Raw genomic sequence first — 57,671 nt, 5'->3', positions numbered from 1 at the left:
AGAGTGGCTCCGGGCTACAGCAAGCCGCCGCTGCATTACATCGTCAGCGACGCGGCCGGCCGTTCGCTCATCGTCGAATTCATGGGGCAATCGATGCAGCTTTATACGTGCGGCAACGGCGTGCTGACGAACGCGCCCTCGTATGATTGGCAGTTGATTAATTTGAGCAACTACGAGAATATCTCGCTCGTGAACAGTCCGCGCATCTGGTGGGGGCAGGAGCTGAACGGAAGCGGCCAGCTTGGCCTTCCGGGCGATCCGACTCCGCCTTCGCGCTTCGTTCGGGCCACTGCTTTGCAGCAGAGCGGGTACGGACCTTCCAACGAGCAGCATGGCGTCGGCCTGGCCAATCAATTGATCCGCAGCTTAGCCGTGCCGTACGGGACGATACTGCCCGCCGCGCCGGGAGGCGACGGCGATCATACGCAGTGGGCCGTTATTCGGGATCATCGGAGACGCGACTATTATTTCTGGTCCGCTTTCAATCCTACGCTGTTCAAAATCTCGCTCGCTTCCCTGGACTTAAGCGCCATTAGCCCGAAACGCACCCCGGTCGACCAGCCGAATTGGCACGTCGATCTCTAGAATTGGAAAAAGCGACGGTGGGCTGTCTGGATCTCCCCTCAGATATCCCGCCTCCCTAATCAAACAAAATCCCTCCTTTCCCCGAACAAAACTCCACCTCCGCCTCAACCAATCTCGCGCGTGAAACAATCCCCCTCCCCTTCAAAAACAACCGTCCGTTCCTCCCGACTGCTCTTTTCGTTACACTGAAAGCGCATACTCGTTCAAGGGGAGAATCTAGCGATGAACTTTGATTTAACGATCGTACCTTTCAGCCGAAGAGAATCGTTCCTGGCGGTCTCCATTCTGCCAGAAGCGCCGGATAGACGACAAGGCCTCTATATGCGCACCGTTCGCGGCGGCGACGATAAATTCGGCGAGGCGTTCCGCGTCGAGATGCTAGATAATAACGGCCAATCTGTACCGTTCCAGTCGATCGCTACTCCTGAACAGATCCGACTGGAAGCGGCCAACGGCCAAGCGGCCGAGATCTGCATCTCCGACAGCCGGACGTTCCGCGTGCGGACGAAGGGCTGCGGCATTCGCTTGACCTTCCGCACGGCTGCGTATGACTACGCCTTCCAAGCCGCGCCGCGAAGCTGGGAAGTGAACAGCTTCACCCATGAATGCAGATTCATGCTGACGGCGCTTGTCGGCGAGCTGCGGATGGAAGTGCCATGGGACAAAATCAAAAGCTCGTACGTCATCGCGGATTTCTTGCCTGACAGCGAATCCGGCCAAGCCGAATTCGCGGTGGAGGAATTCCGGACCGTATGGGTACAGCGGACGGAGTGGGAGCCGTTCGACGATATCGTGAAGCAAGCGCGGGACGAATTCAGCCAGTGGCTGAATCGCAGCTTAACCTTGCCACGGCAATGTGAGGATAGCCGGGAGCTTGCGGCCTACATTACGTGGTCGTGTCTCGTTCCGGCCGAGGGGTGTCTCACGCGTCCGGCCATGTATATGTCGAAGAACTGGATGACGAATATTTGGAGCTGGGATCATTGCTTCAATGCGATGGCGCTCGTTCGCCACGATCCGAAGCTGGCCTGGGATCAGTTCATGATTTTCTTCGACCGGCAGGATGAGAGCGGGCTCATCCCGGATTTCGTCAACGATAAATACGAGCTGTGGAATTGCAACAAACCGCCGATCCACGGATGGACGCTGGCGTGGATGATGGCGCGAACGGACTTTATCCAATTGGCGCAGCTGATCGAAGTGTATGAGCCGCTGTCTAAATGGACCATGTGGTGGTTCCGCTATCGCGATTCCGACGGAGACGGCATCCCGCAGTATAATCACGGCAACGACTCCGGGTGGGATAACAGCACGGCGTTCAACAACGGCATCCCGGTCGAGAGCCCGGATCTGGCGGCCTTTCTCATCATTCAAGCCGAGGTGTTGGCCGAGATCGCGGGCCGCCTTGGACTGCGGGATGAAGCTCTCGAATGGCGTCACCTTGCCGAGGACACACTGGAGAAGATGATTAGTCATTTCTGGCAGAATGGCCGATTCATCGCCTGCCGATCCGGTTCGCACGAGGTCTCCGAAGGCGACAGCTTGCTCTTGTTCGTCCCGATTATATTGGGCCAACGTCTGCCTAAGCCTATCCGCGCCGCGCTGCTGCAAGGGCTAAGGGACGAGAATCGGTTCTTGACGGCTAACGGCTGGGCGACGGAGAGTCTGAGCAGTCCGTTCTACCATTCGGATGGCTATTGGCGGGGACCGATCTGGGCGCCTTCGACCATGATCCTCGTTGAAGGAGCTGCCGCGGCGGGAGATCGCGAGCTGGCGGAGGAGGTCTCTCGCCGGTTCTGCGCCATGCTGGACCGGAGCGGGATGGCCGAGAATTTCGATGCGGTTACCGGGCAGGGGCTGCGGGATCGCGCCTTCACTTGGACGTCGAGCGTGTTCCTTATTTTAGGGCACGAGTATGCAACTTAATGGACGGACGCACTTCCACGACGCTTTCAACCGGCGGAGAGGAAGTGCTTTTGACGTTTAGGAGATCGGCCCGTGACAGAGGCGATATTGTTCGTCCGAAGCGGCACATGCTACAATGCTTATGATTTTGTCGAGCATGGAGGGGCAACCAAAGATGGGACATTTACGCAAGCTGCTGCATAACCGCCTTCTATCAGGCTCTTACCGGAGCATCCGCACGAAGATGCTCTTCTGTTTTCTCCTTGTGACGCTTATTCCGCTATTATCCCTTGGCGCCTTGTCCTATTACCAATCCGCGAAAGTCATTAACTCCCAGTTTGGCAAATACGGCGAGAACGCCGTCGCGCAATTGGAGCAGCAGACGAGCGCGTATTTGAATCGGATGAATCAGACGACGGAGACGATCTACGCTTATTTGCTTGATCCTGCGCGGGCGGATCTCGGGGAACGGGCGCCCACGACCTATGAAGATATCATGGATAAGAATGATTTGGAATCGTTCTTGAAAGCGCTTAAGAATGATCGGACGATCGACATCTACATTATTACGCGCACCGGTTATTATTACGGAGAGAACGATCTCGATGTTTCCAAGCTGGACCGAATCCCTGCATGGCAGGCGATGTCGCAATCGCTCGCGGGCAACTATTGGCTGGGGTTCTATCCCCAGAATCACGGCATGCGGATTGTCGCGGATACCGGCATTCCCGTGCTCGGTTTGGCGGTCCCGATTAATAACCCGTACGGCGCGCTGCGGGGCAGCAAAATTCTGATCGAAGAGAACGCCGAGGAGCTGCTTCATATGTTCCGGCTGTTCGAGCAGGATACGAAAGCGCACCTCCGTATACGCGATCCCAAGAGCCGAGTCATCTACGAAACGACGGAGGCCTTCGCGCCGCAAAGCAGCGATATCGTCTGGAACCGGACGATCGCGTTGAACGGGTGGAGCATCGAGGCCAGATTGCCTGCCGTCTCGTTCTATCGTTCATCCGGCATAATAAGATCGAATACGATGCTTGTGGCTTTGATCTCCAGTCTACTCGCCTTAGGCCTAGCCTACTTGTTCGCGAACCGGTTCACGGCTCGGATTCGCCGGCTCAAGGAGGCGATGCAGAAGGTGAGCTTCGGCAAACTGCATACGCGGACGCCGGTTGAAGCGAAGGACGAGCTGGGCAGCCTGGATATCAGCTTCAACAATATGGTGGGCGGCGTGCAGACGTTGATCGGCGAGATCGAGCGGAGCGAGCGGCTGAAGAAGGAAGCGGAGCTCAAGGCGTTCCATTACCAGATTAATCCCCATTTGTTGTTCAATACGTTGAATTCGATTCAGTGGAAGGCCAAGCTCGCCGGCGCGGAGGATATCCGCCGCATGCTGTACCATCTGACGGTGCTGCTCGAGGGGAATTTGGACATCTCGCAGGAGCTGATCCCGATCGGACGCGAGCTGCGCATCATCGAGCATTTTTTGAAGATTCAAGAGATCCGCCATGGCGACACGTTCATGTATAAACTCGAATGCGAAGAGCAGTTGAAGCGCTATCTGATTCCTCGCATGACGCTGCAGCCGCTATTCGAAAATATTTTCTTCCACGGATTCGAGGATGGCGAAGGCGAGATTCGATTAACGATTCGCGAGGCGGGCAATCATCTGCTGCTGACGCTATCCGATAACGGGGCGGGCATTCCGGCACATAAATTAGAGCGCCTGCTTCTGCCCGATCTGTCAAAGTCTAAGGGAAGGGGAGGACTCGGCGTGCAAAACGCGGATCAAAAATTCAAGCTGCATTTTGGCCAGCAGTATGGATTAAGCGTCCAATCGGTTCAAGGGGAAGGGACGACGATTCTAATCGAATGGCCCAAGAGGGAGGAGAATCCGCATGACAACAACGAAGACGATCAAGGTATTAATCGCAGATGACGAGAGCATCGTCCGCAAAGGACTCCGTTCGACCATCCCTTGGGCGAAATACGGCATGGAAGTGGTCGCGGACGCGCCCAACGGCCGCAAGGCGTGGGACGCCTTCCTGGAGCATCGGCCTCAGGTCGTCATAACGGATATCGTCATGCCGGAGATGGATGGCATTGAATTGTCGCGGAAAGTGAAAGAGACCGCGCCCGCGACGAAAATCATTCTGCTTAGCTGCCACCGGGATTTCGACTATGCGCAGCAAGGCATCAAATTGGGCGCCTCCGGCTACTTGCTCAAAACCGCCTTCGAGGATGAAGAGCTGGAGGAGATGCTGGAGAAGTTTCGAAGCGAGCTCATGGCGGCGTCGGAGCCGCCCGCTCCCGTGGACGATGCGGACGATTCAGGAGAGCGGATCAGCACGCTGCTGTACGCTTGGCTGAACGGCCATCACGATAAATTCAGAGGCGAATTAGAGAAGCTGGCGCGCGACGCCTGGTCCTTCCAGGGAGCGCCGGTCTGTCTGTATCTGGTCAAGACCGCGGGCTGCGACATGTCTTGGCCGGAACTTGTGAAGCCAGGCAGCGATGATGCCCATCAACTGGGCACGGGAGCGGTTATTCCTTACGGGGACGAGCGCTGCTACTGTATAGTACCGGAATCGCATACGAGCGCGATGGATAGTCTGCTGGTCGAGAAGAAAAGCGAAGCGGCAAAGCTGCAATGGGCCAGAAGAGGACCGCTTCCGAATACGGAACAATGGCTTGAAGCTTGGGTTTCGCTGCATAAGGAAGCCGAGTTGGAGAGAGCGTACAACGTATCCGCGACGGATTGGCCGGAGGCGATTTGGCGCGCCGTCAAACTGCTCCACGACAACCCGGCCGCGGAATGGTCCGTGAGCGACGTCGCCAGGCAGGTGGGCCTTAGCCGAAGCCATTTCTCGATTCTGTTCAAGAAAGCGGTGGGAGACAGCTTCGTCGCGTTCCAATATAAACGGAAGCTCAAACTGTCTTATGGGTTATTGAAGGATACGAATCTGACCATGCAAGAGATTGCCGAACGGACTGGGCTTGGCGACAGCAAATATTTCAGCAAATGGTTCAAGCGCTGCACGGGGATCACGCCGAGCAGCTACCGCGCCCGACAAAAAGACGACGCGCCTCTAACAGAAGACCACCCCGATGCGTGAATCGAACAAATACGCACAATACTCCAAATAGCTATCCGTTTTGAACCGCTTTCATTTTCGTTATGATGAAAGCGGTTCAATTATTATGTATCTCACTGATAGGGGAGCTGCCAGAGATGAAAAAGAAAAGCACGTTTATCCTTCTGACAACGGTAATGGCGATGTCTGCGCTTACGGCGTGCAGCGGCAATAATGAAGGCGCGAACGGTAATGTAGGGCAACCTTCGGGCGGCAATCGTTCCGCGGAAACGAAGACGCTTCGTTTCGCTACGTGGGACACGGGAGACGCGCTCAAGATCGAGCAGGATATCGCGAAGAAGTTCGAGGCCGCTCATCCGGGCACGAAGGTCCAGGTAGAAGCTTATGCGGACGGATTTGACCAGAAGATGGCTGCCGGCTTCGGCGCGACGAATCCGCCGGATGTCATGTACATGTGGGACTTCCCGACTTATCACCGGTCGCTGGAGCCGCTGAATAGCTACGCGGACGGCGATCAGGAACTGAACAAGGACGATTTCTACAGCGGGCTGTTCAACTACGCGACCATCGACGGCAATCTGTACGGCATCCCGGCCGGCTTCACGACGCGCGTCGTCTATTACAACAAGAAGCTGTTCGATGCGGCGAATGTGCCTTATCCGAAGGACGGATGGACATGGGATGACTTCCGGAATGCCGCCAAGAAGTTGACGGATCCTTCCAAGAAACAGTACGGCTTCGGCGTTCGCGCCGAGAACGACACGTATGACCTGCAAGGTTTCGTATGGAGCAACGGCGGCTCGTATATCTCCGCAGACGGCAAGACGATCGACGGCTTCATGAACAGCAAGGAAACGGCGGACGCCATCCAATTGTTCGGCGATATGCTGAAGGACGGATCGGCGGTTCTGACCGGCGGCAAAGGCCAGCAGAGCGGCGAAGATATTTTCAAAGGCGGCAAAATCGCCATGTGGGAAAGCGGTATATGGCCGCTGGAATCGTTCAAGCAAGCCGGCATCGACGTCGGCACCGTCGAGATGCCGGCTTTCCAAGGCAAGCCGGTCAAAGGCGTCGTGGCCGAATCCGCGCTGTCCATTGCCAAGGATTCGAAGCAGAAGGAGCTGGCTTGGGAATTTATCAAATACTACGTGTCCAATGAAGCGATCAAGATGCGAGTAGCCGATCTGCCCGTCCGCGTAAGCGTGGTCAACGAGCTGAAGAAGGACCAGGATCCGCTGTATAAGCCGTACTACACGATGCTGGAGCGCTCGGATAATACGCCGGCTTTCCTGCTGAATGCGAAGTGGAACGAAATCAATCGGCAGCTGTCCGCGGCGGTCGAAGCGGTCGTGCACGGCAGTAAGGCGCAGGACGCGTTGAACCAAGCGGTGAAAGATAGCGAGCGTTACTTGAAATAACAATTACAGTTCGTAGAAAGAAGGTTAGGAGATGGCTCAGACCTACCGGCAGACAGCAGGGAACAACGCGGCCAGCTTCACGCTTGGCAGAAGACGCAGATGGGGCGGGGCTGTCCCCTACCTCTTCATTTTCCCTTGGATCTTCGGATTCCTCGTTTTCACGCTAGGTCCGTTGTTGTTCTCGCTCGTCATCTCGTTCTTTGACTGGCCCATCGTGGGACAGGTGCATTTCATCGGATTGGGCAACTATGCGTCGATGTTTACGGATGATCCGTTGTTCTGGAAGTCGTTCGGCGTCACGCTCAAGTTCGCCGCCTTGTTCGTCCCGCTCAACATCGTCGTTGCGCTGGGGCTTGCCATTCTGCTCAATCAGGGCACGCGAGGCAGCGCGATTTTCCGCACCGCGTTCTATCTGCCCTCCGTTATTTCCGGCGTGGCGCTGGCGATGATCTGGTCTTGGGTGTACAGCGGCGATTACGGTATCTTGAACTATTTTCTGTCGATCATAGGCGTGCAGGGGCCGGATTGGTTGAACGATACGAAGTGGTCGCTGGTTGCGATGGTTGTCGCCAGTCTATGGGGACAGGGCTCGATGATGCTCGTCTTCCTCGCGGGGCTGAAAGGGATCCCGAAGGATCTATACGAATCGGCGTCCATCGACGGGGCGGGCGCGATCCGGCAGTTCTTCAGCGTGACGATTCCGATGCTGAGCCCGACGATTCTGTTCAATCTGATTACGTCGATTATCGCGGCCTTCCAGCAGCTGACGCTCGCCTTGCTGCTAACGGGCGGCGGTCCGATGAAAGCGACGTACTTCTATGCGATGTACATGTATGAGAACGCATTCAAATATTACAAGATGGGCTATTCCGCGGCCAACGCCTGGTTCATGTTCCTGATCGTGCTCGCCTTGACCTTCCTCGTCTTCAAGTCATCCGAGGCTTGGGTGTTCTATGAAGGCGAAATGAAACGCAAACCGCAGAAGAAATCCAAGTCCGGCGGGAAGGTGAAATCGGCATGAAGAGACTCCTTGTGTATGCGCTGTTGATCTTCATCTCGCTGCTGTTCGCCGCGCCGTTGTTCTGGGCGGTGACGACGGCGCTCAAGTCGCCGTCGGAGCTGTATCTGTTCCCGCCCAAATGGATTCCGACGACCTGGCAATTCAGCAACTTCGCGGAAGCTTGGACGATCCAGCCCTTCACCTTGTTTCTGAAAAACACGCTCATCGTCACGCTGCTGTCGACCATTGGCCAGCTGGTATCCTGTACCCTTGTGGCGTACGGGTTCGCCAGATTTGAATTCAAGGGACGTAACGCGCTGTTCCTCGTCGTGCTCGCGACGATGATGATCCCTTGGGAAGTGACGATGATTCCGCAGTATATGGAGTTCAACTATCTCGGCTGGATCAATACGCTCAAACCGCTTATCGTGCCATCGTGGTTCGGGTCGGCATACTACATCTTCCTGCTCAGACAGTTTATCCTGACCCTGCCGCGCGAGCTGGACGAAGCGGCGACCATTGACGGCGCGAGCAAGTTCGGCATTCTGGCGCGCATCATCGTCCCGCTGATGGGCCCTTCGCTCATCCTGGTCGGCGTGTTTCAAGTGATGAGCTGCTGGAACGATTACTTGGGACCGCTTATTTTCCTCAATGACCAATCGAAGTACACGCTGACGCTCGGATTGTCGCAATTCAAGGGCATGTTCGGCGTCGATATGCAGTCCATTATGGCGATTACGTGCTTGATCTCGATTCCGCCGCTCGCGGTGTTCTTCTTCGCGCAGCGGTACATTGTCGGCGGGATCGCGAATACCGGAATTAAAGGTTAGTTCGTTAGAGAGAATGCAAGCGATAGGAGAGGAGAAGTCATCATGAGAAACGAGAGCGTAGAACGAGATTGGGATAATCTTGCGGTGCTGGAGCGCAACCGCGTGAAGAGCCGGGCTTATTTCATCCCCTATTCCGACCGCGCCGGCGCTCTGAGCTATGACCGGGGAAGCTCCCCATGGTTCAAATCGTTGAATGGCGTCTGGAAGTTTCATTACGCGCAAGGACCGGAGTGGGCGCCGGAGGATTTCTTTGAAGAACGCTATGATTCTTCAAGTTGGGATGACATTCAAGTGCCGAGCCACTGGCAGCTGAAAGGGTACGGGCATCCGCATTATACGGACCTCTATTATCCGTTCCCCGTCGATCCGCCGCATGTGCCGAATGATAATCCGACAGGCAGTTATGTGCGGGAGTTCGAGCTTCCGCCGCATTGGGATGGCCGGACGGTAGCGGTCAAGTTCGACGGCGTCGACAGCGCGTTCCATGTGTGGGTGAACGGCGCCTTCGTCGGATACAGCCAGGGAAGCCGCTTGACGTCGGAGTTTGATTTAACGCCGTATGTGAAACCCGGTATCAATCGAATGGCGGTCCGGGTATATCAATGGTCGGACGGCACGTACTTGGAAGATCAGGATATGTGGTATCTGAGCGGTATTTTTCGGGATGTGTATTTAATTTCGGAACCGTCGTCGGTCCGTATCGCGGACTACCGGATCGTGACGGAACTGGATGCGCGCTATTGCGATGCCACGCTAGCGGTGAAGGCAGAGCTGGTCGGAGAGCATCCGCAAGGGGAAGTCGGCCTGCATTTGTTGGATCAGGAAGGCAAGCTTATCGCTTCGGCGGTTAGCGGGATCGTCTCGGATGCTGACCATCGCGCGACCGTTGTATTCGCGATACCGGTGACGAAGCCCGCGCTGTGGAGCGCGGAATCGCCGACCTTGTATCATCTGACGATCAGCGTAGCGGATCAACATGGCCGCGTCGTGGAGACGGTGGCGCAGCGGGTGGGCTTCCGCAAGATCGAAGTGAAGGACGGCCAATTCCTCGTCAATGGCCGCGCGATTTTGCTCAAAGGCGTCAATCGTCATGACCATCACCCGGATACGGGACGTGCCGTGACGCTGTCCACGATGATGCAAGACGTCGTCATGATGAAGCAACATAACATCAATGCGGTCCGGACGGCGCATTATCCGAACGACCCGCGGTTCTATGATCTTTGCGATGAATACGGCTTATATGTCATGGAAGAGACGGATTTGGAAACCCATGGCTTCGAGCTGCTGGGCAACATCTCCCGGTTAAGCGACGATCCCGCCTGGCAGGAAGCCTACGTCGACCGGGTTCGCCGCATGGTCGAGCGCGACAAGAATCATCCCTCGATTCTGTTCTGGTCGCTGGGCAACGAGTCCGGCTTCGGCTGCAACTTCAGGGCCATGTCGGCATGGTGCAAGCAGACCGATCCCACCAGGCTCATCCATTATGAAGAAGACCGGGAATCGGAAGTATGCGACGTGGTCAGCACGATGTATTCTTCCGTGGAGAAGATGACAGGCTTCGGGCAGCTGGCCGATCATCCCAAGCCGCACATTCTGTGCGAATTCGCGCATGCGATGGGGAACGGTCCGGGAGGACTCAAGCCGTACTTCGACACTTTCGACGCGTATCGCAGATTGCAGGGCGGCTTCGTCTGGGAATGGATCGACCACGGCATTCGCCGAAAGACGGCGGGCGGCAAGGTCGATTACGCGTACGGCGGCGACTATGGCGATGAACCGAACAACGGCAATTTCGTCATCGACGGCCTGATCCGTCCGGATCGAACGCCGTCGCCGGGACTTATTGAATATAAGAAAATTATCGAGCCGGTCAGGATCGAATCTATACACGGGCATCGTATCCGCGTAACGAACCGGTATGATTTCATCTCGCTGGATCACCTCTATGCGGATTGGAGCGTGACGGCAGACGGACGCACGGTCCAGAGCGGCGTCCTGACGCTGCCTCCGATCGGCCCGGGCGAAAGCGCGGAGCTCGACGTCCCGGTACGGTCGGATGTACGGCTTCCGGGGGCAGAGAACGAGGCGGAGCGATGGTTGAACATCGGCTTCTCCCTGGCCGCGGATTGTAATTGGGGCGAGCGGGGGCATGAGGTGGCATGGGCGCAGCTTGCGCTTGAAGCGGCGGCGCATGGAGACCAAGACGAGTCAGCGGCCGTAATTCTGCCTGTTCGGAGTCTGTCCTGCAGGGAAGAAGGACGCCAGCTTGTCCTGGAGAACGATTTGTTCCGCATGGCATTCGATGCCCGGCAGCCAGGGATCGGCTCGCTGCGGATCAACGGTCAAGAGCTGCTGCGCCGAGGGCCGCATCTTAACTTCTGGCGGGCTCCGATCGACAATGATATGTATGTGCTGCCGGATTGGCGCAAGGCGCATCTCGATAAGCTGTCCGAACGTATCGATGTCTGCCGCTGGGAGCGGGTGGATGAAGGGACCGTCCGGATCACATGGGCCTCTCGCATTGCGCCGCCGGTATTTGAGTGGGGCTTCCGATGCGAGACGACGTACACCGTTACAAGCTCAGGTTTAATCACGATTGACGTTCACGGCGTGCCGGAAGGCAAGCCGCCTGCGATGCTGCCTAAGATCGGACTCCAATTGGAGCTTCCGGCCGAGATGGACGATGTGCGATGGTACGGCCGCGGACCGGGCGAGAACTATGCCGACAGCAAAGAAGCGGGACGCTTCGGCGTATACCGCAAGTCGGTGGATGAACTGTTCACTTCGTATATTTATCCGCAAGAGAACGGCAATCGAACGGATGTCCGCTGGGTATCCGTCACGGACGGCAGCGGGATCGGGCTTCTGGCCGCAGGCATGCCGACGCTGGAGTTCAGCGCCCGTCGTTACACGGATGCGGATCTGGAAGCGGCCAAGCATGCGAGCGATCTCGTGCCCCGAGACTTTATTACGCTGAATTTGGACTACCGCCAGAACGGTCTTGGCAGCAACAGCTGCGGGCCGGCGCAAGCGCCGGATTGCGCCGTGACGTCGGAGGAATTCCGTTTCCGGATGCTGATGAAGCCTTACCTTTCCGAGGATGCCGCTCCGGAGCGTCTCTGTCATCAGATGAGACGGGAAGCGAGCCTTTCCACGCAAGGAGAGGAGTAGGAGATGTCCGACTATTTAAGAGGATTATGGCGTCTGCCCGGAGGGGTGCGCCGCTTCCTCATCACCGAAGCGTTATACGGGATTGGGATCGGCTTGTACTCGCTTGTGCTTAATTTGCACCTGTTGGCCAAAGGGTTGAAGGAAGACCAGGTAGGCGCGTTGGTATCGGCAGGTATCCTCGTCATGGGCTTGTTAGCGATCCCCGTGTCCCTGCTAGCCAATCGATTCGGCCGCAAAAAACTGCTCGTGACGGGCATTCTGTTTATTGCGGCAGGTAATATCCTGTATGCGTTCACGGAAGCGATCGCTTATTTCTACGTGGCGCAAATGCTGGTCTCGATCGGATTAACGCTCGTCGAGACGACGGAAGTGCAGCTTCTGTTCCATTATTGCGCGTCGCGCAGGGACGAGGTTCGCGCCTTCTCGCTCATGTTCGCCGTCTTCACGGCATTCACCGGAGCCGGGACGTTAATCGCGGGATATTTGCCAAGCGGGTCGGGGGATGGAGATGGCTATCGGACGGCGCTGCTCCTGGCGGGTCTGGTGTTCATCCTGCATGGCGTTATCCGCGGTCTCGTCCTGCCTGCGGAGTGCGGCGGCACGCGGACGGCGGACGAACCAAGAGCCATTCGAACCCAAGAACGGTTGTCGGATTGGAAGCAGAAGCTGCCCAGCGCGAAAATGTGGCTGTTCGCGCTGCTGCTGGCTTTACTCGGAGGCGCGATTGCCATTACGGGGTCTTACTTGAACGTTATCGTCAAGTTCCGGTTAGACTGGCCGGATGACAACGTATCCCTGCTGCTCGCCGTGGCCGGCATCTTCCTCTTCGCGAGTTCCTTGTTGACGCCCTATATAATGGAGCGATTCGGGCCGCATCGCGCGATTATTTCCGTTTTTCTGCTTAACATCGCGCTCTTCGCCGCGCTCTTCTCGCTCATGCCGGTATGGCTGTTCACGGTCCTGTTCCTCATACGCGGAGGTGCCGTAACGATGCTCTCCAATTTAGTGGACAGTCAGCTGATGTCCTCGCTCCAAGAAAAGGAGCGGAACCTCTTCGCAGGGATGCGCTCCGTATTCCGCAGCGTAGGCTCCTCGATCACCGCTTTTGCGGCGGGATGGATCTTGGCCGGCGCAGACTATCAGATGCCTTTCCTATTCACCGCGGTCGTGCTGGGCGTCGGATTAATCTGTTATATGCGGTGGGTTCGCCCGCTTCTGGATTAGGACGAGTATTGTGCGAAGTACGACGCTCCGAGCTCCATAGCCCAAAAACCGTCACCGCATAGGCGGTGACGGTTTTTGTCATTCATAAACTTCTTTCGTGAGCTCATACACTTCTTCTAAGGTAAGGCCAAAGGATTTGTAATAGGAGATGTCGATCGTCATCTGCTCCACAATCATCTCATTGCGTTTTTGAAGCTTCCCAGCTCCCCTTTAAGAATTTGAGCGCTGATTTTCTCGAAAAGCTGTTGATAAACAGGTTTCTCGGATCCTCGGCATGTTCAGCTTTTGCTGGTTCGGCTGGGCACAGGAGAAGCCAAGAGCCAACTGGCGCCTCTATATGGGGATCGCCTCCGGAATTGCGCTTCTCGTCTGCTTGCTGGGCGTATATTTAAGTATTCAGAGTTGGAACGAACCGTCGGTCTTATCCGACAACGCGTCATTTACGTCGTATGTGTTCACCGTGAATATCGAATTTCTTCTGGCAGGCATAGGCGCTTTTATCTTGATCAGAAAAAAAGAAAAAGAGTATGTCGCCCCTTGGATTGCGTTTATCGTCGGCATCCATTTTATAAGTTTGGCTAGCGTGTTTGACGATCCTAGCCTTTACGTACTGGCTGCCCTTCTCGTCGCCATATCGATCGTTGCGATATTCATCGCGCCTAAGCTTCAGGTTGCGACCAGCGCGATCACGGGGATTGGGACGGGCACGGTTCTGTTCGGCTTCGCGATTCTAGGTTTGATTCGGTATGTTTCCGTTTAGACGACTAAACAAGACCCCCAACGCAACCTGATCAAGGTTGCGTTTTATTATTTGGTGGATGGCTTGGATGAGCTAGCGAGCGCTCGCGCATGAAGCTGTCCGGAGTGGCGCAGCGCTTCTTAGTAAGCGATATCTTGCTTATTGCCTTTCCCTTGCAACAATATTCTGGAAGTCGTGATAGCTGGATGGTAATATCGTTGTATATGTTTTTTCTTCGAACGCAAAGGAGAACGAATGAACAATCCGATCCATATTCTCGTAGCCGAGGACGATAGTGACATCAGTCGATTGCTGTGCGGCATGATGAAGAAAAGCGGTTATATTCCTCAGCCCGCCTACTCCGGGACGGAGGCGCTGCTCTACCTGGAACAGCGTCAATGGAGCATGCTGCTGCTCGATCTGATGCTGCCGGGAATGACGGGAGATGAGCTTCTCAATCGGATAGACAGAATTGACGATATGCCGGTTATTATCATATCCGCCCGCAGCGAGCCCATGACCAAGGTGTCTGCCTTGCGCGCGGGAGCGGACGATTTCATTACGAAACCATTCGATGTCGAGGAAGTATCCGCGCGAATCGATTCTCAGCTTCGCCTGTATGCGCGAATCGCGCAGCCGGCTATGCCTGCTATGCTTCGGCATAGGGGGCTTGTCCTTGATCGAGACGCTATGACGGTAACGGCGGAAGGGGCTAAGCTGACGCTTACCGCACGTGAATTCGAGATTCTTTCGTTGCTCTTGTCGGCGCCGAAGAAAGTTTTCACGAAATCCAATCTTTACGAAAGCGTATGGCGGGAGCCATTCTACGGCGAAGACAATATCATCAATGTTCATGTGAGCAATTTGCGAAGCAAGCTGTCAAAGGCTGCGCCGGGAAGCGATTTTATCGAGACGGTATGGGGCATGGGCTATCGGCTAAAGCCTTAAGACATTCTTAAGGCTTAGCTTTAGTCCTGCTTATGTTTTGGTTTCTATACTTGGTCTATCACATGAAGGAGGCCAAGAAATTGCAGGATTATGTATTAAGAACCAATCAGTTATCCAAAACGTTCAGGGGCCATAGAGCGCTGGACAACGTGAATTTGTCCATTCGCAGAGGCTCGATTTACGGGTTCATCGGGCAGAACGGAGCGGGAAAATCCACCTTGATCCGCCTGGTGACGGGACTTGCCTTTCCGACCGCGGGATCGATTGAGCTGTTTGGCTCCAGCGAAGAGAAGGCGTTAATCCAGGCGCGCAAACGAATCGGCTCTAGCATCGAGAGTCCTGCCTTGTTCCCGCATATGACGGCCGGCGAGAATCTGGAAGCGAACCGGATTCTGCGCGGCATTCCCGGCCAAGACTGCGTGCCCCGAATGCTGAAGCAGGTCGGTCTGCAAGGTACCGGCAAGAAAAAAGCGAAACATTTCTCGCTCGGCATGAAGCAGCGGCTAGGCTTGGCGATCGCCTTGCTAGGCGATCCGGAATTTCTGATTCTGGATGAGCCGACCAATGGATTGGACCCGATGGGCGTTATTGAAATGCGGGAGCTGCTCAAGACGTTAAATCGGGAGCTGGGCATTACGATCTTAATCTCAAGCCATATCCTCAGCGAGCTGCATCTGATGGCAAGTCATTATGGCATTATCCATCGCGGCCGGCTGCTGGAGCAGCTCACAGCCACAGAGTTGGACGGGAAGTGCCGGCAGTACGTGTATATCAAAGCGAATGATTCGGACAAGGCAACAGCCGTTATTCAGCATGAATTGGACACTGCGGACTTTGAAGTGATGCAGGATGGAGCCATCAAACTGTATAACTATGCGGAGCAGCCAAGTAAAATATCATCCGCGCTATTCTCCGCGGGCTTGGAGATTGAGAAGTTCATGCCAATGGGCGAAGACTTGGAGCGCTATTTCACGAAGCGGATCGGAGGGGATCCGCATGTATAATTTGATTGCGGTCGAGTTGTTCAAGCTCCGCAAGAACAGATCGTTCTGGACGTTGTTGATCGCGCTTACCGCACTCTCGCTTGCCTACCCCATCATGTATTATGTGGATCATCAATCCAGCGGAGAGCCGCAATTCACGGGAGCCGAATTTTTGGTGACCTTTATTGCAAGCAATGCCTACGCGATCAAATTCGGCGCAGCGGCGTTGGCTGGATTTTTCATTTCCAACGAGTATGCGACAGGCGTGATGAAGACGATTGCTTCGTCGGGCAATACAAGAGGGCGATTGTATACGGCCAAGCTAACCGGATTCGCGATCGGCGTCATGTTGGTTTCGCTCGTTTTTCCGATCGTCAGCACGGTGGAAGTCACGCTGCTTTCAGGCTTTGGTCACCTGCCCGAAGGGAGTTCCGAGTGGTTCATTCCTAGAGTTCTTGGGCTGACGCTGCTGTATACGGCCGCTTTCGCGGCCATCGGGGCGCTGTTCGCCGTCATCCTGACGGACAGCGGCAAAACGATCGGGGTGTCGATGATCTTCTTTCTGATGATCGATATCGTGCTCTCCGGGATAGGTTCGAAGGTCGAATTTTTCGGGAAGGTATACGATTATTCCATCTTCAAGCTGATCGGGGAGATCGGCAAACCTAGCATCGATCGCGGCGATATGCCCGCGCTTCTGCTTGTGCCGTTGCTGACGATTGCCGTGTGCGCGATGCTCGGTATCGTAGTTTTTCGCCGCAAGGATATTAAATAAGCGAGGGGAGTGGGGAGATTGCTGCTCGTTCTAACGATCTTATCGCTGGCGGCGGCAGTTCTCCTGCTTGTCCGGTTATTAATGCTAAGACGAGAGCTGGGTCGAATGACGGAGCAATTGCGCAGCTATAACGAAGGCGTAACGGGTAAAAAAATCGATGTCGCTCTAATCGACCTCAAGCTCGAAGCGCTTGCTGAACAAATTAATCGTCAGTCGCATGCAATCGTCGAAGCAGAAGCGCGTCGCAAGCGAATCGAGAACGAATTTCGGCAGGCGGTCGTGAACATGTCACATGACATCCGTACGCCGCTAACCTCGATTCTCGGCTTTATCCAACTGTTGGAGACAGAAGCCCTAACGCCGGAAGAGAAACGCGAATACGTCACGACCGTTAAAAATCGGACCAAACGCTTACAGTCGTTGGTCAACGATTTTTTTGAGCTTTCCGTGATCGAATCGATGGATTACCCGCTTAAGAACGAAAAGCTTGGGTTGACCGCACTGATCTCCGACGTTTTGGTCGGATTTTACGATTCGTTCAACGAACGCGGCCTTATGCCCGACCTACGCCTCCCGGAGGAAAATGTGTCCATCTACGCCGACGAATCGGCTGTGCGGAGAGTGATTGAGAACTTGCTCGTCAACACGGTGAAGTATGCGGCCGGCGAGGTGCAAATCCGGTTAGAACGACAGCGGGACACCGTGGACTTGACGATCAGTAACGAAGCGAAAGAATTGGCCGGAAGCGATGTCAACCTCTTGTTCGATCGGTTCTACACGGCAGACCGTGCCCGTTCCGCCCAAACTTCCGGGCTTGGCCTTCCGATCGCCAAAAGTCTGATGAGCAGCATGGGCGGCACGCTGACCGCCGAATTGCGCGGTGACAAGTTGACGCTCGTCTGTCGCTGGAAAGAAGCGACCAACCCTGTTGAATACGTCAGGATTCGGAGATCCCATGTCGAGTAGACGATCATGCGCGAACCGCCGATAATGCGAGCCATCCGCTTAACTTGGCGCACGGGATAACATATTCGACGAGCAACCATCCCAACATGACCCGTTGGGATGGTTTTTGATTTTTTCGAGGGCTAGTCGTTACACGTGGCGCCAGGGATATTCCGACACCTAATCTCGTCTAGAACAGGTCCCGTTGAATATAGTAATAAGGATAGATGCGCGTGAGTCGAGAGGAGGCATACGTTTGGATCGTGATCTGTCCATATCTGTTGATTGCGTTGGCGGAGAAACAAGCGATCAGCTTGTGGCGAACTTCATTACATATATACTTGAAGTGGTTGAACTTCTCGAGAGGGAACATGACTTAACGCCGGCGAACGTTAAAGTGACCACTCTGATCGAACGTCTAAAGCAGCAAGTCACGCTCCAGTTCTCGCCGGATGAGATACAGGCCGTCTTAGGGAATCGGCAGATTCAACCGTTACATCCCCGCTTGCTGGCCAAGTTGTCCGAATGTGAAAGGCACTCCGAACTCTTCTATTCCCGGCAATTGTGCCAATCCCATTCATTAAGTCTGGATAGGATGACCCGGTTACCCAGCTGGGGGGTCTATGAGACGCTTGTCGGTCAGGAAATTCAATTCATTCGCAAGTATACCCGGCAGGAATTAATCCGAACGCCGATCGTTTTTGTCGGAAGCGGACCGATGCCGCTCAGCGCCATCCTTATTCATCTTTACACGGATGTAGATGTGATCTGTCTAGAAATGGATGACGTGGCTTACAACGCCTCCCGTGAATTGCTGCAGCGCCTGGGGTTAGAGAATAAAGTGAAGGTTTTGCACGAAAATGGCGAGACATTCCATTATCGTGCGTTTCGAAGAGTATTCGTCGCTAGTCTGGTCTCGAATAAAGCGGCCGTGCTCAAACAAATTAAACGCACCGCTCATGACCCGTTAGTTGCAGTGCGTACGGCGGAAGGCATGCGGCAGCTCATCTACGAATCAGTCGACGAAGAACAATTGGACCAACTCGGATGGGTCCTTATGGGGAGAACGTCTACCGAAGGAAGTCTCGTGATCAACTCCACTTTATTTATGGAGCAGCGTGAGTAAAGATCCTCGCATTTCGCGCGCAATACATTGAAGTCCACGATTCATTTCGTGGACTTCTTGCTTTGGCGAATGACCTAAGGGGAGATGAACCCGATGGGATTCACCGCGAAAATCGAATGAATATTGCCCTCGGGATCGCCGAAGAAACCGGTTGTATGACCCCATTCCTTGACTTGCGGCGCCGTGACGTCAAGCGCTCCCTTCGAAACGAATTCATCGTACAAGGCGTACACTTCATCCGGTGATTCACATTGGAAATTCAGCTCGACGGCTTGTCCTTTACGACTCTCCGTATATGACGAGCAGCCGTTGGTATTCTCCGCCATAAGCGATTTCGAGCATAAAGCCAATCTTACGCCTGTATTGTTGAATTCGACGTAATGCTCCTCCTCAACAACAATCGCAAATCCCAACACTTCCCGGTAAAACCGGGCCAATCGGGCAACATCTTCGGCGATCAGCGTGATGCCTTCTAGTTTTACAATCTTCATTATGTTCCACCTCCATCTAAATTCTAACATATCGCCAAAGACAGCGAATAAATCGCTTTACAAGAAACGATAACGTATTATATGATGAATAGGACACCAAAAGGTGTCCGATAATAACGGTTAAGGAAGAGGGATTCGCATGTATATTTTAACTGTCATTCTTCAAGGCTGGCTGCTTTTCTCGATGGGTTTCTTTGGCGGAAGCAAGATCGCGGGCGCGCAGCATCAGGTCGAACTCTTCGAGTCGATTAAACTGCCTCAATGGTTCCGCGTCTTCACGGGCTGCGTCCAAATCGCCGGCTGTATCGGACTTCTGATCGGCTACTGGTATCCGGAAGTTGCGGCATGGTCCGCGATATTTATCGGCATCATGATGCTGGCGGCGCTTCTCTCGCATCTCAGAGTCAAACATCCGATCGCGAAGATGATTCCGGCCTTGTTGAATCTAGTGATCGCAATTGCCGTCGTATTGTTATATGCGGACGAACTGTCCAATTTGTAGAATTAACTTGACGAACGAGTTGGCAATCAAATACAATCATTATGTACTGATCGGTATAGAAAGAGTGGATGCACGATGGTTCGGCCTAAGGAATTCGATGAACGGATCGCGCTAGCCGCGGCCATGCAAGTTTTTTGGGAGAAAGGATATGAAGCCGCGTCCCTTAGCGATCTTACGCAGCGTATGAACATTCAACGTCCAAGTCTGTATGCGACGTTCGGCGGGAAGAGGGAGTTGTTCGAAGCCGCGCTGAAGGCTTATGTGCAGTCGAGCCTTACGTATATCGAGAACCAACTTCGCAGCGATCCTTCCGTGAAGAAGTCCATGCTTGCGTATTTTCAAGGCGTTATCCATGGAGCAGGCGGCAGCAACCCGGATTTCGGATGTCTTTGCGTCAATACGATGGTCGAATTGGCGCCGCATGACCCCGTTTTCGCGGACATAACCGGCGATTTTCAAGCTCGATTAACCGAACTGTTCCAGAGAACGATTGATCACGGCATTCAATCCGGCGAATTACCCAAACAACTGAACGCTTCATCGATCGCGCGCGTGTTGACATTATCCGCGATTGGATTATCCGTAACGATGAAGACGAAGCCCGATCCGGCGCGAGTGGAGCATGCTGCAGCGGAAATTCTTACTCTATTGGAGTAAGTTTTTTTTACCCATTATGTACTGATTGGTACATAATGAAATGACGAAAATGGAGGCGTTAAGGATGAACGACAAAATCGCATTAATTACGGGCGCAAACAAAGGGATCGGTCTTGAAATCGCGCGTCAGTTGGGGAAGCAAGGGATGATCGTGTTGGTGGGAGCCCGAAGTTTGCCGAAGGCGGAAGAGGCGGCCGCGAAGCTGCAGGCCGAGCGAATCCAGGCTTATCCGATGGAGCTGGACGTGACGAATCGGCAGCATATCGCATACGCGGCAGATCGAATCGAGAAGGAATATGGCAAGCTGGACGTGCTCGTGAACAATGCGGGGATTTACTTGGATCATGAAGGGACGGACGTCGATATGATGCGGCGCAGCTTCGACACGAACTTTTTCGGCGCCTACGCGCTGACCGACTCGCTGTTGCATTTGTTGAAAGCGAGCCCCGAAGGGCGAATCGTGAATCAATCCAGCATACTCGGCTCGGTCGGAACGATTCTTGGGAACGACATGTATGGCAAGGCTTCCGCTCCCGGATATACAGCATCCAAAGCAGCGATGAACGCCTGGACTGCCCAGCTATCCATTCAATTAGGGGATACCCCGATTAAGGTCAATGCCTGTCACCCGGGATGGGTCAAAACAGACATGGGCGGAAGCGGCGCCGTCATGGAAATTCACGAAGGGGCGGAGACGGCGGTCTACTTGGCCACGCTTCCTGGCGATGGGCCTACGGGAGGCCTGTTTCACAAACAAGAACCGCTGCCTTGGTGAGCTGCCTAGGTCAATAACGCTCCGCTTCCAAAGAGAACGAACGCAGCCGATGTAAACGGCTGCGTTTTTACATGCGATGGCTAGTTGGCCTCGCGAGGATAGGTTTAATTCAAATAAATAAGGAAAACTTAGCAACATTTCCCTTTTGTAATCCGTCTAATTCCAGGCAGTTCATTTTTAATTAAAAGGAGTAGATGGAACGAATGAAGTACAAGCAATTGGCAATCGGAGCTTTGTTAGGATCGATGATAACCGGCGCTGGCGCGGTAGCCGCTTCTGAGGGCGCGGCGATTACGGCTTTTTTGAAAAACGAGATCGTGTTTAAATTCAACGGAGTAGAGAAAAAACTCGACAAAGGCTACTCGGTGCTAACTTATAACAATGCTACCTATGTGCCAGCCCGTTTTGTCGCAGAAGAGTTCGGCGCTAACGTAGTCTGGGACAATAAAACGCAAACGATCCAGATTATTACTCCAAGCACGCCTGTAAAGCAGACCGAAACCAAACCGAATATCGAAGCTTCCGATTGGGACAAGTTTGATGGCGAATGGAGCAATACGGATCTAACGGCCAAACTGGATTTCGTCTCTGCTTCTAGAACAAACGTGGAGTTGAAATCCACGGCAAAAGCGGAGTTTAATGGTATGAAGTTTACATTGGATGATAACGGAGCGGGTTTTCCAAGTGGGCAGGCTTCCCATAATGGCAATACATATATGATCGCCTTGAACGCGAACGGCGATGGTGCTCTATTGATCACGATTATGAACGAAGCAACGAAACATGTGTATACCGGAAACTTAAAAGGGAGCACCCCTTTGCCCGCTAGCGGGAATACCGGTTCCGCTAATCCAAGCGGCGGAACGTATGCCGGCGACGTAAAAGATTTTCAAGGAAAATGGAAGAACGACAAACGTTCGTTGACGCTTTCTTTCAATGGCAGTGCGGCAAAGCTTGTCTACGACAATGAGACTACGACCGGTTTATTTAATCTCGCCGCCGATGTGAATATAACCGCATCAGGATCGGGATCGACCGAAATCACGAAGGACGGATCGAAGTATTTGGTGCAATTGACGCTAGGCATGAATCAAGTGAGCCTGACCGTCATTAATGTGACTAACGGGCAATTTTTCACGGAAGTATTTACGGCTAAAGAATAGACCAACCATGAAGGAGCGGCTGCCGCGAGGCATGCTGCTCCTTTTTCCCGTCATCCCGTCGGACAAGAGCCGCTTGACGACGGCTTCTATCGATTCGGCAACCTCGATAGCATAACGGTTTCGAGTTATCTTGGGGAAGTTGGAGCATCCGCTCAAGAAATTTCAGAATATTGGCCTCGGCCCATGCCTTGCGCAAATATACGACATACGATATAGCGTTCCACGCCTTGCATGGCAACTATCATTTGCGCGAGAGGGAGTTGGGTCGGTGAAAGCATCTACGGGGCTTACCGGGCGAGTGATTTTCAAGGGTGATTCGGGTTATGAGGCGGCGCGTAAAAATTGGGATCCCCATACGAACAGATTCCCTAAAGTATTCGTTTTTGCGAAGTGTACGCAAGATGTGGCCAATGCGATCCGATGGGCGCGCAAGCATAAGGTTCCGATTCGGCCGAGAAGCGGACGGCATGCGCTGGAAGTGAATTTGTCCCAAGTCGACGGAGGCATCGTCATCGACGTCAGCGAGCTTAAGAAGATCAAGCTGAATAAGAAGAAAGGCACGGTCGTCGTCGGGACGGGTAATAACGTAGGCAGAATCGTGAATACGCTTGCGCGGCAAGGCTATATGGCGCCATTCGGCGATAGTCCTTCCGTAGGAATCGGAGGAATTACGCTAGGCGGAGGCATCGGACCGCTACAACGAACGATCGGCCTCATGTGCGATAATTTGGTCGGACTCGAGATGGTCGATGCGAAGGGGCGCGTCATTCGCGCGAACCGGAAGCGCAATGCCGATCTGCTGTGGGCTTCCCGCGGGGGCGGGGGCGGCAATTTCGGCATCTATACCAAATACAAGCTGAAAGCGCACCGCGCGCCGGCCGAAGCGACCGTATATCGCATCACCTGGCCATGGGAGCAATTCGAAGCGGTACTTAAAGCTTGGCAGCAATGGGCGCCTTCCGTGAATACGAAGCTGGGCAGCGAGTTGTCCATCGGTCCGAAAAAAGGCGGCAACGTCTCCATGGAAGGATTGTTCCTCGGATCCAAAACGGAAACCATGCGTTTGTTAAAGCCGATCACGAGCGTTGGAACGCCGACAAGCAAAATCATCCGCATGCTGCCTTACGCGGAAGCGGTGAAATTCCTGCTGCCTCCGGATCCCGTGCTCACCCAGCGGTACAGCAACCAATTCTCTTCCGGCTACGCCAAACAACCGTTCCCCGATAAGGCGTTCAAGTCCATGCGCGAATTTTTGGAGAAGGTGGAAGGGGAGTTCGCGGGCTTCTTCTTCCTGAACTGGGGCGGGGCGGTAAGCCGCGTCTCGCCGAAGTCCACCGCGTTCTTCTGGCGCGACGCGAAATTTTACGTCGAGTGGAACAGCTCGTGGATCAAGAAGTCCGATGCCGCCGCCAATATCGCCGTCGTTCGCCGTACGCGCAAGAAACTGCAGCCTTATATCGTCGGTTCGTATATCAATGTCCCGGATCAAGGGATCAAACATTCCGGTCCGGTCTACTATGGATCGAACTATGCGCGTCTTCGGAAAATAAAAGCGAAATACGACCCGCGCAATGTGTTCAACAATCCGCAAAGCATTCCGCCGGCATGCAAGGCGAAGAAGAAGCCGGCTTGCGGCTGTTAGTCCGAAGGTCGAATAACATCGCGAACAACCACGTCCGCTCGGGCGTGGTATTCGGTTCATTACATGAGGATGGTTAGGTTGGCGTTTATCCATTTTCTTGTATTATAAATAATAATGATTTTCATTCTCAATTAAATCTGCTACAATCAGGATGTTTCAAGACCCTTCGGATTCCAACAGCCGGCGAAGATGAGCGAGTTGTTCGCGGACATGATCGCGGGGCCAGTATGGAATTCGCTTCCTGCCGTGATGAACGGCAAGGCGCACGGTCTCAAGTTCGATTCGAACTTAAGAAGGCTGGGGCCCGCCTCGGCTTTCTTGTCCTATATCGATCAAAGGTGGTTTAGTCGTGATGAAGTTGGTAAGCACGGAAGCCGCCGTCCAAGAGCCGCGGATGCGCTCGCGGCCGCTGGCGGCGACGCTCATTCTTGCCGGGGGCTTGGCGGCTTTGGCCATCGGGATAGCCCTCTCCGTCTCATTCGGCGCCGCGGATATCCGTTTCGCCGCCGTCTGGGAAGCGATCCTCCGTTACGATGCCGATGTAACGCAACATCAAATTATCCAGGAACTTCGCCTTCCGCGCGTAGTCGGCGGGGCGATCATCGGCGCGAGTCTCGCGGTGGCCGGGGCGATCATGCAGGGGATGACGCGCAATCCGCTGGCGGATTCCAGCCTGCTCGGTCTGCATGCCGGAGCCGGGCTCGCGGTCGCGCTTTGCTTTGCTTTTTTTCCCGCGCTGCCCTACATGTACGTCATGCTGGCCCCATTCCTCGGCGCCGGCGCGGCGCTAACCGCGCTGTTCTCGGCGCTCGGCGAAGGCATCTCGCTGTATTTTAATATCGGACAAGATTTGGCCTTCTGGTTTGCGGGCGGCATTGCGGGCATCAAGCGGGATCAGCTCGAGGCCGTGTCCCCATGGATCGCGGCCGCGCTCATCGGGGCGATCGCGCTGGGACGGTCGATTACGATGCTCAGTCTTGGCGAAGACATCGCCAGAGGGCTCGGCCTTCGCACCGGCGCGGTCAAGGCGGCGGGCGCGGCGGTCGTCCTCGTCCTGGCCGGCGCAGCCGTCTCGGTCGTCGGCGCGGTCGGATTCGTCGGTCTGCTCGTGCGCTACGCGGCGCGGCGCCTCGTCGGCGTCGATTACCGCTGGATTATTTCGTGCTCGGCCGTGCTCGGCGCCCTGCTCGTCGTCTTCGCGGATTTGGCCGCGAGAATGGTGGACCCGCCGTACGAGACGCCGACGGGCGCCGTCATCGCGCTGCTCGGCGTGCCTTTCTTCCTCTTCTTGGCCAGGAAGGAGACGAAGGAACTGTGAGAACGAACGCGATGCCGTTCCCGGTTAAGTTCGACCGAAGGCGCAAACGAACGATTGCGGCGATAACCGCTCTGGCGCTGCTTATCCTCCTCATGTTCATGATCAGCATGAATACGGGGTATATCCGGCTGTCGCCAATGGATCTGCTGCGCACGTTGGTCGGGGGCGGAACGAGGCAAGAACAGCTGGTGCTGTTCGATTTTCGACTGCCGCGCATCGTCATTGCCGTATTGGTCGGCTCGGGTCTTGCGGTGGCGGGCTGCGTGCTGCAGGGCTTGTCGCGCAACGAGCTCGCCGATCCCGGCATTCTTGGCATTAACGCCGGCGCGGGACTGGCCGTGCTGCTATTCGTCGCCCTCTATCCCTCGACGACGGCGGCCCCGGTGTTCGCGCTGCCGCTGCTGGCATGGCTGGGGGCGGGCACGACCGCGGCGCTCATCTTCATGTTGTCGTACAAGCGGCACAGGGGCATCCTCCCGGTGCGACTGCTGCTGACGGGCGTGGCCGTGGCGGCGGGCATTAGCGCCGCGACGCTCGTACTTATGCTGCGCATCAGCCCGGACAAATACCAATTCGCCGCCTCGTGGATGGCGGGCAGCATTTGGGGGGACGAACTGGAAGTTCGTGCTGGCCGTGCTCCCGTTTATCGTCATCCTTCTGCCGGTTGTCTTCTATAAAGCGCAGACGCTGAATGTGATGAATATGGGGGATAGCGTGGCGAACGGGCTTGGCGTGCGGTTGCCGAAGGAGCAGCTTCTGCTCCTGGCTGCCGCCGTCGGGCTGTCCGGTTCCTGTGTCGCCGTAAGCGGCGGCATCGGCTTCGTTGGCCTGATCGCGCCCCATCTCGCCCGCCGGCTGACGGGACCAAGACACCAGTCGGCGGTGCCGGCGGCCGCGCTTATCGGGGCGCTGCTGGTGCTGACGGCGGATACCGTCGGGCGCCGGATTTTGCAGCCGTCGGAGATCCCCGCCGGCATCGTGGTCGCGGTGATCGGCGCGCCGTATTTCCTCTACTTGCTGGCCCGGTCGCGCAACTAATGCGAGTCTGTTCATGTATGGGACCGAATAACGAGAAAGTCATGAAAGGAGCTGAGAGGCATCGTGCCGATGCTGCGACGTTTTTTCACTTACTATAAACCATACAAGGGGTTGTTCCTGCTCGATTTCGGCTGCGCCGTCGTGGCGGGCCTACTGGAATTGGCGTTCCCGCTTGTCGTCAATCGTTTCGTGGACGATCTGCTTCCCAAGGGCAGCTGGTCGGTCATTCTAGGGGCGTCCGCAGGCCTGTTCGCCTTGTACCTGTTGAATACGGGACTGAACTACATTGTCAACTACTGGGGGCACATGCTGGGCATTAACATCGAGACCGATATGCGGCGGAAGCTGTTCGCGCATATTCAGAAGTTGAGCTTCCGGTTCTTCGACAACACGAAGACCGGCCATCTGATCTCGCGGCTGACGAACGATCTGCTGCAGATCGGGGAAGTGGCGCATCACGGCCCGGAGGATTTCTTCATCGCGGTCATGACGCTGCTGGGCGCCTTTGCGCTCATGTTCACGATTAATTGGAAGCTGGCGGTATTGACGTTCGTGATCGTGCCGGCCATCATCTGGCTCGTCGTGTACTTCAACGGCAAGATGTCCAAGGCGGTCGAGCAGCTGTTCACGAATATCGGCGAGTTCAACGCGCGAATCGAGGACAACATCGGCGGCATCCGCGTCGTGCAATCGTTCACGAACGAGCCGCACGAGCAGGCGAAGTTCGCCGTCAACAACAGTAACTTCCGGCTGACGAAGCTGGTATCCTACAAGCTGATTTCCAAGAACGGGTCGATCAGCTACATGATGATGCGGTTCGTGACGCTGTTCGTCATGGTGTGCGGCACATGGTTCGTCATCCAGAACGAACTGACGTACGGGGAGTTCATCGGGTTCCTGCTGCTCACGCAAGTGTTCTTCAAGCCGATCGAGAAAATCAACGCCATCATCGAGAGCTACCCGCAGGGCATTGCCGGTTTCAAGCGGTACGCCGAGCTGCTGGACACCGAGCCGGACATCGCGGACGCGCCGGACGCCGTCGAGGCTGGCAAGCTGCAGCGGGAAATCCGATACGACAACGTGTCCTTCGGCTATGAAGGCGAGTCGCCGATCTTGAGCGGCATCAGCCTGACGATCCGCGCGGGCGAGACGGTCGCCTTCGTCGGTCCTTCCGGAGCCGGCAAGACGACGCTCTGCAGTCTGCTGCCGCGATTCTACGAAGTCGACGAAGGCTCCATCTCGATCGACGGCACGGACATCCGCCAGATTAAGCTCGCTTCGCTGCGCAACCAGATCGGCATCGTCCAGCAGGACGTCTTCCTTTTCTCGGGCACGATCCGCGACAACATCCTGTACGGCAAGCTGGACGCGAGCGAAGCGGAGCTGTGGGAAGCGGCCCGGCTCGCGCGGTTGGAAGCGTTCATCCAGGTGCAGCCCGATGGCTTCGACACCGTCATCGGGGAGCGCGGCGTGAAGCTGTCCGGCGGCCAGAAGCAGCGGCTCGCGATCGCCCGCATGTTTCTGAAGAATCCGCCGATTCTCATCCTCGACGAGGCGACCTCTGCGCTGGACACCGAGACGGAGACGTATATTCAACAATCGTTGACCGAGCTGGCCAAAGGCCGCACCACGCTCGTCATCGCCCACCGGCTGGCCACGATCAAGAACGCCGACCGCATTATCGTCGTCACCGAGCAAGGCATCACGGAGCAGGGCAATCATCGGGAGCTGCTGGCCGCCGGAGGCGTATACAGCCGGCTTCATACGGCTCAATTCGGCACCTTGGTTTAATTCGTTTCTTCATTATATAGAGACAGAAAATAAAGTAAGAGGAGAGAGAACCAGCATGAGCGAAAAAGAACTATTCGACGTGACGATTATCGGGGGAGGACCCGCGGGGCTGTTCGCCTCTTTCTATAGCGGCTTGCGCGAGATGAAGACGAAGATCATCGAGTTCCAGTCGTATCTGGGCGGCAAGGTGCATGTGTATCCGGAGAAAATGATTTGGGATGTCGGCGGCTTGACGCCGGTTACCGGCGAACGGCTCATCGAGCAGCTGGTCGCGCAAGGTACGACGTTCGATCCGACCCTGGCGCTGGGCGAGAAAGTCACCTCCATCGCCAAAGGGGAGGACGGCCATTTCGTGCTGCATACGTCTTCGGGCGCCGAACATTACACCCGCACGGTCATTCTGGCGATCGGCTATGGCATTCTGAAGCCAACGAAGCTGAATCTGGAGGGCGCGGAACGATACGAAGTCGGCAACTTGCATTACACGGTCAAATCGCTGGCCCGCTTCAAAGGCAAGACGGTGCTCATCTCGGGCGGCGGCCATACGGCGATCGATTGGGCCAACGAGCTGGCTCCATTCGCCAAGCAGGTATATCTGACGTATCGGAAAGACACGTTGAAGGGACATGAGGCGGAAGTGTCGAAGCTGATGGATAACGGCGTCGGCGTTCTGCTGAACACCGAGATCGAGAGCCTCATCGCGCAGCCGGGCGAGGAGGCGATCGACCGGGTTCTATTGCGCAGCAACGACGACGGCAACAAAGTCGAGCTGAAAGTCGACGAAGTCATCATCAGCCATGGCTACGACCGCGACCGGGACTTGCTGGTGAACAGCGAGATCCGCATCGAGATGCAAGGCGAGTGGAACATCGCCGGCACGCCGATGAGCGAGACGTCGGTGCCGGGCATCTTCGCGGCAGGCGACCTGCTGCACCATCCCGGCAAGCTGCATCTCATCGCAGGCGCGTTCCAGGACGCGGCGAACGCGGTCAACAAGGCGAAGCAATACATAGCGCCCGATGCTGAATCCTACGGCATGGTATCCTCGCATAACGATCGATTCCTGGAGCGCAACCGCGAGTTGAAGAAGCAGCTCTTCTCCTGATTGTTACCGGCTCTAGATGAGCTGCATATTAATGAAGAAATCCAACAGACAGCGTCACGGCTACTCAACCGTGACGCCATTTTGTTTGGATCAGAACAGGATCATCGCCAGATTGACGACAACGGTCAGCGTTAAGCTGCTAAGAAGCATGGACACCAGCACCGCCTGCGCGGCGAATCCGGGCTCGTTGCCGTATTCCAGCGCGAGAGCGGCGCTATTCCCCGAAGTCGGGATGGCGCTGGCAATGAACAACGCTTGCGCGGTAACGCCGCGAAGATCAAGCATCAGAATGATCAAGTAGGCGCAGATGGGCGAGAGGATCAGTCGCACGAAGCTGCTGAGCAGGACAACCGATGTGTTGTGCTGCAGCCGGGAAGAGGCGATCTGAGCCCCTATGGAGACGAGCGCAAAGGCGAACATGCCGGATGAGATTTGATCGAGCGGAAGCAGAATCGGCTCCGGGATACGGATTTGGCACAGCTGCAAGATCGTGCCGCCCGCTATCGCGTACAGGACCGGCATTTTGGCGAATTGGACGATAGATTGTTTCAATCCCGAGGTCGCCTTGCTCGCGTTAAGCACGCCATACGTGAACGTCGCGAAGAGCTCGAAGACGACGACGATGACTTGGATCGACATGGCGAAGGCGTCATGCTTGAAGGCCAGCGCGTTGATCGGTATGCCCACATTGCCGTTGTTCGTCAAGGAGATGCTGTTCGAGAAGCTGGCGGCTAACGGCCTGGAATAGCCCATGATACGGCTTATCGCGTAACCGATCATGACGATGACGACGAATTGGATCAGCAGAAATCCGGCGACGGACGCGATCAGCTTTGTCGATAGATCGGTTTCGTATATTTTCACGAAGGCTAGAGCAGGTACGTAGTAGTTGATAATGAGCTTGGAAAAACTGTTCAGATCGAACGTGAACCGTCGGTGCAGCAGGGCGCCAATGGCAATGGGAATGAGGATAGGAAGCATAATCGAGTAGAACGTGTTCAGAATGGACATGGTTCGCACTCCGTTCGGGAATAAGATCAGTCGAGCTCAATCGTTGCGCCAGGCGATAACGCCGTGCCGGCAATGCCGATACGGGCCAAGTTTTCGATGAAGCGATCGCCGTCCTGCTCGATAATCGGGAAAGTACCGTAATGAATAGGAACGATTAGACGGGCTTGAAGCCAAGCGGCGGCTTGCAGCGCCTCCGCCGGTCCCATCGTAAACCGGCCCCCGATCGGAAGGAACGCGACATCGATATCGAACCGTCGGCCAATCCATTGCATATCGCCGAACAAACCCGTATCCCCGGCGTGATAGATCGTCTTGCCTTCCATTTCAATCACGAATCCGACAGGGACGCCCGCGTAAAGCCGCTGCCCGTCCGATGTCCGTACGGAAGAGGTATGAAGCGCTTGGGTCAGATGTACGCGCCCGAACTCGAATGACCATTCGCCGCCCACGTGCATGGTTTCCGTTTTGAAGCTTTGTGCAGCGAAGTATTCTGCCAGCTCCTCTACCGCGATGATCGTCGCATCGTTGCGTTTTGCCACGGATACCGCATCGGTGATATGATCGTCATGACCATGCGTAAGCAAAATATACTGGGCGAGAATGTCTTTCGCCTTCACGCCCGCGGGATTGGCATCTAGATACGGATCGATGAGAATGGAATGCGAACGGCTCGTCAACTGTACGCAAGAATGGCCGTGGAATGTAATTTGCATATTGAACACTCCTTTTATAACTATTTTATTTACGTTCGTTTTGTTTTATATTATAAATATACAGACGAATTGTCAATGACATCCACCTATATTTTTCCGGGAGGTTATTTGCATTGTTGTCGTTGGAAAAGCAATTGTTATTTCTCGTCTCCTCGGCGGGCGGTATCGACGTCAAAAGACTCGTGGAGATTTATGAAGCGCGCGGGGTAGACCATCAAGTTGTCCGGAACGCGCTGCTTCGCATGAAAAAGGAAGGTTATCTCCGTTCGGGCGAACGTTCGAAGTACCAAATTACGCAGCACGGTCTGGATTTTATCACGACGATAAATCAAAAATCGCTACTTCTGGGAAAATCATGGGACGGGCAGTGGTTGACGGTCATGTTCGAGGTGCCGGAAGCGGAGCGCAAAAAGCGGGATGCCCTGCGCGGCTACCTGCTGCAGCTAGGCTTCGGCGCATTGTACAAAAGCGTCTATATCGCGCCATGGGATTACGCGGAAGAAGTTGTTCGATTCGCCAAGCATTGCGAAATCGAAGATCGGTTGACCTTATTAAGAGGCGCCTTCGTATCGGGGCAGCCACAGCCGCTCACGGTGAACCGGCTATGGCCTACGGATGAGTTGAATGAAGTATATAGAGCGAAGATGGAATGGTTTCGCGCCGCGTTCGCTACAGCGATTGCGCCGTTGTTGCGAGAGCCGGGAGACGGCCTTGCCTTATTCGTCCGCTTCCTGGAACTTGGCGAGCTGTTGGCGGATTTAAGCCTGCGCGACCCGATGCTGCCAGAAGAACTGCTGGATGACAATTGGCTGGGTAGAACGTGCTTTCAAGACATGCAGCAAGGGCTGAGACAGCTGGCGGATGCCATTCCCGCGCAATCGCCTTACCGAAAGTTCGTCCATCGGTTCGTCCAAGATTAGATTCCTAAAAAAGGGGCAACCCCCTTGTCATCTTTGATGACAAGGGGGTTGCCCCTCAACTTAGAACGGATACTGCGCTTCTTCCCACTTCTCGTAGATCGGCTTCAAGTATGGATCGCCGGCCATGTCCTCAAACAGCAGCGGCGGCTTCCGCAGCGTTTTGCGCTTCTTTTGGATCGTGGTCAGCGCTTCGAGCAGCATCGCATCGCGTTCCTCTGCGATCTGCTGCAGTCGCTCCACTGAGGCGTCCGAGGACGCGAACCGGGCGAGCATGCTCTTGAAGTTGGCCACGATCGCATCCAGCGTTTCCACGTCGGCTGCGGTCGATTCCTCGAACCCTTGCTCGACGTTGCGAAGCTCTAGCCCGAACATCGCGTCGTCGATCGGCGTGTCGAACAGCGAGTTGGCATAATTCTCTTCGATCGCCTTGACGATATAACCGGCCATATTCCGAATCGTCTGTCCCGCGCTCATCGCCCGCACGTGGCGTACGTTCTCTTCGATATAGAACGGATGGTACGCCTTCGCGAGCTGGACCGCTTTCTTGCGATGAATGCCGTTCTCCACCAGCAGCTGGAGCAGCGTCTCGGCATCGTAATTGGCGACTTCTTGATCGTTGTTCATATTCTTCGTATTTTTATGAATGCGGAATATAAAGGATTCCACGGATCGTCCGACGCGCTTATGTATATCGTAGGTAAAGAAGATGTCCGTCTTCTCCTCGAGCTCCACCTGGGCGCGGTCGATTAATTCCCGCAGATGCTTCAGCATTTTGTATTTGTCATCCGGTATGTTCAACAGGTGGCGCAGCTCGTTCACCTTAATGATCCGCTCTTTCCGAAACTCCCGTTCCTTCAGTACCTCGTACAGCCGCCAGTTGTATTCGGACTTCAGCTTCAGCACGTTTTTCAGACGGAATTTGGTGTACGCTCGCTTCAAATTACGGAAGAAGGGCGCCAAATCCTCGGAAAGCTTGATCGTGACCCGGCCTTCGCCGTCTTTGTACGTCGCGCTTTGCACCCACGTGATCTTTTGCCGCGTGTTATCGTGCGATAGCTTTAATTGCTTGGACTGCAGCGAATCGATCGCTTTCTCGACCCGTTCGTAAAAGGATTTCCCTTCAACCCCGATCAGATTCGCCAGTTCTTTGATCGAAACGGTATAGGTTTTGAATTCTTCGTCATCGGGCTGCACGAGAGAGACGAGAGAGAAGATCAGCCGGCGCTCCGTAAGATCGAGGTCCTGCTGCGCGTTAATAATCTCCCGCGACTGGTTCACCCAGTAATAATCTTTGATGTCTGCTTCAACCGCTTCCGGCAAATTCAAGGCCAGTTGGCCATCGGCTTCGACTGCCAGCTCCTCTTGGGCAATTGCTTGATCGCTCATTTCGCTACGCTCCTCTACCAATCTACTATATCCGATTTTTTTCGCGGGAGAAATGGAAGAATCAGGCGATTTCCGCGGTGGTTGAGATATGTCCGCAAAAACGGAACGGAGAGACGAGGGAGGAACTCGCCAAAATGCCCAAAAGTAAAGCGCGGAATGGTGACTCGGCCGATAGGGCCACGCGTTATGTCCGCATAAACGGAACCAAAAAAAAATTTCGAATCCCATGTCCGCATGGACGGGGGCTTATGTCCGCAAAAACGGACCGTCCGGACTTGCGTCCGAACGATTGCGATCGCTGCGAAGGGATAAGTTGGCGGATCTGATCCCACGATAAAGGAATACGATAACGATAAGCACGGATTACAGGGGCAGCGGTTCCGTTTTTACGGACATATCTGCTTCATGAAGGCCGAATAAGGCGCGGATGGTTCCGTTTTTGCGGACATTGGAGGAGAAAGAGGGCTAGTCGGGGATGCAATCGTCCCGTTTTTGCGGACATTAGACGTTGGCGGGGGCCCCTTTTGTACGGACATCACCATCACCATTCCGTTTTTACGGACATAAAGAGAACTTTTCGGTCCTTTCGCTAGTTTCGTTCCGTTTTTCAGGACATATAAGTCCGTTTGTACGGACATGACCCCGTCGATGCGGACATAACGTCCCGTTCATCCGGACATTGCATTCCGCGGTTCCGGACATGTGGTTCCGTTTTTACGGACATGTCATTCCCTTTATGCGTACTTTTCGTTCCGTTCGTCCGGACATATCGCGCTCCAATGCCTTGCCTATCGAGGGTTCTACCGACGCATAACAGTATTAATCAAGGTACAAACAATCAAATAAATATTAAAAAGGAGTAACATAGACGAAATTCGTCATGATTTGACGAAATATTCGCTGAAGCTGTGGATAAATCGAATCCTGCAGTCAAAAAAGGAATCGAATCCTGATAGAAACGTCCAAGCTCGCGATGCAAATAGTATACAATCGGTATGCATTATGCGTCCGAGGAAAGCGTGATTCCCTATTCAAAAACGGTTTCGAATCCTGTTCAGCCATGCTACAATAAGTATAGAAGTTAACCGCTTAACCTTTTCGAATCATAATTTGTGGTAACGCTTACAGAAGAGTCGGTGTTTGTCGGGAGGCTGAACATGCTCAAGCTTAACAACTGGTATTTCCGATTGCTCGTTTCGTATTTTCCGATCTTGGTGCTTACCGTCTCGATGATCATTTTCTTGTCGTTCATCGCGGTGAATGAAATATCCCGGTCCGAGACGGCCAAAGCCGATAATATCACGACCGGTTACGTGGTTGACAGCATCGAGAACGCGCTCCATGAGGTCGAGTTCACCGTGCTGAACGAAGCCTCCAAAAATTTGAATTACGCCGCGTATTTGGACGGCTCTAAGGCGACCAATATCAAATATAGCGTCGTTCGCAGCCTGCGCGCCTTAGTCGAAGACAGCGAACTAATCGATTCCATCTATTTATATAGAGAAGCGGACGATACGGTGCTGACGGCTAACGCGCAGTCCGAGCTGGCGGATTTCGGCGATCGGGCATTCGTCGGACAAGCCAAGGCAAACCGGGATTATCAAGGATGGTCGGTTAGCCGGGAATACCGGGAATTCGACCGGTTAGAGCCGGTCCGGGTCATATCCATGTACAAGCAGACGCCTCTTCCGTTCGGCAAAGACGGCATTCTGGTCATGAACGTCGATCTTTACGCGCTCGAGCAAATTATCGGCAGCATGACGAATCGCCAAGTGTCGTTCATGCATATCACCGATGCCGCCAAACAGCGGATATATCCTGCGGCCGACAGCCCTGACGACGTCGGCGGCGGCAATGTGCTCACGACGATCACCTCGAATTCGGTCGGCTGGACGTTCGAAAGCGGCATTCGGGCCGGACGACTGCTCGGCTGGGTATCGGTCGTATCTTATGTATGGGTCATTCTCGCGGTGCTGACGTTTGCGGCGTCGATCATTACGATCATATGGGTTACGCGGCGTAATTATAAACCGATCCAGCTCATGATGAACCGGATTCAATCGTTCCAGATGCGCGGCAGCGACGGGAACGCGGTCGGCATGGACGACTTGACGCTCATCGATCGCGCGCTCGAGAATTTGATCGTGCAGTCGCAAGACTACGAGAAGGAACAGCGCGAGAGCGCGATGCTGCAGCGCAGACAGCTGTTCAACGAGCTCATTAGCGGGCAGCGCGGCGAGCAGACGATTCATCGGATGCGCAAATTGAATCTGCTTCCGGTTACGGGGCGATATTCCGTCATGGTCGCCAGACTGAACGGGTATGAACATTTTCAAACCGAGAATACGGCGAACGAGCAAAACGTGTTGAAATTCGCGCTTGGCAACGTCTTGCAGGAATTAGCCTTGGGCGAAGGATTGCAAGGATGGGGCGAATGGTCGGCGCCCGACCGGATTGCGTTCGTCTTCGCCGTGACCGATCCGGATATCCCAATAGCGGATCAGTTACGCCAAACGGCGAGCGTCGCGCGGCAGTGGGTCGGCGAGCATTTGCGTCTGCCGCTCTCGCTGGGCATCGGGTCGGTCGTCGAGGACTGGAGCCGGATCGGTCAATCCTATCGCGATGCGCTGTCCGGCATGGAATACCAATTTGCGATTGGGCGGGAAGCAATCACCTACAGCGGGGACATTCCCCCGGGACATTCGCGCGGGATGTTCAACCACATGCAGCTGTGCAGCGAATGCGTGCAGCAGTTCCGGTTGACGAACGACGGCTGGCGCGAGACGTACGAAGACTTGTTCCGGCAGTTAGCGACGGACATGCTGAAGGACGAGGATATTCATGCGCTCATGCAGCTGTTCATCCAGACGTTAACCCGCGAGCTGAAAGATTTGTCCGACACGCTCAACGGATGGCTCGAAGGCGACCGCATCGCCGCGTTGACCGCCAGGATGAAGGATGCGTCTTCGCTTATCGAGATGAAGGAATTGCTGCTCGATTATTTGCTCGAGCTGTTCGACGCTTACGTCGCCATGAGCGAAACGAAGAGCTACAAAACGATGATGACCGAGATGCGAGCCTACATCCAGGCCAATTTCGCCGATCCGGATTTGTCGCTGAAGCATTTGAGCGATCGGTTCCAGATTTCCGGCAAATACGCGAGCCATCTGTTCAAGGTCGAGTACGACATGAAGTTCGTCGATTTTCTCGTGCAGCTGCGCATGCAGCAGGCCGAGCGCCTGCTCGCCGATACGGACGAAACGGTCCAGAACATCGCCCTGCAGGTCGGCTACGCCAATTCCATCACCTTCGGCCGCGTATTCAAACGCACGACGGGCGTCACCCCCGGCGAATTCCGAAGACTCAAAATGCGCCCCTCCGCGCAAACTTAGGAGTGCACAACAAAAATGCGGCCGTGAAGCCGCATTTTTTATTTCGGGGCAATTGTAAGGTCTATTGAGTTTGAAGTAGCTTGTAGCCCACGTAAAGCGTGTCCACTAAAGTGGACGTAAGCGAGAATCAGCACGCAGCATGCAACCCATATCAACTTCGAGACCACCACCCGCGGCAAACCGTGTCGAACGAACTTGAAAGGACACATCAACGACGACCGCCTAACGAGTCACGCTCCACAGGCTTAAGTCTTAGCACGGACTTCAACACCTACTGAAGCTTTGTCCGCCAGGACAAAAGCGTGCCAATCTCTTACCGCCCCGCCGACCGCGAACAAACAGGCCAGCACGAAGACGGGAGTTCAGAGGGCAAAGCCCTTTGGAGCCTCCTCGGCGGAGGAGGTGGGAGGAGGGAGCAACAAAAGTTGGTTCAAAAGGGCGGAGCCCTCTTAACCTGACAGCATTGTTAGGAGGGGCGGGGGAGGCGCAGGGAGTTTAGGGAGAATCGGATCGCGGTTAAGCTGGCGAAACCAGTTTATCCCCTCGGATTTCGATCCAAAACGAAAACGGTTTACCTCGGGAAAACGATCGGTATCGCGCTCGAAAACCCTGCAACGACGCGGGTTTGGCGAATCGGTTTGCAACGCCGAAACCGGTTTATTGCAAGCGACTCGAAAACCGTGTCATACTGAGGCCACTTCCCGATCACGGGTTGCCAGCCGTAGTTGAAAGCGTGTTCAATTACCATTCAACAGATCGGCCGCATTCGGCGAATACAGGAAGAAGCGTACATGACGAAAGAGGGGTTAGAACCATGGTAAAAGCGGCAAGAGGAACGATGAAAGCCAGCAAAATACTAGCGGTCACGCTCGGATGTACCATGTTGCTCAGCGCATGCGGCGGCAACGCCAATAACGGAGGCACGAACGCAAACGCGAATGCAGGTGCCAACGAGAACGCAGCAGCAGGGGGCAACAAAGCTTCCGGCAAGCAAGTCACTTTAAAGGTTGAAGTGTTCGACCGGGGCAATTCGCCGGCCGGCTCGACGATCACGAACAATTACTTAACGAAATACGTGCAGGATAACTTCGGCACGCCGAACAACATTAAAGTCGAATTCGTCCCGGTACCGCGTTCGGAAGAGGTGCAGAAGCTGAACGTCCTGATGGCAAGCGGCAGCGACGTGCCGGACATCGTGTTCACCTATGACTCGGGCACATTCTATCGTTACGCGCAGCAAGGCGGTTTGACGGACCTCGGCGAGCTGCTCGAGCAGCACGGTCCGAACCTGAAGCAGTTCCTCGGCGAAGACACGCTCGCGTACGGTCAATATGAAGGCAAGCAATTCGCGCTTCCGGCGAAGCGGGCGCATCTAGGCAAGTACTCCTCGTTCATTCGTCAAGACTGGCTCGACAAGCTCGGCCTCCCAGTTCCAAAGACTACCGACGAGCTGTATACGACGCTGAAAACCTTCAAGGAGAAGGATCCGGGTCAAACGGGCGGCAAGGTCATTCCGCTTGGCATGTCGCTAGCGCCGGCGCAATTCGAACCGCTGCTCTGGTCCTTTATTAAGCCTGTGACGGAGGAGCAGCGTTACACGCTGACTCAACAGCTCGGGTCCAATGATTATCCGATCCTGCTGCCAGGCTTTAAGGACGGTCTGCAATTCATGAACAAGCTCTATAGCGAAGGTTTGATGAGCGCGGACTTTAGCCTCGACGAGGACAAGAAGAAGTTGAACGAAGACGTGACCAAAGGCTTGGTTGGTTTCTTCAGCGAAGACGACATGAACCCGTTCTACGCGGACTTAATGTACGCGACGCTCCAGAAGAACATTCCGGATGCGAAGATCTCCTCGGTTGATGTGTACACGGACTCGGAAGGCAAACATCCGAAGCCGGAATATGCGCCGGTCGGTCTGTACCTCATGATTCCGAAGAGCAGCAAGAACGCGGAAGCAGCGGTCAAATATTTGGATTGGATGGCCTCCGGCGATAACCTGCTGCACATTCAGAACGGCGTGGAAGGCGAGAACTACACGCTCGAGAACGGCATCCCGATGGCGAAAGCCGATGTAACCGACGAGATCAAAAACCGCATCTACAACTGGGGCGACATGGCGATCATCTCGAACGGCAAGCAGCTTGGCGATACGGAGAAAAACGTTGAAGCTTACGTGCTCAACATGCCGGAACAGTACCGCGAAGAGACGCGCAAGGCGCTCTCCGTCTCGAGATCCGATACGATCAAGCCCGTCTTGTTCGACCGTCCGATCGAAGCGCAAGCCAAATACGGCACGGCGCTGCGCGACAAGCTGAATGAAATTATCGTCAAGACGACGATGGCGAAGCCGGATCAATTCGACAGCACGTACGAATCGATGCTGAAGGACTACATGGCAACCGGCGGTCAAGCAATACTCGACGAGCGTAAGAAGGCGTATGAAGAGATGAAGAAATAAGCAAGGAAAGATAACAAGGTGTTCGGGGACGAAGAGGCGCGGGAAGCGCCTTCGTTCCGGGGCATGATCGTCAAGCGGATAGGGGTGGATGACAATGAACTTGGCTGTGTACTTGCGAAGATACTGGCAATTATACGCGCTGCTTATTTTACCGGTCAGCTACTTTATTATTTTCAAATACGGGCCGATGTACGGCATTCTGATCGCATTCAAAGATTTTAACTTCTTCCAAGGCATTAACGGCAGCGAATGGATCGGGTTCGATGCATTCCGGGAAGTATTCGCGATGTCGGACTTCTACAAGACGCTGCGCAACACGCTCATGCTGAATTTCCTGGACTTGCTCGTCTCGTTCCCGGCGCCTCTCTTCCTGGCTATTATGTTGTATGAGCTGAAGATCGTCTGGTTCAAGAAATTATCGCAAACGATTCTGTATATCCCGCATTTCATCTCCTGGGTTATTATTGGCGGGATTGTCTATCAAGTGTTCGGCACGCAATCCGGCATGATTAACAACATCGTCACCTCGTTCGGGTTTGATGCCATTCCGTTCCTGACCGACAAGAATGACTGGCTCATCACGTATTTGGCCGTTGGCGTGTGGCAAAGCGCCGGCTGGGGCACGATTATCTACTTGGCAGCGCTGACCGGCATCAACAAGGAGCTGTTCGAAGCAGCCGATGTAGACGGCGCAAGCCGTTTGCGCAAAATTTGGAACATCACGCTGCCGTCGCTGAAGCCGACGATCGTGACGCTGCTCATCATCAATCTCGGCCATATGATCGCAATCGGATTCGAACGTCCTTACATTATCGGCAATACAGCCGTACGCGACTATTCCGACGTGCTCAGTACCTTCGTGTACCGAATCGGGATCGAATCCGGCCAATATACGCTGGCGACGGTCGTCGGCTTATTCCAAGCGGTTGTCGGACTCGTATTCGTGCTCGGCGCCAACTATACGTCCAAGAAGCTGGCTGACCAGAGCATCATGTAAGCAAATGATGACGATGACCATTAGAAAGGAGCGATAAGACATGAGAGATCAACAGGCCAGCCGAACCTTTGACATATTCAATACGATTGCAATCATCATCTTCGTGCTGCTATGTCTGGCTCCATTTCTTCACATATTGGCAATTTCGTTTAGCTCCGCGAGAGCGATTATGTCCGGGGAGGTTAGCCTCCTGCCGGTAGAGTTCAACTGGAAAGCCTATAATCAGGTGTTCACCGATATGTCGATGATCCGGTCGCTAGGGTTTACGGTTATGCTGACGCTCCTGTTCACCGCGCTCTGTATGCTGATGACCATTGCCGCGGCGTATCCGCTGGCAAAGACCAAATTAAAGGGCCGCAAGACCGTCATGTTTTTGATCGTCATTACGATGTTCTTTAGCGGAGGCATCATTCCGGAATACATGCTCGTGCGCAATCTGCATTTGCTCGATACGATATGGGCGCTCGTGCTGCCCGGGCTGATTAGCCCGTTCTACCTCATCATTCTTATCACGTTTTTTCAGAATATTCCGGATTCTCTCGAGGAATCGGCGGAGATCGACGGCAGCTCGCATTTCCGCATGCTGGCCAGCATCATTGTGCCGCTGTCGATGCCGGTTATCGCCACGCTGAGTCTGTTCTACGCCGTCGGCCGCTGGAACGGCTTCCAGGATACGCTCATGTACATTACAAGCCCGGAGATGTATCCGCTTCAGCTGAAGCTGTACCAGTTGGTGCAGAACAACATGGTGAGCCAGTTGATCGCGCTCGAGGGGGCAACGGGCCAGTCGATGCTTCAGCCGGAAGCCTTGAAAGCCGCGAGCGTTATCTTCGCGACGGTGCCAATCCTGCTCGTCTACCCGTGGCTGCAGCGGTATTTCGTCAGCGGGGTTATGCTGGGGGCGGTCAAAGGATAACCGAAAGCAGATGTAAACCCGCCTGAAGCGGGCGACGTCGTTAACTAGACGCAGGAGGTCAACATGGGAAAGGACAAGGGAGAGTATTCGTTCTCGACATGCTGGAATATCAAACGTCATCAGACGGGGAGCGGCATGATCGAGGAAATCCGGGAGCTGGGCTTCCGACGCGTCGAGCTCAACTACAACGTGTCGCCGGAGCTGCTGGCGACAATCGAGCCGATGATCGAACGGGGCGACATCGCGGTGTCGAGCGTGCACAACACGTTCCCGCACGTGGCGGACCCCGATTACGGCACCGATTCCGTCCTGCTCGGATTCGACGACGAGGAGAAGCGCCGACGGGCGATCGAGCTGCTGATTCGGTCGGCGGAATACGCCTACCGTTACGGGGCGAAGGCGGTCGTCGTCCATCCGGGGGAGGTTCCGTTCGACTATAACATCGATCAGGCGCTCAAGAAAATTTACAACGAGGAAGGGCCGTCGTCGGCGGCTTACGCCAAACTGTGGGGCGAAATGCTCGAGCGCCGCGAAGCGCTGTCGGACCGCTATTTGCGCCGGATCGGAGATAGCCTGGAGGAAGTATGCGAGCGAATCGACGCGAAAGGCTGGAAGGTCGCCATCGGCATCGAGACGCGCTCGCGCTGCTACCAGATGCCGACGCTGCGCGAGGCGCGCGCGGTGTTCGACCGGCTGCAGGGCGCCAGAGTCGGCCTGTGGTACGACTTCGGCCACGGCATGATGATGGAGCGGATGGGGCTGTACGACAACGCGCGGGATATAGAAGCGATCCAAGATTACGTGGTCGGCATTCACATTCACGAAACGGTCGGCCTGTCGGACCATTGGTGTCCGTACGTGCACAGCGGCGACATGGCATACTTCGACCGCTTCCTGCCGATCATCGAGGCGGCGCCGGTGAAGGTATATGAGCTGAAGGCGGCTTGCACGCCGGAGGACATCGAGCTAAGCCACGACAGGTTGCTGGCGAAGCTGGCCGCGCGCGAAGGATAGGCCATGGACATGGAGCGTATGGCCGCTTACGCGCCGCTGCTATATTTCGATCGCATGGAGCCGTTCTATCCGGTGCGAATCGGCGTCTCCGTTCTGCGGGACGGAGAGCGTTCGCCGTCCTTTCGGCGCACCTTCGCATTCGCGGATCCGGCTATCGATTACGTGATCGAGTTCGCGATTTATTGGGATTACGACATTCAGCATCTCTACGACTTGGAGCATGCATGGGTGTATGTCGACAAGAACGGCGAGGTCGCCGACGCGGAGGCCAGCTTTCACGGCAACTATATGAAGGCGCTCCTGCCCGACCGATCGAATGTAGTTGGCCGGACGGTCAGCCTCTATTCGCAGCCGGGCAAGCACGCCTTCTCGCCGCTGCCGGTTCTGTTCGAGCTGCTGCCGAACGTCACAACCGCGACGGATCGGGATGCCGGCGCGGATGGGCTGACTTTACCGGCATGGTACAAATCGCGGAGGCCTTACGACGAGGAGACGAACGCGCTCGTGCGGGCATACCAGCAGGCATATCACCGATTCGCGCCCTCGTTCGAATTCGTTCCCTACGAGCTTGCGGTTCGCGAGGAGCTATTCGTCCCTTGGGAGACGCTGCTTAAGGAAATACCGGCACGGATCGAAGCGGAGTTGGCCGCGATTCGGCGCGCGCTTCATGGCACGAACTTGGAAGGATGATGACGAATGACAATTTACGAGAAGCTGGTCGCCGTCAACGACGACTGGGTTGCGCCAGGGACCGACAATCAAATTAGGGACACGGGCAGCCGCTTCTACGGCGGGGTAGCCGATCCGGACAACGGCATCGCATGGCCGACGCACACGGGCACGCTGACGGTCATGGCGGTCTGGGGATGCGCGCTCGTGAACGAGGATTCCCGCTATTATCGCGACGAGGATTTGCTGGCTAGGCTCGAGCAGGCTTCCGCCTTCATCGTCCGCCTGCAGCACGGAGACGGGACCATATCGCCGGGATGGACGAATATGCATTCGCCGCCGGATACCGCCTTCGCCGTCGTCGGGCTTGCCCAGCTGCATGAGCTGCTTGAAGGACGCGACTGGGCGGCGCTTGCGGCAACGCGCGCGAATATCCGTCAGTTCCTCGAGCGTTCGGCGCCGGCGCTGCTTACCGGCGGCTGCCATACGCCGAATCATCGGTGGGTGCTGGCCGCCGCGCTTGCTTTCCTGCACCGGCTGACGGGTGACGAGGCGCTGATCGCGCGTGCCGATGCGTGGCTGGCGGAAGGGATCGACATTACCGAAGACGGCGAATGGACCGAGCGCAGCAACGGCATCTACAACGGCGTGAGCGACATTATGCTGCTTCATGCCGCCGAGCTGCTGGGCCGGCCGGAGCTGCTGGAGCCGGTTCGCCGCAACCTCCGGATGATGGCGTATTTGGTTCATCCGGACGGCGAGGTCGTCACCGATTATTCGGGCCGGCAGGACTTCGGCCATGCGTTCGATATGACCGGCTATCTGCCGGCGGCCAGCCTGATGGCGCATCGCGATCAAGATCCGTTCTTCGCCGCTTTGGCGGAGCTCGGCGGCGAATCGCTCCGCCACCCCGGCGCGATATCGAATAACGGACTGATCCCGTATTTGCTCCGTCCGGAACTGCGCGATTCCGTCGTGAAGCCCGGCAGCCTGCCGGATCGGTACAAAGTTGTCATCAACGGAGGGTTCGATCGGAAGCGTTATTTGAGCCAGATGGCGTCGGCCGGCCACGGCGGACGCATCTATCACAGCCGCCTTCATCCCGATTTCGGCGCCCCGGTCGCCCGGCAGCGGGACGGCGGCACGAGCGTGACGGTCATGACGGAGACGAATTCGTTCTTCGCGCTCCGGCACGGCGCGGCGCGGCTGCTCGGCGTGCAGGTGAGCAGCTCGTTCGAGCCCGGATTCATCAAGATGAACGAACTGGAGCAGGTCGATGACGGTTATCGGCTTACGGGCGAGGAGACCAAGGGCTATTACGGTCCGATCGCGGCGGATCGTCTTCCTGAATCGGCTTCGGGCGCGGTCAGCCCATGGTATTTGCTGCCGCATCAGCTGCGCGATGTGACGCATCTCCAGCGCCATAGGGTGGCGGTCGAGCTGACTGAGACTAAGGAAGGGTGGAAGCTGCGCGTTCGTTGCGACATGCCGGACGTGCTCCTTACCCAAATTTCGTTCGTATTCGGGAAGGAAGGCTCGTTCAGCGGCGGTGAGCTTGCGCCCGCAGAGACGGGGACGCTGTTCTGGAAGGACGGCGTCGTAACCTTCGCAAGCGGCGGTGAGTGGATCGAGGTAAGCGGCGGGGCGCACGAGCACCGGGCCAAATCGATTCGCGGAGCCGCCTTCCCGGCGGATTGCCAGACGCTGGTCGTCAACGTGCTGACGCCTTACGACCGTACGTTCGACATTCGCCTGTCGCCGCGGAATGGCATGAGGGGGGACGCACAATGACGGTCTACATGGACGCGCGAGACAGCGCGAGAAACGCATTCGGCGATGACGACCTTCGCATTCTGGAGCTGCTGGCCAACCGATACGTCGGGGCTAACCCGCCGATTCCGTTCGCCTATCGCGCCTTCTCGCGCCAGGGCATCATGCAGAACGCGGAAGGCTTGTACGAGATGGAGCTTGCCTCGCGATTGCCGCAAGCGGCGCATGGCGACTATGCCTACGTATACGGCTTGGTCTGGAGCGACAATGAGCGTTCGATCGACTGCAATTTGGAGCCGATCGGCCCGATTAAGCTGTACTTGAACGAGGAGATGCTGTTCCGAACGTCGGCCGTGGAAGAGATGAAGCCGGACGCGCGGGTCGTCGTTCCGATGCTCTTCGCCAAAGGCTGGAACCGGATTCTGATCGAAGCCAGACGGACGCCTGCGGGCTTCGGCTGCCGCTTCGGAGCCGACGAAGCGAAGGTGCGCATCTTGAACGTGCTGGCGCCGTTCGCCGGAAGAGAAGGCAGCGCCGGCTGGGTGTATTCCGAGCCGGTGAGGACGGCTCGCTTCGGCACGGAGGCTTGGCCGGACGCGCGACTGACGGAGTCGGATAGCGGCTTGAACTGGTTGCCGCGCACGGGTTGGACGTCCGCCGAGGCCGACCTGCCGAATCTGGAGCGGCTGTACGGCCGGCCGGAGACGACCGTTGCGGGCTACGGGTGGACGCGTCTGCCGCTGACGGGAGCGAGGTCGCTCGAGCTGGAAGGACGGGCGAATGGTCCGGCCTCGGTGTGGATCGACGGCGAGCTCGTGCTGGAGTTGCCCGAAGCGGGTTCATTCCGCCATAGCGTGTCGTCCGCCGGCGGCGGCGGGCAGCTGCTGATCCGCGTCTTGAACGGGCCGCAAGGATGGGGCTTCGAGCTGGACGCGACGGCGGACGGCAAGCCGGTCGCGTTCGAGCAGCCCGTGCACGTGCATGGCTACGACGGCGAGTGGCTGTATGCCGGACCGATCGCGGCCGATGCCTCGTTAGCGCCGTCCGCCGTCTGCCGGACGTCCGATTTGATGCCAGCCGTTGATCTCGGCGGCAATCCAGCGGGCTCTACTTACTGGGAGCTGGATGCGCCTAATACCCGTCTTCGCCCGTTTTACGAGAACGCGATGCTGAGCAACAAATGGACGACCGGGACGGCGACCAACTTCGGCCGGTGGGATTATCCGCTCGGCGTCACGATGTACGGTCTGCTTCGCGCGGCGAAGGCGCTGGGACGCGGCGAACTGTCCGACTACGCGTTGTCGCATATTCGCAGCTGCACGGACATGTACGACTACTCGCTCTGGGACCGCGCCGAGTACGGCTTCCCGGGCATCAACCACCAGCTCGTGCTGATGCGGATGCTGGATAATTGCGGCTCGTTCGGATCCGCGATGCTCGAGGCGCAGCTGCGGGCAGGGGACGATAACTTCCCTCGCATTGCCGATACGATCGCGGACTTCATGCTTAATCGTCTGGAGCGGCGGGAAGACGGCGCGTTCTACCGGCTGAGCGAAGGCGAGTACTTCGACAATACGATGTGGGCGGACGATCTGTACATGAGCGCGCCGTTCCTGACGCGGCATGCGATCGTGAGCGGGAAGCGGGAAGCGATGGATGAAGCGGCGCGGCAGTTCCTGCTGTTCCGGCGGTATCTGTTCATGGAAGATCAGCGCATCATGTCGCACGTGCACGACTTCAAATACGGACAGGCGACGCGCGTGCCATGGGGCCGCGGCAACGGATGGGTGCTCTTCTCCCTGACGGAGCTGCTCGAGCATCTGCCGGAGGACCATCCGAATCGCGAAGCGCTGCTGGATTTCTTCCGTGCCATGAGCGCGGGCGTCGCGGAGCTGCAGAGCGATTCGGGGTTATGGAGGCAGGTGCTGAACGAGCCGGAAGCCTACGAAGAAGCGTCGTGCACCGCGATGTTCGCCTACGCTTTCGCCCGAGGCGTCCGTTTCGGCTGGCTGCAGGGCGATGAGCGTTACGCGGATGCGGCGAATGCGGCATGGCGCGGGTTGACGGGCAAGGCCATCGATCGTTCCGGCAACGTTCACGGCGTATGCAGCGGCTCGCGATACTCCTTCTCGCCGGATTATTACATGTACGATCTGCGTACGGTCGTCAACGACAATCACGGTATCGGCATCATGATGCTGGCCGGCGTGGAGATCCATTTGCTCAAAACTTGGCAAAGAACCGGAGCGCTTACAATATAATCTCGCAAGGTGGCATACATTCGCTCGCAAGAGCATTTTTTTTAACAGTAGGTTAAGCGCTTAATCAATCAATCCAATCACGAAGGCGGGGGGATCCGATGAAGACGATCAAGTTGTCGATGGCGCAAGCATTGTTACGGTTTCTCGACAACCAGTACGTATCGGTGGACGGCGAAGAAATCAAATTCGTCAAAGGGGTCATGGGCATATTCGGACACGGCAACGTGACGGGCATCGGCGAGGCGCTCGAGCGCAGCCCGGGCAGCCTGGCTTTCATTCAAGGGAAGAACGAGCAGGGCATGGCGCATGCGGCGGCCGCTTTCGCCAAGCAGAGCGGGCGGAAGCAAATCTTCGCCTGCACGTCCTCGATCGGCCCCGGCGCGCTCAACATGGTGACGGCGGCCGGCACGGCGACGGTGAACCGGATTCCGCTGCTGCTCCTGCCCGGCGACAACTTCGCCTGCCGCCAGCCCGACCCGGTGCTGCAGCAGCTCGAGGTGCCGAGCGATTATACGGTATCGGCGGTCGATGCGTTCAAGCCCGTGAGCCGGTATTGGGACCGGATCGCGCGGCCGGAGCAGTTGATGACCGCGGCGCTGCAGGCGATGCGCGTGCTGACCGATCCGGCGGAGACGGGCGCCGTCACCCTGGCGCTGCCGCAGGACGTTCAGGCGGAGACGTATGATTATCCGGCCGCCTTCTTCGACAAGCGCGTACACGTGCTGGATCGCCGTCCTCCCGCGAGGGAAGCGATCCGGCGCGCGGCCGAGCTGCTGACCGGCAAGCGGAAGCCCTTGCTGATTGCGGGCGGCGGCGTCCATTACTCCGATGCGACGGCGGAGGTGGCGGCGTTCGCGTCGGCATTCGGCATTCCTGTCGCGGAGACGCAGGCGGGCAAGAGCGCGCTGCCATGGGACCATCCGCTGAACATGGGCGGCGTCGGCGTCACGGGGACGCTCGCGGCGAATCGGCTGGCGAAGGAAGCGGACGTCATTATCGGCGTCGGCACCCGATATTCGGACTTCACGACCGCGTCGAAGTCGGCGTTCGGCAATCCGGACGCGCATTTCATTAATATCAACGTCAGCGCTTTCGACTCCGCGAAGCTGAGCGGCATCGCGGTCACGGCGGACGCGAAGGAAGCGATCCGGGCGCTCCATGACGCGCTGGCCGAAGCGAACTTCGCGAGCGGCTACGGCGCGGGCGAGTTGGCCGTGCTTAAGGGTGAATGGAATCGCGAAGTAGACCGGCTCTACGCAAACGAGCATGAAGCGGGGTTGGCCCAGACGCGGGCGCTCGGCGTCATCAACGAAGCGCTCCATCCGTCCGACGTCATCGTCGCGGCGGCGGGCAGCCTTCCTGGAGACCTGCACCGGCTGTGGCGTTCGGCCGAGCCGAAGACGTATCACATGGAATACGGGTTCTCGTGCATGGGTTATGAGGTAAGCGGCGCGTTCGGCGCCGCGCTCGCGGAGCCGGGCGGGGACGTCTACGCGGTCGTCGGCGACGGCAGCTACCTGATGCTCCATTCCGAGCTGGTAACAAGTCTGCAGGAAGGCGTGAAAATCACGGTGCTGCTCTTCGACAACAGCGGCTTCCAATGCATTCATAACTTGCAGCGCGGACAGGGCAGCGACGGCTTCGGCAACGAATTCCGCTACCGCGAGCGCGCCACCGGCCGATTGACCGGCAACTACATGCCGATGGATTTCGCGGCGCATGCGCGCAGCTTGGGGGCCAGCGCTTATACGGTCCGCACGTCCGAAGAGCTTCGCGAGGCGATCGAGCAGGCGCGCAAGGAGCCGGTCTCGACGCTGATCGAAATCAAGGTGCTGCCCGGCACGAATACGGACGGGTACGAATCGTGGTGGCGGGTCGACGTGCCGTCGGTGTCCGAAAGTCCGAAAGTGGCAAGCGCGCATCGCGCGATGGCGGAGCGGATCGGCCAAGCAAGAGAGCTGTAAGCGGTTAGGGTTCGACCGAGTTGCATGAGTTGGGTCGCCGACTCGCGGAAGCGAGCGGCGCCGGATATCCATATTAGCAAACATAGCGAGGAGGAAGCAGGCATGAGCGACAAACGACCTTTCCGCATCGGCGTTCATCCGATTAACTGGGTAGGCGAGGATGTCCGGGAGCATGGCGCGGATACGACGTACGAGACGATTTTGGACGATATTCGGCGGCTGGGGTTAACCGGCACGGAGATGGGGCGCAAATATCCGCAGGACCCGGCCAAGCTGAAGCAGGAGCTGGAGTCCCGGGGCATCCAGCTCGTCTCCCAGTGGAAATCCGTCCTGTTGTCCGATCCCGCGTACCGGGAATCGGAACTGGCGGCTTACCGGGCGCATTGCGAGTTTCTGAGCGGAATGGGCAGTAAGGTCATCAGCACGGCGGAGGTTGGCGGCTCGCTCCACTTTGACCCGCGCCGCACGCCCAGCGAGAAAGAAGTGCTCCGTCTGGACGACGCCGGCTGGCGCGCCCTGGCGGAAGGGCTGAACGCGGCCGGCCGCATCGCGCGCGAATACGGCATGAAGCTGACGTACCATCATCACGGCGGCACCGTCGTGGAGTCGGGCGAAGAGATCGACCGGCTCATGGAACTTACCGACCCTTCGCTCGTCTGGCTCCTGTACGATACCGGGCACGCCTATTATGGCGGGGCGGATCCGCTGCAGGTGCTGCGCAAGCATTACGACCGCATCGCCTACATCCATCTGAAGGATGTCCGTCCGTCCGTGCTGGACGAGGCTCGCGCGGAGGCAGCGGACTTCGTCACCTGTATTCGCAAGGGCGTGTTCACGGTGCCGGGCGACGGCTGCATCGATTTCGCGCCGATCGTCGCGGAGCTGGTCGAACGGGGCTATGACGGCTGGGCGATGCTCGAGGGCGAGCAGGATCCGGCGCTTCATCCGCCATACGAATATGCGCGCAAGGCTCTGGATTATATCGGCACGCTGATTCCGAGCGGCACGCGGGAAGGAGACGGACATGACCAATAACGCCATCGCCTTCAACGCGGCGAAGCCGCTCGATTTCGTCGCCATCGGCAGGTTATGCATCGATCTGAACGCCAACGAGATCAACCGGCCAATGGAGGAGACGATCACCTTCACCAAATACGTCGGCGGTTCGCCGGCGAACATCTGCATCGGCATGTCCCGGCTCGGGCTGAAGACCGGCTTTATCGGCAAAGTGGCCAATGACCAGATGGGCCGGTTCATCACCGGCTATCTCGACCGGGAAGGCATCGACGCTTCAGGCGTCTCGATCGACCGGACCGGCGCCGTCACGGGGCTGGCGTTCACGGAGATCAAGAGCCCGACCGATTGCAGCATTCTGATGTACCGGGACAACGTCGCCGATCTGCTGCTCGAAGCGGGCGAAGTGCCGGAGGCGCTCGTCGCCGATGCCCGAATGCTGCTCATCTCCGGCACGGCGCTGGCGAAGAGTCCGTCGCGCGAAGCGGTGTTCCAAGCGCTGGAGTACGCCAAGAAACACGGCGCCGTCATCGCCTTCGATCTAGACTATCGTCCTTATACATGGGTCTCCGACGAAGAGACGGCCGTCTACTACAACCTCGCGGCGGAGAAATGCGACATCATCATCGGAACGAGGGAAGAGTTCGATATGATGGAGCGGCTCGGGAACAATCCGGAGCGGGACGATCATATCACGGCGGCGAAATGGTTCGACCGCTCGGCCGACATCGTTATCATCAAGCACGGCAAGGACGGCTCCATTGCCTACACGAAGGACGGCGGCTCGCACCGGGCGAGAAGTTTCCCGGCCAAGGTCGTCAAGACGTTCGGCGCGGGCGACTCTTACGCGGCCGGCTTCCTGTACGGCCTCATGCAGGGCTGGACGATCAGCGCCAGCATGGAGTTCGGCAGCGCCGCGGCGTGCATCGTCATCTCGAGCCACAGCTGCTCGGACGCGATGCCCAAGGCGCCGCAGGTGCACGAGTATATCGAGCGCTGCTTGAAAGGCGAGATTACGAGCGGCTAGGTTTGATAAGTGGAAAAAACAAGACGAACAACGAGCGGAGAAAGAGAGAGGAACCTGTAGAAGCGTAGCGTTCGCCTTTGTGAATGGATATCGACCCTAATTAAATTCAATCAGGATATCCATGAACAACAGCGATCGAAAGGTCATTTCTCTTGCGTAGCGGAATTTGTGAGTCACATAAATCCATCTTGAAATAGCTTACTAAACTTTGCGAAAGCGGGGATATCTCAATGACCAACGAATCCGTCCCAACCCTCAACAACTTCATCGGCGGCCAGTGGGTGCCGTCCCGTTCCGGCCGGACCGAGCCGGTCTATAATCCGGCGACCGAAGAAGTGCTCGCCCACGTGCCGATCTCGTCCCGCGAAGAGCTCGACGAGGCGGTGGCCGCCGCGAAGGCCGCGTTCCGCGGCTGGAGCCGGACGCCGGTGCCGCGCCGCGCGCGCGTCTTGTTCAAATATCAGCAGTTGCTCGTCGACCATTGGGAAGAGCTTGCCCGGCTCATTACGCGCGAGAACGGCAAGAGCTACACCGAAGCGTACGGCGAAGTGCAGCGCGGCATCGAATGCGTCGAATTCGCGGCGGGCGCGCCGTCGCTCATGATGGGCAAGCAGCTGCCGGATATCGCTTCCAACCTCGAATCGGGCATGTACCGCTATCCGATCGGCGTCGTTGGCGGCATTACGCCGTTCAACTTCCCGATGATGGTGCCATGCTGGATGTTCCCGCTCGCCATCGCCTGCGGCAACGCGTTCGTGCTGAAGCCGTCGGAGCGGACGCCGCTCTTGGCGGCCCGGCTCGCGGAGCTGTTCGCGGAAGCCGGATTGCCGGCGGGCGTGCTGAACATCGTCCACGGCGCGCATGACGTGGTCAACGGCATCCTGGAGAATCGCGCCGTCGCGGCGGTGTCCTTCGTCGGTTCGCAGCCGGTTGCCGAATATGTCTACAAGAACGGGACGGCCAACGGCAAGCGCGTCCAGGCGCTAGCCGGCGCGAAGAACCATTCGATCGTCATGCCGGATTGCGACCTTGATGCATCCGTGAACCAGATCGTGACCGCGGCCTTCGGCTCGGCGGGCGAACGCTGCATGGCGTGCGCGGTCGTCATCGCGGTCGGCGACGTCGCGGATTCGCTCGTGGCGAAGTTGCAGGAGGCGGCGGACGCCATCACGATCGGGAACGGGATGGAAGAGGGCGTGTTCCTCGGGCCGGTCATCCGCGATTCGCACAAGGCGCGCACGCTGGGTTACATCGAGGCGGGCGAGCAGGGAGGCGCGACGCTGCTGCGCGACGGACGCAAGGACGCCGCGGCGAACGAAGGCGGTTATTTCGTCGGGCCGACGATTTTCGATCACGTGAGCTGCGAGATGAAGATCTGGAAGGACGAAATCTTCGCGCCGGTGCTCTCCGTTATGCGCGCCGCCACGCTCGAGGAAGCGATCGAGATCGCCAACCGGTCGTCGTTCGCGAACGGCGCTTGCCTGTTCACGCAGAATGGCAGCCACGTCCGCCAGTTCCGCGAGACGATCGACGCCGGCATGCTCGGCATTAACCTCGGCGTGCCCGCGCCGATGGCGTTCTTCCCGTTCTCCGGCTGGAAGGAGTCGTTCTACGGCGATCTTCATGCGAACGGCACGGACGGCGTCGAGTTCTATACGCGCAAGAAGATGGTAACGGCTCGCTGGTAGACGTGTTCGGCGGACCCGCAACGAACGTCAACTGGCGTACGCGTCAAATAAAAGAGGAACGGGCGCGCCCGCGATCATCAACGCGGCGCGCCAGATTCGAAAGGGAGCGGCAGCATGGGCAAGGTGAGAGTAGGCATTATCGGCGCGGGGCGCATCGGCAGAATCCATGCGGATAATTTGCTCCGCATGGGCGAAGCGGAAGTCGTCGCGATCAGCGACCTGTTCGCGGGCGAAGAGCTTCTGGCATGGGCGGGCGAGCGCGGGATCGGCCTCGTGACGACGGACAGCGCGGAGCTGATCGGACGAACGGATATCGACGCGGTATTCATTTGTTCGTCGACGGACACCCACGTGCCGTTGATCGTGCAGGCGGCCGAAGCGGGCAAGCATATTTTCTGCGAGAAGCCGGTCAGCATGGACGTCAACCGGACGAGAGAAGCGCTGGAGGCGGTTAGTAAAGCCGGCGTGAAACTGCAGATCGGCTTCAACCGCCGATTCGACCACAACTTCAAGCGGCTGCGCGAGCTGGTCGAGCAGGGGCGCGCGGGCGTGCCGCATCTGATCAAAATCACGTCGCGGGATCCGAATCCGCCAAGCGCGGCGTATATCCAAGTATCCGGCGGCATCTTCATGGACATGGCCATTCATGACTTCGATATGGCGCGCTTCATGGCCGGCAGCGAAGTCGAGACCGTGTTCGCGCAGGGCGCGGTGCTGGTCGATCCGGTCTTCGCCGAATACGGCGATCTCGATACGGCGATCACGACGCTAACCTTCGCCAGCGGGGCGATGGCCGTCATCGACAACAGCCGCCGCGCCGCTTATGGCTACGATCAGCGCGTCGAAGTGTTCGGCTCCAAAGGCGCGCTATCCGCCGACAACGACTATCCGAACACGGTCGTGGTCAGCGACGAGGCGGGCGTCAGCCGCGACAAGCCGCTCCATTTCTTCCTGGAGCGCTACAACGAAGCGTACATCGACGAGACGAGACAGTTCATCGATAGCGTGCTGCACGGGAAACCGCTTCCGGTCGAGGGCTTCGACGGGCTGCAGGCGGAGCTGATCGCGCGGGCGGCCAAGGAGTCCGTCAAGCTGGGCCGGCCGGTGAAGCTGGCTGAGTTGAACGCGTTGGCTTAATTACGGAATGGAGGCGAATCGCGAATGGCTGATTTAATCGTACCTGCATTATCCGTGTCCGGCGCGGGCGGAAGAGTGCTGTCGATCACGCCGGAATCCGCGGGATGGGATTACGTCGGATTCGAGGTGTTCAAGCTGGTGCCGGGGCAGTCGCTCCATCGCGCGACCGGCGATCAAGAAGCATGTCTGGTGCTGCTGAGCGGCAAGGCGGACGTATCGACGAGCGGGGCAAGCTGGAGCGGCATCGGCGAGCGGATGAGCGTATTCGAGCAAATCCCGCCGTACTCGGTCTATGTGCCGAGCGGCGATACCTACAACGTAACGGCGTTGACGGAGCTGGAACTGGCCATCTGTCTGGCGCCGGGCAAAGGCGGGCATGAGGCGCGTCTGATCGCGCCCTCGCAGGTTGGCGTCGAGCACCGGGGCAGCGGCAGCATGGCGAGGCTGGTGCACAACATTCTTCCGGAGAGCGAGCCGGCGGACAGTCTGCTCGTCGTCGAGGTGTTCACGCCGGGCGGCCACTGGTCGAGCTATCCGCCGCACAAGCATGACCGGGACTTCCTGCCGGAGGAATCGCTGCTGGAGGAAACGTATTACTATCACACGAATCCGGCGCAAGGCTTCGCGGTTCAGCGCGTCTATACCGACGACCGTTCGTTGGATGAGACGATGGCCGTGCGCGACGGGCAGGCGGTGCTCGTGCCGAAAGGGTATCACCCCGTCTCGGCGCCGCCGGGCTACGACGTATACTACTTGAACGTCATGGCCGGGCCGAAGCGGATCTGGAAGTTCTACAACGACCCGGACCATGCGTGGCTGATGCCGCCGCAGGCGGCCAGATAATCGTTGAAAGCGGTCTCTTTTGCGCGCATAATGGAACTGTAACCGATTATTACCAGCGAATGGAGAGCGTGAAGCATGAAAGCGACCATATATGACGTTGCCAAGGAAGCCGGCGTATCGATCGCGACCGTATCCCATGTCATTAACGGCAAAGGGAAAATTAGCAGGGAACGGCGCGAAGAAATCACGCGGATCATGGTGCGCATGGGCTACAAGCCAAGCATGATCGCTTCCGCGCTGACCGGCAAGAAGACCTATGCGCTGGGTTTGCTCGTGCCGGACATTTCCAACCCCTTCTTCGCCGAGATCGCAAGGGCGGTCGAGGACGAGGGACAGCGGCACGGCTACAGCGTCTTTATATGCAGCACGGATAACAAGGACGAGAAGGTCGAGCATTACGCCGAACTGCTGCGGCAGAAGAACGTCGATGGCGTGATCATCGGCACCGGCATGAAGGAACTTACGGTCCTGGACCCGCTGCTGAACGGCGGGGTGCCGATCGCTTTTCTCTCCCGGGAGTTTCCGACGGCGAAGGTGCCGTCCGTCGTCGTCGACGATTATGCGGGAGGCGCGGCCGCGGCGGAGCATCTGATCGCGCTCGGACATCGGCGGCTCGCCGTTCTGGCCGAGGAAGAATCGGTCAGCAGCAGCCGCGAACGCGTGCGGGGTTTCAGACAAACGTTGGCCGCGGCGGGCATTGCCCTCGATCAGACCGATGTGCGGATGAGCGGCTTGAAGGAAAGTATGGATCGCGCGCTGGAGCTTCTGGGGCGGGCCGATCGGCCGACCGCGATCTTCTGCTGCAACGACATGCTGGCGATCGGGGCGCTGCGGGCGGCCAAAGAACTGGGGCTGCGGATTCCGCGCGACTGTTCGATCGTCGGCTTCGACGATACGGTGCTCGCTTCCGTGACCGATCCGCCGCTGACGACGGTCGCCCAACCGATTGATCGGATGGGGCAGGCGGCCGTTCAAGTGCTCGTTCGCCTGATCGAACAGCCGGAAGCGCGGTCCGAACGAATCGTGCTGCCGCCCGCGCTGTCGATTCGGCAATCTTCCGCGGCATGGGCAGGGAACCGATAGTCCGCCGATTTTCGATTTGGCATCAACAACCGCGTTCATGAGGACGCGGTTGTTCGCGTTCGTCGGCCCGCACCAAGAGCGAAAGCGGGACTATCCCCTACAATGATGGCTATGGCTTATCATTCCATAGTCATCGCGGCATAATTCACCCCGAATAAACAAAGCCTTAAATCGCATCCGATCATGGGTTTAAGGAGATTGAATCATGAAAAAAAGTATCGTTCTGGCCGCCCTCCTCCTCGCTGCCGGCTGTTCCGGCGATCACGCGACGCCGAGACAGCAATCGGTCGATCCGGTTCGAACCATCGAGACGCGTGACATCGCAGTTCCTTCGCGCAACATGAATCCGGCATCGTCCACCGCAACGGAACGTGGCGGCAACGGCCAATCGTCGCTGACCGCGAAACAGCTGCCGAGCGGGATAACCGTTCGAATCGGGCAGGGCCAACTTCCGAACGGGGATTATTATTGGACCGGGCAATATCCGGCCGGCGGCCCGCAAGGGACCGGACAACCGACGACGGGATGGCCGGCGGGTACGAAGACGCAGCAGCCGGCCGTACGGCAGCCGGTCAACCGTCAACCAGCCGCTCAGCAGCCGGCTTCTTCCGACTCTTCGCAGTTTGCGCAGCAAGTGCTGACGCTCGTGAACAAAGAGCGCGCGAACGCGGGCCTGAAGCCGCTCAGCCTGAACGCCTCGCTGTCGAAAGTGGCCATGGCCAAAGCGCAGGATATGTACAACAACAACTATTTTTCCCATCAGTCGCCAACTTATGGTTCTCCCTTCGATATGATGAAAGCGTTCGGGATCACCTACCGGACGGCGGGCGAGAACATCGCGAAAGGCCAGCGGACGCCGCAGGAAGTAATGACCCAATGGATGAACAGCCCGGGTCATCGCGCCAATATTCTCAAGAACGGCTACACGCAGATCGGCATCGCCTACTACAAGGGCGAGTGGGTGCAGCAATTTATCGGGTAGTTCGCGGTAACGACAACAACCACGTCCAGCATGGACGTGGTTGTTTGGCGTGCGGTCAATCTTTCTCATCCACTACGAGAAGAAATTCGCCATAACGCTCCGCTTCATCGCCTCTTTGAACGCCTCCGCGTTCGCCAGATCGCCGGATAACCTGAACGCGTAATGCGGCATCGTCGCCAGCAGCGAAGCGGAGTTGATCAGCATGAGGAAGAACAGCGCGGGATCCTGCTGCCGGATCGCGCCGGCCTGCATGCAGCCTTCGATGAACGGCTTCAGCTCGCGGAAGGTCGGTTGCAGCATTTTGCCGATCAGATACTCCGACCGCTCGTTCTCCGCGACCGCTTCGTGCGCGAGGAACATGCTGTGATGCGGATGCTCGAAGCTGAAGTTGACGAAATCCTCGACGAAGCCCGCGATCGTCTGCTGCGCGTCCTCCTGATCCGCGAAAGAGAAGGGCTGACGGAAAGGGGCTCTCTCTTTGATGCTGCCCGCCAAATAATCGACGACCGCTTTCCACAGCTCGAGCTTCGGGCCGAAATGATGCGAAATGAGCGCCACGTCGACGTGGGAAAGGCTGGCGATCGTGCGCAGGCTCGTCCCTTCGTAACCGTTCTTGGAAAACTCGATCAGCGCGTTGTTCAAAAGAAATTCTCGGCCGAATTCCGTCTGTTTCGGCGGACGTCCGGGACGTCGTTTGGTTTCTTCCATGACGATAATACCTGCTTTCCCAGAAAGTAATTAATTCATCACTCGTTGACTTTTATTATTCATCGACTGTAGAATAAATGCGAATGAATCTTTTGTGCCTCATTTTGACACCTAATCGGAAGGATGAACTTCGTGGAAACCATGGCTTCAACCGCTTCATCAGCATCACCGGCAACCAAAGCCGGCATCGAACCAATTTCGGATCGCGTGCTGCCGATCATGATCGCGCTGTGCATCGCCGGCTTCATCGGCATGTTCTGCGATACGGCGCTCAATATCGCGCTGAGCGACCTTATGGAGTCGCTTCGGGTTTCGGCCAGCACCGTGCAATGGCTTACGACGGGCTATCTGCTCACGCTCGGCGTGCTCGTGCCCGTATCGAGCTTCCTCATGCAGTGGTTTACGACCCGGCAGCTATTTACGTTTTCGCTTGCGATCTCCATTGTCGGCGGCGTGGTCGCGGCCTTGTCCGCTGGCTTTAGTCTA

General features: G+C 56.8%; 45 protein-coding genes and 2 pseudogenes (2 of these 47 cut by a window edge). 42 read left to right on the top strand and 5 right to left on the bottom strand.

Features of this window, described 5'->3' with window-relative positions; all coding sequences use genetic code 11:
• From BCM02_RS18205 to BCM02_RS18135, 15 genes are all read left to right on the top strand, one after another.
• Positions 1–585, top strand: the 3' portion of a protein-coding gene (locus BCM02_RS18205) for a linear amide C-N hydrolase (RefSeq protein ID WP_148930530.1). The gene continues 414 nt to the left of window position 1, outside the view; only the last 585 of its 999 coding nucleotides appear in the window; its start codon lies beyond the left edge, outside the window; its stop codon occupies positions 583–585.
• Between the two features lie 222 nt (positions 586–807).
• Complete coding sequence (locus BCM02_RS18200; RefSeq protein ID WP_148930529.1) at positions 808–2,511, top strand: amylo-alpha-1,6-glucosidase; 1,704 nt, start codon at positions 808–810, stop codon at positions 2,509–2,511.
• Positions 2,512–2,665: 154 nt separating this feature from the next.
• On the top strand, positions 2,666–4,429 hold the full coding sequence (locus tag BCM02_RS18195; RefSeq protein WP_148930528.1) for a cache domain-containing sensor histidine kinase: 1,764 nt from the start codon (positions 2,666–2,668) through the stop codon (positions 4,427–4,429).
• Positions 4,389–5,606: a response regulator transcription factor gene (locus BCM02_RS18190; protein ID WP_148930527.1), complete on the top strand. Its 1,218-nt coding sequence runs from the start codon at positions 4,389–4,391 to the stop codon at positions 5,604–5,606. Before BCM02_RS18195 ends, BCM02_RS18190 begins: the two co-directional genes overlap by 41 nt.
• A gap of 116 nt (positions 5,607–5,722) precedes the next feature.
• Positions 5,723–7,003, top strand: coding sequence for an ABC transporter substrate-binding protein (locus BCM02_RS18185; RefSeq protein ID WP_148930526.1), 1,281 nt, complete (start codon positions 5,723–5,725; stop codon positions 7,001–7,003).
• 31 nt (positions 7,004–7,034) lie between these two features.
• The gene (locus BCM02_RS18180) at positions 7,035–8,024 is read left to right on the top strand and encodes a carbohydrate ABC transporter permease (protein WP_148930525.1); all 990 of its coding nucleotides are present in this window, start codon (positions 7,035–7,037) and stop codon (positions 8,022–8,024) included.
• Positions 8,021–8,833 carry a carbohydrate ABC transporter permease gene (locus BCM02_RS18175; RefSeq protein WP_148930524.1) on the top strand — a complete coding sequence of 271 codons (813 nt, stop codon included), beginning with the start codon at positions 8,021–8,023 and terminating at the stop codon, positions 8,831–8,833. The genes BCM02_RS18180 and BCM02_RS18175 overlap by 4 nt, the downstream gene beginning before the upstream one ends.
• 42 nt (positions 8,834–8,875) lie before the next feature.
• Entirely contained in the window at positions 8,876–12,007 is a 3,132-nt protein-coding gene (gene ebgA, locus BCM02_RS18170) for a beta-galactosidase subunit alpha (RefSeq protein WP_148930523.1), read from the top strand.
• A gap of 3 nt (positions 12,008–12,010) precedes the next feature.
• On the top strand, positions 12,011–13,231 hold the full coding sequence (locus BCM02_RS18165) for an MFS transporter (protein WP_148930522.1): 1,221 nt from the start codon (positions 12,011–12,013) through the stop codon (positions 13,229–13,231).
• Between the two features lie 274 nt (positions 13,232–13,505).
• On the top strand, positions 13,506–13,991 hold the full coding sequence (locus BCM02_RS18160) for a hypothetical protein (RefSeq protein WP_148930521.1): 486 nt from the start codon (positions 13,506–13,508) through the stop codon (positions 13,989–13,991).
• A 234-nt stretch (positions 13,992–14,225) separates the two neighbouring features.
• Positions 14,226–14,918 carry a response regulator transcription factor gene (locus BCM02_RS18155; protein WP_148930520.1) on the top strand — a complete coding sequence of 231 codons (693 nt, stop codon included), beginning with the start codon at positions 14,226–14,228 and terminating at the stop codon, positions 14,916–14,918.
• A gap of 80 nt (positions 14,919–14,998) precedes the next feature.
• Positions 14,999–15,922: an ATP-binding cassette domain-containing protein gene (locus BCM02_RS18150; RefSeq protein ID WP_148930519.1), complete on the top strand. Its 924-nt coding sequence runs from the start codon at positions 14,999–15,001 to the stop codon at positions 15,920–15,922.
• On the top strand, positions 15,915–16,676 hold the full coding sequence (locus BCM02_RS18145; protein WP_148930518.1) for an ABC transporter permease: 762 nt from the start codon (positions 15,915–15,917) through the stop codon (positions 16,674–16,676). The genes BCM02_RS18150 and BCM02_RS18145 overlap by 8 nt, the downstream gene beginning before the upstream one ends.
• Positions 16,677–16,781: 105 nt before the next feature.
• Positions 16,782–17,642, top strand: a complete 861-nt coding sequence (locus tag BCM02_RS18140) for a sensor histidine kinase (protein ID WP_246183436.1) — start codon at positions 16,782–16,784, stop codon at positions 17,640–17,642.
• A 235-nt stretch (positions 17,643–17,877) separates the two neighbouring features.
• A complete protein-coding gene (locus BCM02_RS18135) occupies positions 17,878–18,747 on the top strand; it encodes a nicotianamine synthase family protein (RefSeq protein ID WP_187434282.1) in 870 nt (289 codons plus the stop codon).
• Between the two features lie 74 nt (positions 18,748–18,821).
• Here BCM02_RS18135 and BCM02_RS18130 read toward each other — a convergent pair whose 3' ends face one another.
• Entirely contained in the window at positions 18,822–19,238 is a 417-nt protein-coding gene (locus BCM02_RS18130; RefSeq protein ID WP_148930516.1) for a VOC family protein, read from the bottom strand.
• 139 nt (positions 19,239–19,377) lie between these two features.
• On the opposite strand from BCM02_RS18130, the gene BCM02_RS18125 reads away from it, so the two are divergent.
• The 9 genes and pseudogenes from BCM02_RS18125 to BCM02_RS18085 all read left to right on the top strand — a co-directional run bounded on the left by BCM02_RS18125 (position 19,378) and on the right by BCM02_RS18085 (position 29,229).
• Entirely contained in the window at positions 19,378–19,740 is a 363-nt protein-coding gene (locus tag BCM02_RS18125) for a DoxX family protein (protein ID WP_148930515.1), read from the top strand.
• 75 nt (positions 19,741–19,815) lie between these two features.
• Complete coding sequence (locus BCM02_RS18120; protein WP_148930514.1) at positions 19,816–20,397, top strand: TetR/AcrR family transcriptional regulator; 582 nt, start codon at positions 19,816–19,818, stop codon at positions 20,395–20,397.
• A 64-nt stretch (positions 20,398–20,461) separates the two neighbouring features.
• Positions 20,462–21,172 (top strand): SDR family oxidoreductase, encoded by a 711-nt coding sequence (locus BCM02_RS18115; protein ID WP_148930513.1) that lies wholly within the window; start codon positions 20,462–20,464, stop codon positions 21,170–21,172.
• A gap of 203 nt (positions 21,173–21,375) precedes the next feature.
• Entirely contained in the window at positions 21,376–22,335 is a 960-nt protein-coding gene (locus BCM02_RS18110; protein WP_187434281.1) for a stalk domain-containing protein, read from the top strand.
• A gap of 268 nt (positions 22,336–22,603) precedes the next feature.
• Complete coding sequence (locus BCM02_RS18105) at positions 22,604–23,977, top strand: FAD-binding oxidoreductase (protein ID WP_148930511.1); 1,374 nt, start codon at positions 22,604–22,606, stop codon at positions 23,975–23,977.
• Positions 23,978–24,329: 352 nt separating this feature from the next.
• Positions 24,330–25,295, top strand: coding sequence for a FecCD family ABC transporter permease (locus BCM02_RS18100; RefSeq protein WP_148930591.1), 966 nt, complete (start codon positions 24,330–24,332; stop codon positions 25,293–25,295).
• Positions 25,296–25,306: 11 nt separating this feature from the next.
• Positions 25,307–26,333, top strand: a pseudogene (locus BCM02_RS18095) (FecCD family ABC transporter permease).
• A 69-nt stretch (positions 26,334–26,402) separates the two neighbouring features.
• Positions 26,403–28,124 (top strand): ABC transporter ATP-binding protein, encoded by a 1,722-nt coding sequence (locus BCM02_RS18090; RefSeq protein ID WP_148930510.1) that lies wholly within the window; start codon positions 26,403–26,405, stop codon positions 28,122–28,124.
• Positions 28,125–28,179: 55 nt separating this feature from the next.
• Positions 28,180–29,229 carry an NAD(P)/FAD-dependent oxidoreductase gene (locus BCM02_RS18085; protein ID WP_148930509.1) on the top strand — a complete coding sequence of 350 codons (1,050 nt, stop codon included), beginning with the start codon at positions 28,180–28,182 and terminating at the stop codon, positions 29,227–29,229.
• A gap of 90 nt (positions 29,230–29,319) precedes the next feature.
• Here the strand turns inward: BCM02_RS18085 and BCM02_RS18080 are convergent, their stop codons facing one another.
• Positions 29,320–30,240: an AEC family transporter gene (locus tag BCM02_RS18080; protein ID WP_148930508.1), complete on the bottom strand. Its 921-nt coding sequence runs from the start codon at positions 30,238–30,240 to the stop codon at positions 29,320–29,322.
• Positions 30,241–30,266: 26 nt separating this feature from the next.
• Positions 30,267–30,953, bottom strand: a complete 687-nt coding sequence (locus BCM02_RS18075; RefSeq protein ID WP_148930507.1) for a metal-dependent hydrolase — start codon at positions 30,951–30,953, stop codon at positions 30,267–30,269.
• Between the two features lie 113 nt (positions 30,954–31,066).
• Between BCM02_RS18075 and BCM02_RS18070 the strand changes: the two genes are divergently transcribed.
• Positions 31,067–31,873, top strand: a complete 807-nt coding sequence (locus tag BCM02_RS18070) for a PaaX family transcriptional regulator C-terminal domain-containing protein (RefSeq protein WP_148930506.1) — start codon at positions 31,067–31,069, stop codon at positions 31,871–31,873.
• A gap of 60 nt (positions 31,874–31,933) precedes the next feature.
• Here the strand turns inward: BCM02_RS18070 and BCM02_RS18065 are convergent, their stop codons facing one another.
• Complete coding sequence (locus BCM02_RS18065; RefSeq protein ID WP_187434280.1) at positions 31,934–33,259, bottom strand: replication initiation protein; 1,326 nt, start codon at positions 33,257–33,259, stop codon at positions 31,934–31,936.
• 1,157 nt (positions 33,260–34,416) lie between these two features.
• Here BCM02_RS18065 and BCM02_RS18060 point away from each other — a divergent pair.
• The 16 genes from BCM02_RS18060 to BCM02_RS17985 all read left to right on the top strand — a co-directional run bounded on the left by BCM02_RS18060 (position 34,417) and on the right by BCM02_RS17985 (position 56,477).
• Positions 34,417–36,651 carry a helix-turn-helix domain-containing protein gene (locus tag BCM02_RS18060; RefSeq protein WP_148930504.1) on the top strand — a complete coding sequence of 745 codons (2,235 nt, stop codon included), beginning with the start codon at positions 34,417–34,419 and terminating at the stop codon, positions 36,649–36,651.
• Between the two features lie 814 nt (positions 36,652–37,465).
• Positions 37,466–39,112 carry an extracellular solute-binding protein gene (locus BCM02_RS18055; RefSeq protein WP_148930503.1) on the top strand — a complete coding sequence of 549 codons (1,647 nt, stop codon included), beginning with the start codon at positions 37,466–37,468 and terminating at the stop codon, positions 39,110–39,112.
• A 94-nt stretch (positions 39,113–39,206) separates the two neighbouring features.
• Entirely contained in the window at positions 39,207–40,109 is a 903-nt protein-coding gene (locus tag BCM02_RS18050) for an ABC transporter permease (RefSeq protein ID WP_148930502.1), read from the top strand.
• 40 nt (positions 40,110–40,149) lie between these two features.
• Positions 40,150–41,025, top strand: coding sequence for a carbohydrate ABC transporter permease (locus BCM02_RS18045; protein WP_148930501.1), 876 nt, complete (start codon positions 40,150–40,152; stop codon positions 41,023–41,025).
• A 63-nt stretch (positions 41,026–41,088) separates the two neighbouring features.
• Entirely contained in the window at positions 41,089–42,039 is a 951-nt protein-coding gene (locus BCM02_RS18040) for a sugar phosphate isomerase/epimerase family protein (protein WP_148930500.1), read from the top strand.
• A gap of 3 nt (positions 42,040–42,042) precedes the next feature.
• Complete coding sequence (locus BCM02_RS18035; protein WP_148930499.1) at positions 42,043–42,729, top strand: hypothetical protein; 687 nt, start codon at positions 42,043–42,045, stop codon at positions 42,727–42,729.
• A gap of 6 nt (positions 42,730–42,735) precedes the next feature.
• Entirely contained in the window at positions 42,736–44,499 is a 1,764-nt protein-coding gene (locus BCM02_RS18030) for a prenyltransferase/squalene oxidase repeat-containing protein (protein ID WP_148930498.1), read from the top strand.
• Positions 44,496–46,739: a glycoside hydrolase family 88/105 protein gene (locus BCM02_RS18025; RefSeq protein WP_148930497.1), complete on the top strand. Its 2,244-nt coding sequence runs from the start codon at positions 44,496–44,498 to the stop codon at positions 46,737–46,739. Before BCM02_RS18030 ends, BCM02_RS18025 begins: the two co-directional genes overlap by 4 nt.
• Positions 46,740–46,837: 98 nt before the next feature.
• Positions 46,838–48,703 carry a 3D-(3,5/4)-trihydroxycyclohexane-1,2-dione acylhydrolase (decyclizing) gene (gene iolD, locus BCM02_RS18020; RefSeq protein WP_148930496.1) on the top strand — a complete coding sequence of 622 codons (1,866 nt, stop codon included), beginning with the start codon at positions 46,838–46,840 and terminating at the stop codon, positions 48,701–48,703.
• A gap of 102 nt (positions 48,704–48,805) precedes the next feature.
• Positions 48,806–49,738 carry a myo-inosose-2 dehydratase gene (iolE, locus tag BCM02_RS18015; protein ID WP_148930495.1) on the top strand — a complete coding sequence of 311 codons (933 nt, stop codon included), beginning with the start codon at positions 48,806–48,808 and terminating at the stop codon, positions 49,736–49,738.
• Positions 49,728–50,744: a 5-dehydro-2-deoxygluconokinase gene (gene iolC, locus BCM02_RS18010; protein WP_148930494.1), complete on the top strand. Its 1,017-nt coding sequence runs from the start codon at positions 49,728–49,730 to the stop codon at positions 50,742–50,744. Before iolE ends, iolC begins: the two co-directional genes overlap by 11 nt.
• A gap of 230 nt (positions 50,745–50,974) precedes the next feature.
• Entirely contained in the window at positions 50,975–52,432 is a 1,458-nt protein-coding gene (locus tag BCM02_RS18005; RefSeq protein WP_148930493.1) for a CoA-acylating methylmalonate-semialdehyde dehydrogenase, read from the top strand.
• 114 nt (positions 52,433–52,546) lie between these two features.
• Complete coding sequence (gene iolG, locus BCM02_RS18000; RefSeq protein WP_148930492.1) at positions 52,547–53,569, top strand: inositol 2-dehydrogenase; 1,023 nt, start codon at positions 52,547–52,549, stop codon at positions 53,567–53,569.
• A gap of 24 nt (positions 53,570–53,593) precedes the next feature.
• Positions 53,594–54,412 (top strand): 5-deoxy-glucuronate isomerase, encoded by an 819-nt coding sequence (gene iolB, locus BCM02_RS17995; RefSeq protein WP_148930491.1) that lies wholly within the window; start codon positions 53,594–53,596, stop codon positions 54,410–54,412.
• Positions 54,413–54,487: 75 nt separating this feature from the next.
• Complete coding sequence (locus tag BCM02_RS17990; RefSeq protein WP_148930490.1) at positions 54,488–55,495, top strand: LacI family DNA-binding transcriptional regulator; 1,008 nt, start codon at positions 54,488–54,490, stop codon at positions 55,493–55,495.
• Positions 55,496–55,700: 205 nt separating this feature from the next.
• Positions 55,701–56,477 (top strand): CAP domain-containing protein, encoded by a 777-nt coding sequence (locus tag BCM02_RS17985; protein ID WP_148930489.1) that lies wholly within the window; start codon positions 55,701–55,703, stop codon positions 56,475–56,477.
• Between the two features lie 72 nt (positions 56,478–56,549).
• Here the strand turns inward: BCM02_RS17985 and BCM02_RS17980 are convergent, their stop codons facing one another.
• Positions 56,550–57,185, bottom strand: a complete 636-nt coding sequence (locus BCM02_RS17980) for a TetR/AcrR family transcriptional regulator (protein ID WP_148930488.1) — start codon at positions 57,183–57,185, stop codon at positions 56,550–56,552.
• Between the two features lie 219 nt (positions 57,186–57,404).
• On the opposite strand from BCM02_RS17980, the pseudogene BCM02_RS17975 reads away from it, so the two are divergent.
• Positions 57,405–57,671, top strand: a pseudogene (locus BCM02_RS17975) (DHA2 family efflux MFS transporter permease subunit) (it continues 1,143 nt past the right edge of the window).

The organism is Paenibacillus methanolicus (genome assembly GCF_008124765.1).
GTDB classification, from domain to species: domain Bacteria; phylum Bacillota; class Bacilli; order Paenibacillales; family Paenibacillaceae; genus Paenibacillus_Z; species Paenibacillus_Z methanolicus.
The sequence above is the reverse complement of the archived record's forward strand: the minus strand, read 5'-3'. Positions and strand labels throughout refer to the sequence as shown.

Excerpts from the sequence above, each read along its gene's own strand:
- BCM02_RS18050 (WP_148930502.1), top strand. The coding sequence starts at position 39,207 with ATGAACTTGGCTGTGTACTTGCGAAGATACTGGCAATTATACGCGCTG.
- iolG (WP_148930492.1), top strand. The coding sequence starts at position 52,547 with ATGGGCAAGGTGAGAGTAGGCATTATCGGCGCGGGGCGCATCGGCAGA.
- BCM02_RS18075 (WP_148930507.1), bottom strand. The coding sequence starts at position 30,953 with ATGCAAATTACATTCCACGGCCATTCTTGCGTACAGTTGACGAGCCGT.
- BCM02_RS18190 (WP_148930527.1), top strand. The coding sequence starts at position 4,389 with ATGACAACAACGAAGACGATCAAGGTATTAATCGCAGATGACGAGAGC.
- BCM02_RS18025 (WP_148930497.1), top strand. The coding sequence starts at position 44,496 with ATGACGGTCTACATGGACGCGCGAGACAGCGCGAGAAACGCATTCGGC.
- BCM02_RS18195 (WP_148930528.1), top strand. The coding sequence starts at position 2,666 with ATGGGACATTTACGCAAGCTGCTGCATAACCGCCTTCTATCAGGCTCT.
- BCM02_RS18090 (WP_148930510.1), top strand. The coding sequence starts at position 26,403 with ATGCTGCGACGTTTTTTCACTTACTATAAACCATACAAGGGGTTGTTC.
- BCM02_RS18155 (WP_148930520.1), top strand. The coding sequence starts at position 14,226 with ATGAACAATCCGATCCATATTCTCGTAGCCGAGGACGATAGTGACATC.
- BCM02_RS18065 (WP_187434280.1), bottom strand. The coding sequence starts at position 33,259 with ATGAGCGATCAAGCAATTGCCCAAGAGGAGCTGGCAGTCGAAGCCGAT.
- BCM02_RS18110 (WP_187434281.1), top strand. The coding sequence starts at position 21,376 with ATGAAGTACAAGCAATTGGCAATCGGAGCTTTGTTAGGATCGATGATA.
- BCM02_RS18030 (WP_148930498.1), top strand. The coding sequence starts at position 42,736 with ATGACAATTTACGAGAAGCTGGTCGCCGTCAACGACGACTGGGTTGCG.
- iolB (WP_148930491.1), top strand. The coding sequence starts at position 53,594 with ATGGCTGATTTAATCGTACCTGCATTATCCGTGTCCGGCGCGGGCGGA.
- BCM02_RS18165 (WP_148930522.1), top strand. The coding sequence starts at position 12,011 with ATGTCCGACTATTTAAGAGGATTATGGCGTCTGCCCGGAGGGGTGCGC.
- BCM02_RS18035 (WP_148930499.1), top strand. The coding sequence starts at position 42,043 with ATGGACATGGAGCGTATGGCCGCTTACGCGCCGCTGCTATATTTCGAT.
- BCM02_RS18045 (WP_148930501.1), top strand. The coding sequence starts at position 40,150 with ATGAGAGATCAACAGGCCAGCCGAACCTTTGACATATTCAATACGATT.
- BCM02_RS17980 (WP_148930488.1), bottom strand. The coding sequence starts at position 57,185 with ATGGAAGAAACCAAACGACGTCCCGGACGTCCGCCGAAACAGACGGAA.
- iolD (WP_148930496.1), top strand. The coding sequence starts at position 46,838 with ATGAAGACGATCAAGTTGTCGATGGCGCAAGCATTGTTACGGTTTCTC.
- iolE (WP_148930495.1), top strand. The coding sequence starts at position 48,806 with ATGAGCGACAAACGACCTTTCCGCATCGGCGTTCATCCGATTAACTGG.
- BCM02_RS18100 (WP_148930591.1), top strand. The coding sequence starts at position 24,330 with ATGAAGTTGGTAAGCACGGAAGCCGCCGTCCAAGAGCCGCGGATGCGC.
- BCM02_RS17985 (WP_148930489.1), top strand. The coding sequence starts at position 55,701 with ATGAAAAAAAGTATCGTTCTGGCCGCCCTCCTCCTCGCTGCCGGCTGT.
- BCM02_RS18115 (WP_148930513.1), top strand. The coding sequence starts at position 20,462 with ATGAACGACAAAATCGCATTAATTACGGGCGCAAACAAAGGGATCGGT.
- iolC (WP_148930494.1), top strand. The coding sequence starts at position 49,728 with ATGACCAATAACGCCATCGCCTTCAACGCGGCGAAGCCGCTCGATTTC.
- BCM02_RS18175 (WP_148930524.1), top strand. The coding sequence starts at position 8,021 with ATGAAGAGACTCCTTGTGTATGCGCTGTTGATCTTCATCTCGCTGCTG.
- BCM02_RS18080 (WP_148930508.1), bottom strand. The coding sequence starts at position 30,240 with ATGTCCATTCTGAACACGTTCTACTCGATTATGCTTCCTATCCTCATT.
- BCM02_RS17990 (WP_148930490.1), top strand. The coding sequence starts at position 54,488 with ATGAAAGCGACCATATATGACGTTGCCAAGGAAGCCGGCGTATCGATC.
- BCM02_RS18200 (WP_148930529.1), top strand. The coding sequence starts at position 808 with ATGAACTTTGATTTAACGATCGTACCTTTCAGCCGAAGAGAATCGTTC.
- BCM02_RS18120 (WP_148930514.1), top strand. The coding sequence starts at position 19,816 with ATGGTTCGGCCTAAGGAATTCGATGAACGGATCGCGCTAGCCGCGGCC.
- BCM02_RS18085 (WP_148930509.1), top strand. The coding sequence starts at position 28,180 with ATGAGCGAAAAAGAACTATTCGACGTGACGATTATCGGGGGAGGACCC.
- BCM02_RS18140 (WP_246183436.1), top strand. The coding sequence starts at position 16,782 with ATGACGGAGCAATTGCGCAGCTATAACGAAGGCGTAACGGGTAAAAAA.
- BCM02_RS18125 (WP_148930515.1), top strand. The coding sequence starts at position 19,378 with ATGTATATTTTAACTGTCATTCTTCAAGGCTGGCTGCTTTTCTCGATG.
- BCM02_RS18060 (WP_148930504.1), top strand. The coding sequence starts at position 34,417 with ATGCTCAAGCTTAACAACTGGTATTTCCGATTGCTCGTTTCGTATTTT.
- BCM02_RS18055 (WP_148930503.1), top strand. The coding sequence starts at position 37,466 with ATGGTAAAAGCGGCAAGAGGAACGATGAAAGCCAGCAAAATACTAGCG.
- ebgA (WP_148930523.1), top strand. The coding sequence starts at position 8,876 with ATGAGAAACGAGAGCGTAGAACGAGATTGGGATAATCTTGCGGTGCTG.
- BCM02_RS18160 (WP_148930521.1), top strand. The coding sequence starts at position 13,506 with ATGTTCAGCTTTTGCTGGTTCGGCTGGGCACAGGAGAAGCCAAGAGCC.
- BCM02_RS18145 (WP_148930518.1), top strand. The coding sequence starts at position 15,915 with ATGTATAATTTGATTGCGGTCGAGTTGTTCAAGCTCCGCAAGAACAGA.
- BCM02_RS18130 (WP_148930516.1), bottom strand. The coding sequence starts at position 19,238 with ATGAAGATTGTAAAACTAGAAGGCATCACGCTGATCGCCGAAGATGTT.
- BCM02_RS18180 (WP_148930525.1), top strand. The coding sequence starts at position 7,035 with ATGGCTCAGACCTACCGGCAGACAGCAGGGAACAACGCGGCCAGCTTC.
- BCM02_RS18040 (WP_148930500.1), top strand. The coding sequence starts at position 41,089 with ATGGGAAAGGACAAGGGAGAGTATTCGTTCTCGACATGCTGGAATATC.
- BCM02_RS18185 (WP_148930526.1), top strand. The coding sequence starts at position 5,723 with ATGAAAAAGAAAAGCACGTTTATCCTTCTGACAACGGTAATGGCGATG.
- BCM02_RS18005 (WP_148930493.1), top strand. The coding sequence starts at position 50,975 with ATGACCAACGAATCCGTCCCAACCCTCAACAACTTCATCGGCGGCCAG.